This window comes from Corallococcus sp. Z5C101001 (genome assembly GCF_007352635.1).
Classification (GTDB): domain Bacteria; phylum Myxococcota; class Myxococcia; order Myxococcales; family Myxococcaceae; genus Corallococcus; species Corallococcus silvisoli.
The window spans coordinates 1,251,419-1,309,089 of record NZ_VKLU01000001.1; the positions used below are offsets into that span (position 1 = coordinate 1,251,419).

A 57,671-nucleotide genomic window follows, 5' to 3' on the forward strand; every position below is an offset into this window, starting at 1 on the left:
GCGGTACCACCCGTCGCGAGGATCGCCTCCGCGACACCGGGGGCACGACGGTACGTCACGCCTTCCGTGGCCTGGGTGAGCTCCGTCGTGAGGATGGCGGGGGTTGAGTCCAGCGAGGCGACGGAGATGTCTGCCTTTGTCGACGCGGTGTGTTCGGGGGAATGGACAGCGGGGGACTCCATACAGCCTTGGCTCAGCCACGCGGACAGAAAGCCAAGGCCCAGGATACGGGCGGTGGTCATGAACGCTCCAGGTCACGAGGGACCTCTCTCAGCCAGGCCCTCCGATTCGAAGCGCTCCGACTCGCGTTGCCGGGCCCATCCAAGAGAGGATTTGAGGCCGACGCAGGGTGGCGGACCGGACGAGCAGCGTCAAGGTTGATGGGCTCGCATCGAGGCCCGACCCGGGGGCGGGACGCGCAAGGCCTCGCTCCACCCCCCTGTGTCAGGGAAAGTTGTCGCCTCGGCAGACATGCCGACCTGATGACGCCCTTCGCGCGCGCCTCGCTCACTCGCCTTGACGCACCGGGCTGCCATTGGGGCGACTTCCGCCAGAAGAACCAGGAGTGCTTGTTGACAGGAGCCTGTCGTCTTGACAGGTTCCTGTCCATGGCGTCCCTGACCCGGAGAGCAGAGACCTTCAGCGCCCTGGTGCTGGAGGTGTTCCAGTTGAATGGGCTGTTGCTCCAGGCCGGAGATCGGCTGAGCGCCCCGGCCGGATTGACGAGCGCCCGCTGGCAGGTGTTGGGCGTCATTGATCACGGCCCCGCCACGGTGGCGTCGGTGGCGCGCACGATGGGGCTCGCGCGGCAGAGCGTGCAGCAGACGGCGGATGCGCTCGCGAGCGACGGGTTCGTGGAGTACATCGAGAACCCGCATCACCAGCGTGCGAAGTGCGTCTCGCTCACCGCGGCCGGACGCCGCGCCCTGCGCAAGGTCGAGCAGGCGCATGCCACATGGGCGGACCGGATGGGCGCGAGCCTTGCCCCGTCGCTCCTGGCCGCGGCGGTTGAAGCTGTCCGCGAAGCGCGCCTGCGGCTTGAGAAGGACCTGGCCGAGGAGGGGCGCGATGAAGCATGACGCTTCCATCCCTCTGCTCCCCTGCGTGGAGCTCGCGCCGACGCTCGAGTTCTACGCCCTGCTGGGGTTCGAGGTGACGTACCAGCAGCGGTCTCCGAACCCCTACGCGGCGACGCGGCGGGGTGGCGCCCAGGTCCACTTCTTTGGCCTGAAGGAGTTGGAGCCGCTGAAGGCCTTCAGCAGCTGTCTGATCATCGTGGACGAGGTGGAGGAGTTGCACGCGCGCTTCCTGGCCGCGCTGCGGACGGCGTATGGCCGGACTCCCATCCGGGGCCTCCCGCGGATGACGCGCATGAAGAAGGGGCAGACGCGCTTCACGCTCGTCGACCCCTCCGGCAACTCCCTGATGTTCATCCGGAGGGACGAGCCGAGCGGCTACGGCGACGACGCGGATGCCTCGACCACCGTCCTCGGCAAGGCCCTCAAGGCCGCCCGGCGCCTGCGCGACTTCAAGGGAGATGACGCCGCGGCCGCGAAGGTCCTGGACGTCGCGCTGAAGAAGGGCGGCGCCGGGACGACGCTGGAGCGCGCGCGAGCTCTCGCGGCCCGGGCGGAGCTGGCCATGGTCCTGGGGGACACGCCTGGCGCCCTGGCGCGGGTGCGGGACGTCAGCGCCCTTACTCTCCCGGAGGCGGAGCGCGAGGTGCTCCGCTTGGAGCTGGAGGCCATCCAGCGACTGGCCAGGCCGCAGGAGTAGACGGTCCAGGCAGGGCGCCAACTCCGGCGGAGTGTTGCCCACGCGATGAAGGACGGAGCGGAATCCCGCGGATTGAATCTTCCGTCGTCCGTCACGTAGATGGGAGCCGTGCGGCATCAGTCCCGCACCTTCTCCTCAGGGGTCACAACGGATGAACAGCAAGTTCGGGGCGGCAGTGTTCATGATGATGGCATGCGCCTTCGGCCCGATGACGGCCGTCGCGCAAGAGGACTCGGAGGGCTCGGCCAGCATCGATGTCACCGGCTCTGGCGAGCGCGCGACCCATGAATGTACGCCGGAGAGCACGGTGGAGATCACCGGCGCGTCCAACACCGTGACGCTGACCGGCGAGTGCAAGAGCGTCACCGTGAACGGCACTGGCAACAAGGTGAAGGTGGAGGCCACCCGTGCCATCTCCGTGACGGGGAGCTCCAACTCCGTCACCTACAAGCGCGGCCACGGCAAGTCGAAGCCGAAGATCAGCCGCACCGGCATGGACAACAAGATCACGCAGGAGAAGTAGTCGCTGGACCGCGCGCCCGCTTCGTCAAGGAAGCGGGCGCGTGGACGCAGCCTGGGCTTCGACCGCGGCCTGCGAGGGCCTTGAGCCGCACGTCCTTCAGCGACAACGGCTGCGCCATCAGCGGCGGAGGAAGTCCGCCTGTGAGTCATGCGTCCCATTCGCCCGCTCGACGCCGCAGGCCCGGTGCCCACTGAATCCTCACCCCGTTCAATCCGTCCACCGCGATAGCGGGGGAGGATGCGCTGGACGTTTCGTGTCGTCGTCCCCAGGTCTTCGGGATGAAGCGGCCGGCGCCTGTTGCCACGATTCAAGGACTTGTTCGAGAGCAGAGCGAGTCCTCCGTGAAGTCGCGCTAGCTGATGAACTGCTGGCCTCCGTCAATGTCGTACATCGCGCCCGTGATGGCGGTGTTCGTCATGAGGTGGACGGCCAGCGCGGCGACATCCGCGGGTCCGACGACGCGGCCGATGGGCAAGATGTCTCGGAGCTGCTGGCGACGCTTCTCGAGGTCCGCCCCGAGCAGTGCCGCGGACAGCGGCGTGTCGACAAAGCCAGCCGCGATCACGTTCACCCGGACAGGCGCGAGCTCGAGCGCCATCGTGGCCGCGAGCGCCGGCAGCGCGGCGATCGTCGCCGAGACGATTCCCAGCCCCTTCGCCGGACGTCGGGCGCCCGTGCCGCCCATGAGCAGCAGGGCGCCGCCAGGCCTCATCTTGGGGGCGGCATTGCGCGCGACCTGCACCGCCAGCATGAGGTGATCGTCGAGGTCGCGCTGTGCCTCCTTCAAATCCATGTCGAGGAGGCGTCCGTAGTGGGGAGAGCCCGCGGTCACCAACACATGGTCGATGGGCGCCGGGAGTGCTCCAAAAAAGCGCTTCAGCGCCGCTGAGTCCGTGGCGTCGAACGCGGCGGTCCGCTGGACGTCGAGCTCCTTCGCGGCGAGCTGCAGGCGTTCGGGATTCCGAGCGGTCAGGATGACCTGGGCGCCCTCCGCCTTCGCCAATCGCCCCGTCTCGAGCCCGATGCCGGCGCTCCCGCCGATGACGACGACCGTCTGCCCGAGCAAGCTCGGCGCACGCCTCGCCCACGACTCGGTGGTTCCCTGCGGTGCTTGTGTGGTTGCCATGGGTGTGAACCCTCCATTCGTTGTGACGGCGCTACACGCGGCAGGGCAGCCGCGTCTTGATTTCCTGCAGGAGCCAGCCGTTGCCATCGGGGGCGCTGAATGCGGCCCAGGACGAGCACGGCTTCGAGCCACATGTTGACGGTCCCCGCGCTCGGCGCCTGGGGGGCCTGTTCAGTCATGGTGGTTTCCCGGCGCGGGCGGTGTCTGGTCATCGAGCGCGTAGGGCCCCAGGCGCATGACGAGCGTCTGCACACCCTCCGCGAAGGTGGGATGCACGAACTCCGCGTCGACCCCGGCGCGCGCACTCGAGCCTGATTGAATCAAGGGGACGAGGATGTGAAGCAACTCTCCTGCATCGGCCCCGACGAACGTGGCTCCGAGGACGCGCTCGTCAGCCGCGTCGATGATGACCTTCAGGAGCCCGGCGGTTTCGCCAGTCTCGAACGCGCGCGCGCTGAGCACGCCGTCGCGCCCCGAGTTTGCCAGCCGGACCGCGAGGGGCACTCCCGCTTGCCCGCTCCCGATGATCACCACGTCCACCTTCGACGCTCGAGCCAGAGTCGCCACGCCGCGTCCCTCCTGCCGCGAGTCTCCCTACCCGCAACCTGATGCCCGAGGATCCGGAGTCAACCCGCGCGATGCCTTGGAGGGCGCACCAGGCTGACCCAGGGAGCACCGTGGAGGACAGGGGTCGCGGGTCGTCGTCCCCGAGGGCTGACGAGCGAGCGCACGGCAAGAGGCGTGACGCTATCGCCTGCGGCACGCAGGTGCCTCGCACGACGAACAGGAGCCGGAAGAAACCGGGGCAGGGACGAACGATCACGCGCGGGCTTCGTGCCCCCATCCCCAACCGCGGTAACAGAAGCGTTGGACCCTCTCAATTTGGACCTGGAGGGGCGGGCGCCTGTCAGGTCCTTGGCGTGGGCCGAGACGTCGGTTCTACTCGGGCAATGCCGATGCTGCTCGCATTGAACACGGGTCTGGTCGAACTGACGTCCGAGGTCGCGCTGAGGTGGTCCCGCGACACGGGCAGCCAGTTGCCGGACTTCGTCGACGAGGATGGCCTGGAGCTCTTCGTGGCCACGCAGGACCGGATCTACCGGCAGGACGAGTTCGGGCAGTTCCAGCTGGACCTCGTGCGGTTCCTCCAGGTCCGCATGAGCATCAAGGTCGCGCTGAAGAACCTGGACGCCTACGAGGCGCGCCTGGATGCGCAGCAGGTGTCGCCCGAACTGGTGCGCCAGATGTTGGGCGTGAAGGCCTTCCCGAAGACGAAGGAGGCCCAGGCGCTCCAGGACGACGTCGCCCAGGTGGTCGACTCGATGCTGGACGAGGAGTGGGGCTACATCGACGAGTGCCGCGCCTCGCTGTACGCGCAGCTCGACTGGCACACCTCGCGAGGGGACAAGAGCGGCAGGGTCTCCTCCGGTCGCCTCCAGCGGGCGCTCAAGTCGGTGACCGCCGAAGACCTGAAGCGGGACCAGGGGAAGAGCCGGGCCAAGTTCCAGTACTACGAGCCCGTGCGGATCCGGCTGATGAGCCTCGGCTTCGTCGTCTCTCCGGCCGGCACCCCGCTTGGCGCGGTGTTCCCCGCGAGCGACTGGGTCCGCGACCTCCCGCTGGAGTCGCAGTTCTGGGAAAGCGTGAAGGATCGGACCGACGCGCTGGTCCTGCGCTATCAACTGCTCGGCGACGATTCGAGCGCGCTCACCCGCATGCTCAAGCCGCCGGTGGATCACCCCCTCAGCGAGGAGTTCAAGAAGAACTGGAGGACGGTCTGCTCGGCCTTCGTGTCCACCGTGGGGTGTCTGTGCGTGTCGTGGACGCGGCACCAGGAAGGGGGCAAGACGGTGTACGTGCCCGTCCTCGGTCTCTCCGGCGTCGTCCAGGAGGAGCCGGATGAGAAGTACTTCGGCAAGTACTGCCGGCACCTCGCGCTCCCCACCTGGAAGGCGGACCAGGAGGTCCCCAAGAAGGATCCCGACAAGTACAAGTCCCCCGAGGAGATCGAGAAGCTCCGCAAGGAGCTGAAGGAGGAGTCCAGCGACTTCCTGAAGAAGCGCTGGAAGGGGAAGGGCAAGATCGAGCTCGACGAGGACCAGCAGTCCCAGCTGGACACCCACGAGCGGCGTCAGGTCGAGCTGGAGCTGCTGGATTTCTACGCCCGGCGGCGCCAGGCGGAGGCGCACGAGGAGGAGGAGTTCAAGAAGGGGCTCTGGACCAACTACGACGTGATGCTCGGCCGCACGAACACCGCGGCGCTCGAGTATCGCGCCCGGGACCTGCTCCAGTTGCGCAGGCCCGCGCGGCAGGCCCTGCTCAGCTACGTGTCGTTCCGTCAGAACAAGACCCACGACAAGCTGCGGATCGAAGCGCACCCGGTCTCTGGCCTCCAGGGGCGCGCGCTCGGCGTCGACCTGTGGATCTGCGGCTGGCATTCGCTCAACTGCGCGGAACCCGCGGCGCTCATGACCGCTTCGTCCTACTTCTGTGACGGCGCCGACGTGCTGGTGTGCTTTCCCTACGAGGGGTTCCAGGACACCGGCAAGCAACGCAACCGGCCGAAGGAGACCTGTCCCTGGTGCGCCGCCGTGGAGCTGGGGTTCCGAAGCCTGAGCCGCAACACAGGCCAGGTGGACAAGAGCGTGGAGACTGGAGACTGGGTGACGGAGTTCACCCGCGCCACCCAGAGCGAACCGTCGACGGTGTTGTCACCCAAGCAGGGGTTCGATGCCTTCGACGACGCCAATCCCATCACGGTGTCGACGCGAAAGACGCTCTCCGGGAACAACGGGCTGGCCCTGGTGAAGAACAACAACCTCGACGATCGCGCCTACAGCGAAGTCGTGGAGACCAAGATTGGCCGCATCCGCTCCATGTATCACCTGCTCGGTCTGCTCGACCCCGAGGTGATCGCGCTGGACCGTCCGCTCTTCGGGCAGCAGAAGCTCCTGGGGTCCGGCGCTTCGACGGGTTCCGGCAGGGGCCGGGGCTCACGTCCGCGACCGCTCGTGAGTCTCGACAAGGGCGGCACGAAGGACTCCCTGCTGAAGGAGATGGAGAAGTGGTCCAAGGAGGCGGAGAGCCGGATCCGCTCCGAGGCCGAGGCCCGGCGGCAGCGGGCGTCAACGCTCTTCGACACGTACGTGCAGCAGAACTTCGTCATCACCGACAACCCGGGCGGCGGCGACTGCCTGTACTACGCGTTCTCGGATGGGGTGAAGCGCCGCACGCCGCAATCCGTCGTGCAGCTCCCCGAGGGCGACCGGCTGGAGGAGGCGATGCTGTATCGCGAGAGCGCCGCCGCGATGACCGCGAACCTCATCCGCCGTGGCGTGGGAGTCTCCCCGGTGATGTTCCGGGACATGCGGCCGTCCCAGGACGTCCTGCGTCGGCTCGACAACGCGAGCATGGCCCTGGATCGGCTCAGGCTCGACGCCTGGGCGAGCGTCCGGCTGCGACGCGGGCTGCGGGTCGACTACGCGTTCAGGGATACCGATCCCCGCTACGCGGAGCATGTCGCCCTCGCGGAGACCTTCGTCATGGAAGCCGTCCGCCGGAACGTCGAGCTGAGCGATTCGCTCCGCGTGATCGCCGATGCCTATGAGGCGGGCCAGCGCCGTCGGCGACAGTGGGCTGGGGACCTCGACTTCCGCGGCCTCGTGCTCTCCGCGCGGGTGAACCTGAGGATCCACTACGTCGACGCTTCGGACCGGGGCATCCGCGACCACCAGGGTCACCGGGTCGACACGTACGACTTCAGGGAACTCTCGGCACAGTACTTCGGCTCGGACGTACCGGCGGCGGCCGTCACCATCGACATCCTCCACGTCAGGGACAACCACTACGTGGCCGGGCGCCGCGCGTAGCGCCGCGGGCGGGGCGCCCGACCGTCTCCGCGCACAGGCTGGAAGAGTTTTTCCAGCTCGACCAATCACGGCCCGCTTCGAGTCGTCGAGGCGGGCCGGGGCGAGAGCCTGGGCCGACCGTTGGACGTGCAACCGCCTGCCCTGCGGGGCTGTCTGGATGCGAGCTGGACGCCCGGTGGGGTAGGGGGGCCTGAAGAAAGGGCAATGATTCCGGGCCTCTGGAGCTTCGATGCTGCTGCCTCGCGCGTGTAATCCTGGAAAAGCTGTCCTAGGCAACTCGCGCGCTCCGCGTCCGATAATCAGTCCAAGTTCCGCCCCTTCCAAATCTACGAGGCCCACCATGGGTTTCCCCGACATCAAGCGCACCTTCAACGCCGTCCGGACCAACGTCCAGCAGACCTTCGAGGCCAACAAGCAGCTCGTGAAGGGCGGGATCGCGGTCGCGACCCAGGCCTCGAAGGCGATCAACTTCAGCAAGGACGCCTTCCAGCAGATCAAGAACATCAAGGACGGCGCCCAGGGCATCCTCGGGAAGACGAACCTGGACTTCGTCCGCAACCCGACCTTCTCCCAGGGCTTCAAGGGGCTGACCAAGTTCGGCGCGCAGATGGGCGCCGCCATGCGCTACGCCGGCATCCCCGGCGCGGTGGCCGCGGGCGCCACGGCCTTCAAGGACGTCCGCCAGGCCATCCGCTCCGGCAGCAAGGACGACATCATCACCGCCACGCGCTCCTCCCTGGACGCGGCCAAGTCCACCATCTCCGCCGCGACGGGTGGCATCGTCGGCAGCAAGGTGATGGGCGGAGTGCTGGGCGGCAGCATCTTCAAGGGCAAGCTGGACGCCGGCAAGGCGGCCTTCGACACCTTCAAGAAGGCGCTCCCCCACGCCAGCGACGACGTGCTCAAGGCCGTCAAGGGCGCCGCCACCAAGGGCCTCATGGAGGGGGCCTCGCTGAAGAACGTGGGCCGCGCCGTCACCACCGCCGCGGGCGACGCCGCGAAGGCGGGCAGCACGCTGGCCAAGGGCATCCTGGGCAGCGGGACGCGCTCCGCCGCCAAGGCCGCGCTGGCCACGGTGGGCCGCGAAGCCGGTGAGGCCGCCCTCAAGCAGGGCGCGAAGGCCGCCGCGGGCACCGCCGCCAAGGCGCTGGGCCGGTTCGCCCCGGGCGTCAACGTGGCCATCGCCGCGGTGGACGTGGCCAACGCGGGCGCGACGCTGATGGACAAGAACGCGGGCGTCGGCAAGAAGGTGACGTCGGTCATCACCGCGGTGGGCTCCATCGCCGCGGCCACCAACATCCCGATCGTCAGCCAGGTGGGCGCCGCCGTCTCCACGGTGTCCAGCATCGTGGGCGCCTTCTTCAAGTAAGCGTTCAAACCCTCGCGGTTTGTCAGAGCGGCTCGGCTGGACTAGATCTCAGTCCATGCCGAGCCGTCGCTTTGTTCCCCATTGGCGCGGACGCGGACACGTCGTCTATCTCCCGGGAGCATTCGTGACCCCTCCTCAAGGGACCGCAGGATCTGGCCGCGGCGTCGAGCGGCTGCTGAAGATGAGCCCGGTGGTGAGCAGCGCCTCCGCCGAAGCCCTCAAGCTTCCCAGCGTGCAGGCGCCCTCGCTGGAGGGCATCGCCGTGCGCGTCCCCACCCCGGACGACCTCACGGAAGAGGACCTGCTGCGCGCCTTCCACGAGAAGCGCCGCGCCCTGGCCACCACGCGCGAGCGCCAGAAGGGCGAAGCGCTGGAGCCGGGCGACGACGTCCAGCTCAACATCGTGGGCTATTGCGACGGCAAGCTCATCCCGTTCTCCGCGCGCTTCGGCATGACGACGGAGCTGGCGCCCATCGAGGCGCTGCCCGGCTTCTGCGAGGCCCTGGTGGAGGGCGGCAAGGTGGGCGAGTCCATGCAGATCGCCCTGGAGCTCCCGGCGGACTACCCGGTCGAAGGCCTCCAGGGGAAGCCCGCCCGCTTCCTGGTGGACATCGTCGGCGCCCACCAGGTGACGATGCTTCCGGACAGCTCCCCGGAGTTCCTCCAGAAGCTGGAGATGGGCAGCACGCTGGAAGAGGTGTTCGGCAACCTCCGGGAGGAGTTGGAGGACGAGGTCGCGGGGCAGCTCTGGGCCCGGGCCCAGGACATGGTCCTGGACGAGGTGGCCCGACGCGCGCCGGTGGAGCTTCCCCGGGTGCTGGTGGAGGAGGAGCTCCGCCGCCGCTGGGTCCAGGCCGAGGGGCAGGCCATGGTCGCCTACCACTTCGACGTGGACGAGCAGCAGGAAGCGCTCCAGGGCTGGTTCACGGACCCCACCACGCGCGCGGACACCGAGCGCCGGTTGCACATCGGCATCGCGCTGAAGGCCGTCACCGAGGCGGAGAAGCTGCAGCTCACGCCGGAGAAGCTGGAGCAGCTGATCCGCGACTACGTGGAGCCCTTCGGGTTGACCGCGGAGGACGCCCACGCCGCCCTGCGCGAGTCGCCCGAGACCACCCGCCGCCTGGCCGAGCTGGGCTGGTACCTGCTCGCCGTGGAGCACGTCATGAACAAGGCGAAGGTCACCTTCGAGGGCGCGGAGCAGGGCTGAGGCGGCCCCGCCCCATGGGTCAGCTCTCGCTGAACCACAGCCCCAGGCCGCCCAGCAGGCCCAGGCCCAGGAACATCACCGCCAGCCCCCACGTCTGGCGGCGCGACCACTGAAGCCCCTCGCCGTACCGGTGGCCACACCACAGGATGAGGACGGCGAACCCCAGGCAGATGGACACGGGCCCGGCGGCGACCAGCATCCGGCGGGCCGGGCCGCTCACGTCCGCGACCGCCAGCACCCCCAGCGGCCAGAAACCGACGACGAGCACGCCCAGCACGAGCCAGAAGGCGCCTCGCCCTTCCCAGGTGTTCAGCTCCAGGTAGTCCACGGCGCGCCGCCACCAGGTACGCGGCGGTTCCGGGAGCGGCGACTGGCTGCGCTGGGGCTTGTCGGGAAACATGGGCGTCTTTTCTAGCACGGCGGCCATCGCCGGGAGACGTGCGGACCGAGCCCGTATTCGAAGCCCGCGCAGTCGTCACCGGGCTGAAGAATTTCACTGGAAAATGACAAGCGCCCGACCCCGAACAGGCTCACGCCGGGGTCTGAATCCAGCTCAAAATAATATTCTAGTATTTCCGTGAATGCGGCTGTAGCCGGAAATGTTATGAATTGTGTCCTCGCCGGTTACAATCCTTGTCGGCCGAGGGTCCCTTTCTTCCAGCTCTCCTCTGAGCGGCCCCTCGGCCCTCGCGTGGCACCGTGAGTGCAGCAGAGGCGCTGCCACTCCATGACCGGGACCGGGGACATCCGTCTCCGGTTCCATCCCCGCATCGGAGGTCCCGTGAAACGTCTCGCATGGCCCTTCGTGCTGCTCACCGCGTTCTCGACCGCGGCCTTGGGCAGCACGAATCCGAAAGGCAGTCCTCCCAATCTCATCCAATCCGCCAACCGGGCAGCTGTCTTCACCCCCGTGGACGACCGGGGGCAGCCCATCGAAATCCTGCCCGTGGGTGACTCGCTCACCGTCGGCGCCCAGGGGCTGGAGCCCAACACCGTCTACGAGCTGCGCTTCGCGCTGGACGTGGAGCGCATCCCCACGCTGAAGGAGGCCGTCGGCTTCGCCCGCGCGACGACGGACGCCAAGGGCGTGCTCGCGCCGCACATCCTCTGGTTCCAGTCCGGTGTCGTGGGCTGCCCGGAGCGCGCGGCCCCGCCCGAGTCGCCATACCGCTTCACCAGCTTCGAGCGTGCCCGGGAGGCGCTCGACGGCCGCACGCTGCTCGTCACCGCGCAGGCCGTGGCGGCGGACAAGAGCGGTGAGATTCCGCCCATGAAGCTTCCCGTGGGTGAGCCGGTCGCCGCGTTCAACCTCCCCATCAAGGTGGGCTCCGCCCCGCGCGTCTACCCATCCACCGCCGACGGCTGTCTGCTCAACGCCCATGAGACGGGCCGGGGTGACCTGTACGTGACGGGCTCCGGCTTCCGGGGCAACGAGACCGTGGAGGTCTCCATCGTCCCCAACCAGCGCGCCTGGCGCGAGGGCGACGCCTTCGCGGACGTGTCGGGGGACGGCTTCTCCTCCGCCCCCAAGAAGGTCGTCACCGACGCCTCCGGTCGCTTCACGGTTCCCGCGTGGAGCGCCGCCTTCCAGCGCCGTGGCGTCTACGACATCATCGCGCGCCGTCCCCTGTTCAACCCGCCGGTGGGCCAGCTGAGCGCCAGCGACATCGTGTCCTACGGCATCGACACGGGCGTCGTGCTCTACCTCCTCTACCCGGTGGGCGGCCCCACGATGGACATCGCCGGCCGTCCCCTGAACAGCTTCCCCTACTTCGAGTTCGCCGACTCGTTCGCGGACACCTCCGACCCGGTGTGGGGCGCGGTGGATCCCACCTACATCCCCGCCGGCCACCCCGGCGGCACCTGGGCGGCGTACTACGTGGTGAACCACCGCAGCGTGCTGGGCTGGGCCCTGAACACCAACCTCGTGGACGTCTCTGGCGGCATTGAAATCCAGCAGGTGAAGGCGGGGTGCGTGAACGGCACCGACATCGTCATCTGGCATCCGCCGCTCGTGAAGGGGCAGTACGACGTCGTCGTGGACTTCGGCTCCACCGTGGCCACCTCGCCGGGCACCTACTCCACCGACGGCAACTACAACGACACCGTCGACTTCCTGGACGGCGCCAACCAGGTTGGCTTCCAGGTGGCGAAGGATCCGTACGACCTGGGCACGTACCCCATCGGCCAGGACAGCTACTCCGTCGACGACTACTTCCCCACCATGGGCGGCGCGTCCAACGTCGACCTGCGCGCCGTCGTGCGCTACCCGGCCGTCGCCCCGGGCGTGGGCACCGCCGTCGCCGCGGGCACCTTCCCGCTCTTCGTCATCCAGCACGGCAACCACCGCATCTGCTACAACTCACAGAACCACGCCGCCTGCACCAACCGCGTGCCCAATCATCAGGGCTACATGCGGCTGCTCGACACGCTGGCGAGCAACGGCATCATCGCGGTCTCCATCGACGCGTATGACCTGTCCGGTCCCGTGCCTCAGTGGATCCCCGAGCGCGGCCAGCTCATCCTGAAGCACCTGGAGCAATGGTCGCACCTCAACAACGCCGCCACCTACCCCAGCTACCCGAACTTCTTCTCCGGGCGCTTCAACGGCAAGGTGGACATGTCGAAGATCTCCGTGTCGGGCCACTCGCGCGGCGGTGAAGCGTCGGTGTCCGCGTACATGCAGAACACCGCGTTCAACATCGTCTCCGTGTCCTCCATCGCGCCGGTGGACGGGCAGCTCTACACGCTGCCCGCGGGCGTGCCCTACTTCGTCATCCTGCCCGCGGCGGACGGCGATGTGACGACGCTCTCCGGCGCGAAGATCTACGACCGGGCGCTGGGGACCAAGAGCTCCATCGACGTGTATGGCGCCAGCCACAACCTCTTCAACACGGTCTGGGCGGCGGACGGGGATGACTCCCCCAGCACGCGCAATGACTACATCACCGCGCCCAACCAGCAGCGCATTGGTGAGTCCTACCTGTCCGCGTTCGCTCGCATCTACCTGAAGAACGAGACGGTCTACGCGGACATGATGCGCGGCCAGCTCACGTTCCCGTCCACCGCGGGCTTCAAGATCTACGCGACGCACCACGAGAACTCACACACGCGGCTCAACAGCGGCTCCGCCACCGGCTTCACCCCGGCGGGTCCCATCACGCTGGCCACCACGAGCAACCCCGCGCCCCACAGCACCAGCGTCATGCGCGCCACCTGGACGGGCAACACCGCCACCGCGACGTTCACGGTCCCGGTGGCCCAGCGCGACACCACCGGTTACGAGGTGCTGTCCTTCCGGGTGGCCCAGACGACGTCCGCGTCCAACCCCGCCAGCGGCACCCAGGACTTCCGGGTGGAGCTGGCCACTGGAGCGACCGTCAAGGCCACCTCCGCCTCGCTGTTCGACGTCATCCCCAAGCCATACGTCCGGCCGGGCAACATCGTCCTGCACACGGTGCTCACCACCGTGCGCATCCCCCTGCATACCTTCATCATGAACGGCAACGGGGTGACGCTGACCAACATCGACACCGTGCGCCTGCGCTTCAACAGCCCTTCCACTGGAGACATCTATGTCGACGACGTCGAATTCTCCCGCTAGCCGTCTCTTCCTCGTGGCGGCGGCCTGCCTGGCGCTGACGGGCTGCGCGGAGGAGCGAAAGGGCGCCGCCGAGCCCCCCGCCACGGCTCCCACCGAAGCGCCGACCGCCCAGTCCCCCGCGCCCATCCGCGCGGAGCCCACCTCGCCGGACGCGGCCCGTCCGGTGGAGGTGCTCCGGGTGTCCGCGCGCAAGGTGCGAGGGGACGCGGAGCTGACCCGGATGGCCGGGCCGGCCCTGCTCGCCCGCGCGGTGGATCCGATCGCCATCGAGGTGCAGACCCAAGAGCCCCTGGGCTCGCTGGAGCGCTCGTCCTCGCCGGAGATCTACCTCGACGGCGAGCGCGTCGGAGACACCTGGGCGGTGCCGCCCGACCGCCTCTTCGTCTTCCTGCCGGACGCCACGTCGCTCAAGGACGCGAGCGAGGTGACGGTGGCCTGGCTGGGCAACGAGACCCAGACGCGCTCCACCCGTCCGGCCAAGCTGACTCGCCAGATGCTGCCCTGATCCTGGGGCAGTGCTGAATCCGGGCGCGGGCGCTCCCCTCATGGGGGAGGGCCCGCGCCTTTTTCATGCCCGACCTCCAGGCCAGACGGTCGGAGGGTCACGACTTCTGGCGTCCATGGACGCTGAATGACGCGAAGGCCCACCAGGTCCCGCGCGCTCCCTGAGCGGCGAGCGCCTCTGGGCGCGCGACCCGGGGGACTCCTGGGTCTACGCGCTTCGCAAGCCACGCTACCCATCAGGTCTCAAGCCTATTCAGCGCATCCATGACGGCACGGATACTTCTATCCCTCCAACCCTCGCCTTACAGTCGTGCCGGAAAGTTCAACTCCCAATTTCAAACGACTCGCGGCTGGGACTCCAGGGAGAGGGTGCAACGTGGGGAAATTGTGGCTGGCAGTAGCTGCTCCGCAACGGCCGAACCAGGGTGTCAAAGAGTGTGAGGTGGTGAAGCTGGGGAACGCTGACTTCGTCAAGGTGAAGAACGAACAGCTGTACTTCTACGACCAGCATCTGCGCACCGGGACCCTGGATGAGCGACGCCGCCGAAAGGTATGGGTAGACGATACCGATGCGCTCCTCATGCCTGTCGATGAGGATGGCTTCCTTGAGTTCTACGAGAGGTACCGGGGTGGGGCCACCTTCTCAAGAGGGATTTGCGCGACGCATTGGGGTTGGGATGATCTGTTCAAGCGCGGAAGTCTGGTGTCGGCCGGGCAGAACCCGAAACCGAACTGGACGAATTGTAATGGTCCGGATGTGGCTGAAACACGCTGGCTGCCCGCCTATCCGTTCGAGGAGTTCACGGGCGCAGCCATGATCGCCTTGGGTAACCTGGACGAATGGACCGCGAGTCTGGCTTCTTCAACGGAAGTCCCCGTGGGAGTCGTCGCGACAATCCGAGCCTCCGCGACGAATGGACCGGCCGTGTGCTGGGGGACCGCCGGCGAGATCCAGGTCGACGGGCCTCTGGCGTGGGGGAACTTCACGCTGACCGCCATCTGGTTGGGGCCAGGAGGTATCTACCGCTCGAAGCTGAGCAATTACAGCAAGCTGTGGCCGCACCGACCGTACAAGCCTTCAAAGGAGGCGTTCATCAAGTGGAAGAGTGCGCTCGATGAATGGTCCGAGGACCAGTCCTCGGAACCGGAGCTCACGAAAATCGCCTGAGTTCCATCCTCATTCACGGCTCGGCTGATTGAGTCGGGTTCCAGGGAGAGCCGAGGAGGCTGAGCACCGCTTGGGGCCGGACGCGGTAACAGGCGAGCCCCGAGCGCGGTGCGTGGCGCTGTTCGGTCATCTCGTCAAAGAGGACGTTGGGCGTGGCACGCTGGCGCAGGGGCCTCAGCGCGGTTCCTGGGCGAACTGCTCACGATAGCGCCCCTGGAGTGTCTTCAGCGCCTCCGCCATCCCCACGGCGCGGTACTGCTCCGCCAGGAGTTGCCACGCCTGCCTGTGCAAGGGCTCCAGCGCTACGACACGCTCCAGGTGGGTACGCGCCTCCTCGCGGGGACCCGACGCGGAGGTCAGCCATCCCAGGATGAAGTGCGCCTGCACCGCCTCCTCGTGCGCGGCCACGGCCTGCCGACACGCCGCCTTCGCGGGCCCCGGCCTGCCAGCGCGCATGTGGCTTTCGCAGTCCAACACGTGCAGCACCGCCGCGCGCGGGAACTCCCGCCTCAGCCAGGTGAGTCGTGCCTGCGCCTTCGTCGACGGCCCCTTATCGAGGGAATCCTCGATGTCCTTCGCCGCGCGGATGAACTCTCCCTCCCGCTCCACCGCGACACCGCTCACGGAGACATCCACCGGCAGCGCCTTCCAGCGTCGAGCCTGCCGAGCCCAGGTCCGCAGAGGCCCGGTCCGAGAGTCATTGCCCGCCTTCTGGGTGGCCTGCTCCGCCCACGTGACGGAGGAGGTCTGCTGGAAGAAGGCCGCGAGGTCTCCCCAGACTTCCGGCGGTGTTCCAGGGTTCGCTTCCATCCGTTGGCGCGCCCGCATGAGCTGGCCTTGCGCCTCCAGGTGCTGCCCCTGTTGGAGGGCCAGGGTCGCGAGCTGGAACAAGGGGGCGGGCTCGGAGGGGAATTTCTCCGCGACGGCCTCGCACTTCTCCCGGGTCGCCGGCAGCTTGGGGGCGACACGCGTGTCCAGGTGGCAGGCCAGCCCCTGGACGAGGAAGTCCTCCGGGTAGCGCCGCGCGAGGGGCTCCATCTGCTGGGCGGCGACCTCCACGCGTCCCTCCTTCTCGAGTGCGAGGAGCGCGTCGAGCCGGCGCCGGTCCTCCGGAGGCAGGGGGGCCTGGGGCTGGCGAGCGACCAGCGGCGCCTTGCTCTCGCGGACCTTCGCCAGCCATTCAAAGGCGGCGCGGTCACACCAGCGGATGCACATCGCCCGACAAAGCCACCCATAGCTGCATGAACTTCGTGTCGCTGCTGTTGGGCTCCCGCCGGTTGTAGGCGACGGCAATCCACGTATCAGGCACGATGCGGGTCGCCAGCTCCGCCGCGACCCGCCAGCACACGTGCCAGCACTCTGATGCGTTTGGAGTGCGCCGCGCGGCGAGCGTGTGCTCGTCGCACCACGGCTCGAGCTCAAGCTTGAGCACATGGTGCGTGAGGAACCCATCCGCGGAGTCTTCGGATCCGACGATGGCGCAGTGTCGCACCCGTGCCCAGCATGTCACCAAGTTCTTGAGGAGCGCGTCGTGAGCGCGCTGTTTGGCTGAGAGTTCACGTTGCTCCCTCCAATAAAAGGCCACCAATCCCGCCACCACGAGCATCGAGAGAATCACCACCGCCGCACTGGTGGCGGAATCCCCCCGGTCGGTCTTCCAGAGCACGGCGCCGACGCAGCCGGGCCCGCCCAAAACGGACAACGCGATGCAGATGAGCAGGAACGTGTGTCCCTTGGGGGCGGGCGGAGGCCTGACCAGCGCGGGTGCTGGCCATGGCGGTGGCGCCCCGGGAGGCAGGTGCTCCGGCGCGGGCGACAGTGGCAACAGGTGCATGTGCGCACTCGAGCTTGGCCATTATCGGGTGTCAAGGTGCGGGTCGTGGCCCGGGGCCTCCCCGCGCAGGCGCGCGGTCTCGATGAGGGAGAAGAAGAGCGCGCCACCCCGGTACATCCGCTCCGCGACGCGCCTTGCGCCACTCGTACAGCCTCGGACCCGATACGCCCAACCGCTGGGCTGCGCGCGGCCCGGACGGAGGTGATGCCGAATCGCTCTTCCAGGGACAGGGACCTGGCGCGTGGGCCTTGTCGTGCGTGGTGCCTCCTCCTCCGTTGCACGGTGCCCCTCCGCTACACACTGAACGGTGTGGAGGTCGAGGACTTCGAAGGCGCCTTCTACTTCTCAACGAGGGATGCGTCGTGGACGTCCCCGCTCGTGTTCAAGGCGGCAAGGCTTGCGCCGGTGTCGCGCGAAGTGACGGCAGGCAAGGGGGAAGACGTGGACCTCGCAGCGGTGGTCGCCGTCCGGGGAGGGGGGAAAGGACGAGTCACCCACGGCGGGACAGGGGCCGCCGTCGCCGGCGCGCTGGTGCAGGCGGATGACGTTCCCGACACCGCCGAGGGGTGGACGGAGTGGGTGGACACGTCCGCGACAGAGGGTGGGGTGGGTACCGCCGTGGACGGGACCTGCACCCTGCCGAGTGTGGGGCCACGGTGCAGGGCACGCTGAGCGGCGGCGTGCACACCTGCTTGCCGCGGAGGGTCCTGTCCCGCGAGAGGGAACCCTTCGCGGATGGCATCTCCCTGGAGAGGGAGCATGTCTCCCGTTCCGACCTTCACGCTGCCACCGATGAAGTCTCAGTCGAATCCTTGGGTGCCAAGGTGGCTCCATTCGAAGTCGAGCCTCGGACTGTCACGCTCCCACCGGGAGGGAAGGTGACGTTGGACTTCGTGAACAGGATGCGGGTGACGCTGTGCCTGCATGAGCCCATCGACCTGGAGTACATCGAGACGGCGTTGGTGCTGGGGAGGGTGCCCATGCCGAAGAGTGAAGCCGAACGGCTGAGCATCCTCCTGAATCCTCAGTTCTTCCCTGACGGTGACGAGCGCACCTGGGTTTTCAAATCCCTGAAGCGCGGGACCGATACCTTCTTCGTCTTCCAGTTCCACTCATGGAGTATGGGGGCTTACGGGTTCTGGCCAGCCGAATGTGGCCTTGACGCACCCGTGACGCAGCGACCGATTTTTGGGTAGGCACAGCCGTAGGCGTGGATGAGCGCGCGTGCGTCCACCGCTCACAGGATGATGGAGCGGCGGCGTGTCTGCTTCTCGAGAGGCTTCACCGTCTTGCAGTTGTAGTTGATGATGGTGCCCTTGCTTGTGGACACGGTCGAGGAAAACGCGCTCACGCCGTTTCGGGCGAAACTCCTTTCAAATGCCAGCTTCACGTTGAGCAACCCCGCGAGTTCGGGAGCCAGCTTCCAGTATTTGAAGACGAAGCCATGGCTGCCCAGGAACGACACCGCGGACTGCGGCAGAGTCGTGTTGTAGGCATCCAGGTACAGCGTGCACATCTTGCAGCACAGCTTGGAGACTCCCAGATAGCGCGAGCACCAAGTCGATCCGTTCTCCACCGTGTAGTCGAGGAGCTTGATCTCGGCGTGCGAGTCCCAGTCAATCTCCCAGACAACGGGCTGGACATCGTCCTTGAGCGCGTCGCGAATCAGCCTCGCCTCCCCCACGTTGGAACTCCCGTAGATGGTGCCAAGGTCCTTCGCCGTAACGGCTTCCCAGAGACGCCAGAGAGATTGAGCAACCCGCGCGTGGTATTCCTTGGCGTCGGAGACCTTGAAGTGCTGCGCCACCGTGTAGTTGCGTGGGGAATTCGCGCTCCACGTCCCTTCGTTTTCCAGGCTGCCGTCATTGTCGCTATAGCGCACGGACCATCGGATGGACCCGCTAGGATGGATGGATAGGGCGCAGGCCGTCAGTCGGTGATTCGACGAGACGACGAGCGTGGGGCGCCAGTTCACGGCGAGGAGTCCCACGGCGCAGACGTTGTCGGCCAGCGGGTAGAGGCTCTCGAAAATGATCGCCACGTCATCCAGCAAGCCATGGACTCGAGGCGTGACAGGAACTGTCGCCCTGGCGAGGGACTCCTGGGCGCGCTGCTCCTCTTCGAAGGCCCAGCGGCCCTCGCATTCCAGCAGATGATCCAGGCGGTCCCCAGGTCCTCCCGAAAGCACCATTCCACAGAATTCACATTCCATTTCGTGCTCCGTAGTGAGGCGTCACGGACCGAGGTCCGTCCAACGCGGACGATGGGCCACCTGGGGTGGCAACCGCTGACTAGCAAGTGCCGAGCCGCAACAGGCGTCGGCCGTGGCGCGTGCTGCTGAACTCACGGGAGTGAAGTCGCGCGGTGCAGGCCGCGAGCGACTTGCGTCCTGGACGGAAGCAAGTGCGTTCCCGGATGACGTGCGCCGTGGCTACCGCCGCTCCAGCCCGAAGCACAACAGCCACCGATACTGTTCCGATGTCACGCTGTTCGCGTTGACGCGACCATTCGTCAATCCTACAGTCAGTACACGTGTGCCTGACTGAGCTACGAAGACATGGGTGGCCGTTGGCGGTTCTCCTTCTGACCGCATGTGGCAAATCGGCACCCTCGAACTCCATTCCGGCGGTGGCCACGGTGACGCACCTCACGGGCAGCAAGTGTTCCTGGTTCCCAGATGCCGGGGACCTGTGTCCGACGCTGACCCTGCGCGTGTACCCAAAGGGGGGGACGCCATACGAAGCGACCTCCGAGGCGCGCATTCCGCAGGTTGCTGCATCCCGTGTCCAGCCTGGGGCGTGGCTCAAGGTGCTGGTGGACCCGGCCGCGGCCTCGCGCGTATTCGTCGATGTGCCCTCGTTCTCCGCCCCTCCGCCAAACCCTGTTCCCGACGCGGATGCCCACTGACGTAGGTGCGGTTTCACCGGCGTGATGAGCACTGCGGTGGTGTTGATTCGCTCCAAGGAACCCCAATGAGTTGGCGCCTCCTTTCCTTCGCAGGAAGGGCGGCGTGGGCTTGGCGCCATCGTCCCGCCCACGCAAGGTTGGTGTGACATCCCCGCAACGACTTGCAGCGCTGCCGTAAGTGGAATCCACGATAGGAATTGACTGGCTGCAATTCGGCATTAAGTGGTAATTAGTGCACCATCCGTGAGCGGGGTGCACATGTCAGTGAATAAAAACCTTTCCAGTCGCATTGCCTTCATCGTTTCCCTGCTCATCGTCAGCGTGGCGTGGAGTGAGGCCAGGGCAGCGGGTTGGTCGCCTGCGGCGCCAATGTCGGGTCCCCGGTCGCTGCACAGCGCGACCCGGCTGGCGAATGGCAATGTGCTGGTGGCGGGCGGCTTCTACATCACGACGGGCTGGAACTACCCGACCGCCGCCGAGCAGTACAACCCCTCGACCAACACGTGGACATCGGCCGGCACCCTGCTTCGTGGACGCCGGGCCCATACCGCCACCCTGTTGCAGGACGGGAGGGTGCTCGTCACGGGAGGAGAGGGCACCACGAGCACCCTGGCCCAGGCCGAGCTGTACAACCCGGCGACCAACTCGTGGACGGAAGTGGCCTCCATGATCAGCCCGCGCGCCTTCCATACGGCGGTCCGGCTGCAGAACGGGAAGGTGCTGGTGGCGGGGGGCGCTCCCGTCAATTCGGCGACGAACGCGGCCGAGCTGTACGACCCGGCGACCAACACCTGGACGGCCGTGCCTTCCATGAGCATCGCCCGCAAGCAGCACGGCGCGGCCGTGCTGGGGGATGGAAGGGTGCTGGTGGCGGGGGGCTACAGCAGCACGACCCCCTTCTGGTCCAGTGCCGAGGTGTACAACCCGGCGACGAACTCCTGGTCGCTCGTGGGCTCCATGAGCACGGCCCGAGTGCTGTTCCCCCTGGTGGTCCTCCCCAGCGGGAAGGTGCTGGCGGTGGGGGGAAACAGCGGAGATGGCCTGCCGCCCAGTGTGGACGCATTCGACCCTACGACGAACACCTGGGCCCCGGTGGCGCCCATGGGAATCGGTCGCTACGTGCACACCGCGACCGTGCTCGCGAACGGTCAGGTCCTGGCGGCGGGGGCCTATGGCCGGGACAGCGCCGAACTCTACGCACCGGCGACCAACACCTGGACGAGCGCCGGCGTGATGAGCAGCATCCGCGGTGAGCACACCGCGACCCTGCTCACCAATGGAAAGGTCCTGGTGACGGGCGGAACCAGTGGCAGCGGCCATCTCGCGACGGCCGACCTGTATTCGCCCGACGTGGGGAGCGATCTGGGGAGCGGCCTGGGCTTGGGGCTGGTGCAGGCGGACACGTGCTCCGCCACCAACGATTCCACTCCCGCGTGCAGCGCCGGCAGCGCCGCGCCGGACCGGAGCTTCACCTGGACGGCGCCCTCGTCCGGCACCTTCACCGTGTCGACGATGGGCTCCTCCTTCGACACCGTGCTGTCCCTCTTCGACGCGAACAGCGGCGCGGCGCTCGGGTGCAACGACGACGCGAACGCCAGCACGTTCCAGTCGTCCGTCACCGTGACGCTCACGGCGGGACAGCGGCTTCGCATCGTCGTGGATGGCTACCGGACGCGGTGCGGAAGCTTCACGCTCAACATCCAGTAGTCGCGGTCAGCCAGGGCGGGGCGCCTCCGGAGAAGACGGGGGCGCGGTGGATTTGTGTCTGTTCATACCCAGCATGGAGGCTTGCCATGAATCTGAGACGTCTGTGCAGCATCTTGGTCGTGCCCGCGATGCTTGCGACTGGCTGTGGAGCGCTGGAGGACTCGAAGGCCGTGGGCGATGAGACGCGGGAGGCTCACGCGGACCTCGCCACGTCGGCCGTCTTCTCGGGCACGGTGCGCAACTCGGCGGGCGCCGTGCAGGCGGGCGTCACGGTGGTCATCAACGGAATCTCCCGGACCACGGATACCACCGGCCGGTACTTCATGTCCGTCGTGGCGTCGGCCAATGGCTACGTCCTCACCTTCCGGAAGAACGGACTGGCCTCGGCGGCCGAGTTCTATTCGGCGGGCAAGACGAACCTCAATCACACCCTGGAGACGGGCTTCGTGCAGACCGTCAGCCCGACGGTGGACAGCACGGTGACCACGCCCAGCGGCGTGAAGGTGAACCTGAAGGCGAACACGCTCGTCAACGCCAGCGGCGTGCCGGCCACGGGCCCGGTCAGCATCACCGTCGCGAGCTATGACCCGATGCGCATGCCGGGCGACTTCACGGCGGTGAACTCCAGCGGGCGGCAGGTCGCGCTCGAGTCCGTGGGCGCCATTTTCGTGGGCGCCACGGATGCCAGCGGCGCGGCCCTCAACCTGGCGACGGGGGCCACCGCGACGGGCTTCATCCCCGTGCCCACGCAGGTGGGCAGCATGCCGGCGTGTGTCTCCGACGGCACCTGTCGACTCGCGATGTGGAAGTTCAACGAGACGACGGGCAAGTGGGAGGAGAAGTCCGCCAGCATGCAGGTCGGCCCCACGGGCACCACCTTCACCATGCAGGGCACGAGCAGCATCTCCGGCGCCGTCCCCATCAGCGTAGGCGGGCTGGGCATGTGGAACGCGGACATCGAGAAGCTCGAGCCCGCCTGCACCATCATCGAGCTCGTGGGTTTCCCGGAGACCTGCTTCGGCACGGCGGGCGCCGTCCAGTTCAACCTGAAGCTGCCCAACGCGGCGGGCACGCTCATGCCGCGCACCGATACGCTGTCCCTGGCGTCGCCCTTCATCGTGCTCTACAACATCCGCGCGAACGCCTTGCAGGAGGTGGGAATCACGTTCCCGGCCGGCGCTCCCACGGGCTGCGCGAAGAACCTGGACATCGCCTCCACGCCCGCCGCCGCGGCCGGCTACCCGTTGTACACCACGACGGGCGGAGTCACCCGGTTCAACTCGGGCGCTCCGTGGGGAGGCACCGGCTACCCGAAGGACCCGGGCGGCAACATGGTCGACATCGAGGACGTGGCCCTGGGCACGCACCCCTGCAAGTCGTCCGTGCAGTTCAAGACAGAGCTGTAGTCGTGTCCGAGCGGCCTGTCCCCTGAAGTCCCGAGCGGGACAGGCCGCTCGTCGCTCGGCGTCGGCGTCTGTGGTTACCGGATACTCGGGGCCGGCGAGAAGAGTGTGCCAGCGAATCATCATGCGCATCGCTCACGTCATGACGCGCGTTTTGACGCAGCTTTGATGCACTCATGACGCAGCGACCGAATTTGGGGTGGGTAAAGGTGGGGGCAGGTTGCGTGCTTCGACGCGCGCGCAGGTGAAGGGACGAAGCTCTGCCCAGGCGGCTTCGTGGCCCATGGCGGACGGTCTGGCTCGCGTCCACGGCCGCCGCGGGTGGCCGTTGGGCCCGCTGGGCGGCTTGGCTCCGCCCGCCACTTTCGCTTCCACTGCCACCGGAGGACGGGGCTTGGAGTGGGGCGAGGGGCAGGTCTGGTTTCTGCGCGCAGTGCGCAGCAGATCCGGGTGATGGATTGGATGGTGTCGAGTTTCCGCGCGCCGATACCCACCGGGGATGGGGCATTGCGTCGATGGCTCGGGTTGCTGCGCGCTGGGCGCGTTTTTCGTAGAATCCCACGCCATGGGCCTCCTTACTTTCGGTCTCAATGTGACTTTGGACGGGTGCATCGATCACACCCAGGGGATCGCGGACGACGAGCTGCACGACTATTGGAGGCAGCTCATGGAGCAGAACGGGGCGATGCTCTTCGGGCGTAACACCTACGAGCTGATGGAGGGAGCCTGGCCCGCGGTGGCACGCGACGAAAAGGCGCCGCGCGCGATGCGCGAGTGGGCACAGAAGCTCGAGGCGAAGGCGAAGTACGTCGTGTCGGGCTCGCGGAGCGACTTTCCGTGGCAGAACACGATCAGGATCAAGGTGGAGGGTGACCTTCGCGAGGCGATCTCAGCGCTGAAAGCGAAGACCGAGCGGGGTGTTCTCGTCGGAGCGCCCAAGCTCTCGGTTGCGCTCGAGGAGTTGGGGCTCATCGACGAGTACCGCATCGTTGTCCATCCCATCATCAGTGGCCGCGGGCCGACGTTGTTTCATGGCCTGTCGAGTGCGCGGCATCTCGAACTCCTCTCGACGCAGCGGTTCAAGTCCGGCGTGCAGGCGCTCCACTTCCGTCGCAAAGCGGGATGAGCGTGGAAGGACCCGAGCGCATCACCGGCGGCTGCCTGTGCGGCGGCGTCCGGGACGGCCGTGCCGCGTCGGCGTGTGCCACTGCGTCGACTGCCGCGAGCACCTTGGAAGCCCCCCGCGTCACGTCTGAATGGGCGTGGCGCACGATCCGCACCCCGGCGCGTATGAGAAGCGCATCGGCCACCGCACCACGGACGAACTGGTGGTGAGGCTGGACACGACGCTGCCCCTGCACCCGACGGCCGCGGCGCTCGCCTTCAAGGACCCGAACGACCCGAGCAGCTTCATCCCGTAGCCGCGCTCCGTGAATTTCCGGGCGCACCGCGCGTCGAGGGGACGCTTCCCCCTTTTCCGGAAGGTCCCTCGCATGCCCCAGCGCTTTCCCTCAGGCTTCGCCCTTGGCCTCCTGCTCCTTGTCGCCTGCGGCGGCCAGGAGCGTGAGGTCGGCATCTACCGCTTGGAGCTCGTCAAGGAGTCGGACACGTGCACGCCGCAGCGCTCGGGGCCCGAGGTGCACACCGTGGGGCTCTCCCGGCGGGACAACGGCGACTACTTCGTGAGCGTCCCTGAGTTCGGCGAACAGCCGGGGCTCTTCCTGCCGATGCGAGGCCTGCCCGTACCCGCCAGGGGCCCCGCCCGCTGGACGCAGGGGATGCCTGAAGACGTCTGCGACAACACCCGGCGCGAGGTCTCCCTGGAGAGGGTGGGCGACAGCGAGCCCTTGGAGTTCCGCTACCAGGAGCAGTACCTGGGCGTCTCGGGCTGCCAGCCGGGGAGCCGGGACATCTTCTTTTCCACGCCGTCCAGCGACTGTGAGGCGTCCTTCCTCCTGCGCTACCACCTCGTGGAGACCTGCGACGAGGGGTGCGGCTACTCGTACTTGAGCGACGCCTCGCACAGTGGGACATGGGAGGCCGTCTGTGATTGCAGCGCCGGCGCCAGCGAGGGCGGGGATTGAGCTGAGGCTCCACCGCGTCCGGCTGTCAAAAAGCCACCTCGCCACTGAAACGCACGCCCCGCGGCGGCGCGTGTGCGCCGCCCGATGAGAGGCCCTACTCCTACAGCTGTAGTTCGGAAGACCCCTCAGTACTCTGTCCAGGAAGTGCGAGTGCCTCTGGTCGCGCTGCTGCGGCGCATGGCGGCCTCACTTCCTCATGTCCTTGCGTGGAGTTGTTGGCGACGCCACCAGCAGGCCGTGGCCATGCAGTGCCACTCCCGGGCCCGAAAGGCGCGGTTCAAACTGCAACCGTAGGAGTAGGCCCGCCCGTCCGCTCGCGACGCCCGCTGGCGCGAAGTGCAAGTACATTGGCGCGGCCTGCGAGTGCCTCGAGGCGGCCACCGCCGTAACTCTTCGTGGAACACAAACACGGAGTCACGGCATGCAATCCATCACGTTCCGAAGTGGTCCCTACACCCTGGCCGGCAACCTTCATCTCCCTGGCAACTTCACCGAGAGCCGCAAATACCCGGCGATTGTCGCCGTCCACCCGGCAGGCGGCGTCAAGGAGCAGGTCGCGAGACTCTACGCCAGCAAGCTGGCGCTGGAGGGCTTCGTCGCCCTCACCTACGACGCGTCCTTCCAGGGTGAGAGCAGCGGCGAGCCCCGCTACATCGAGGACCCGTCCGCGCGTGTCGAGGACATCCTCGCCGCCGTGGACCATTTGACGACGTTGCCCTTCGTCCAATCCGAGCATCTGGGCGTCCTCGGCATCTGCGCGGGTGGGGGGTACGCCATCAACGCGGCCATGATGGACTCGCGGCTGAAGGCCGTGGGCGGGGTGAGCGCGGTCAACATCGGCGCGTCGGTTCGCCTGGGCTGGGCCGGCACCACGTCCCCCGCGCAGGCTCTGGGGCTTCGCGACGCCGGCTCCACGCGGCGCACCGCCGAGCACCGCGGCGAGGACATCGCCTACATGCCTCTCGCGCCAGCGAGCCCCGACCCCCCTGGAGCTCAGTGAGATTTCGTACCTCCTGGGCTACGAGGACGCGAACTCCTTCTTCCGGGCCTTCCACCATTGGGAAGGGGTCTCTCCTGGCCAGTGGCGCGTGGTGCAGGTGCGGGCCTGAGCCACCCCCGCCCACGATTGCGCGAGCCAGACAAGGCCGCGGGCCTCCTGGCGGCCCGCGGCGCCAAGGGGTGCGTTCACCGCTTGAGACCACCGGGCTACTCCCTCTTGCTCGTTGAACCTCTTCGCGCGAACAGGGCTTGCCGGTCAGTTCACGAGGAAGTCGGCCAGCGAAGCCACGTCTGATGCGCAGTGGCCGCCATAGAGCGGGTGCCACTCGGTCCTGACGCCACGCTGACGGGCAATGTGGGCGAGGCGCTCGGTGCCTTCGTAGTTTCCGTAGGCATCGTAGAGGCCGCAGGAGAGATAGAGCTCCGGATAGTCAGGCCCCGCCTGTGCGGCCAGATGCAGGGGCGAGATCCGGCGCCATTCGGCTTCGTCGGCCACGTACTTGCGCGCCATCAGCCAGACTCCGAACACGATCTTGGGGTCGGCCCCGGTGCGCTCCATCCAGGCCCTGATTGTGTCAAAGGAGGAGAACGGGGTGTCGGCGTAGACGCCCGGACAAAGCGCCGCGACCTTCGCGAACTGCGCCGGATGGGTAAGGCCCGCGACAAGGACATTGAGCCCGCCCATCGATTCCCCCAGCAGCATTCGCCGCCGAGGGCGTCCCACCTTGGCCTCAATCGCAGGCAGACGTGCCATGAAATCAACGAGCAGGCCGCTGTCCTCCTGCTTGCCCTTCGGAGTCAGGAGCCACGTCGAGCCGTAGGAGATGGTGATGACCGTGGGCGGCAAGGCTCCGGAGGCGTGCCATTGTTCCTGAAGCATGCCGGTGAAGTATGTGTCGTCGTTCCAGCTCGTTTCGTCGAGGTTGCGCCCGTGGTGATGATAGACGATATCACCGTTGGTGCCCCCAGCGGCCTCGTTGATGCAGTAACGCAGGGGGCCTTGCGCGTCGCACCGCTGACTCGCGGGCTTGAACGAAGCCCTTTGGTCGCCGCGGCGGCGCGAGATCTCCGTCCAGATGAACCAGAGCACGATTGCAAGCAGTACGACGGGCAGCAGGTATCGAACCCGCCGCCCAGGGCGAGGCATTGTCATGGCTGGGTATCCGTTCAGGGGGGCCATTCCTGCCGATGAGGACGGCCTTGCGAAGGTCGGCTAGGCGAGAGCGATTTTCGAATGGATGTCGCGCGACGCCTGCGGATCATCGGGCGGGACGGTTTCTGAGCCGACCCGCGAACGCACCGGCCTCGGCAGGGCCGAAAGGCTCAGGACATAGCCGAGGATCGCGCTGCCCCCGTAGCCTACGACCGGTGTCGGGTAATTGCCGAACGCGGCGGCAATCGTCGCCGCGAGCCAGGCGGACCCGAAGGCGAAGTAGGTTGCGCGGCTGTCCTTGTCACAAGACCACCCGATAATCGCGGGGACGAGCAGCATGGCCAGACCGGCCACGACGGCCAGCCCGGCAAGGGCATGGACCGCGAAGGACGAAAAGAGGAGCTGGTCGACGAAGGGAGCGGCTGGAACCGCATCGGGGCGCAGCAATGTCACCACGAACGCCAAGAGGCTGGCAGTGAAGGCCATGGACGTCGGCCGGTCCGCGCGGGTCGCCGTAACGGCAGCCAGCGCCGTTGTCATCATGGCCGCCATCGCACGATCGGGCTGTAGCGTCATGGCCAAAGCGGCAACAACCATCCCGATCGTCGCGAGCGGGGTGCGCGTCCGGGAGAATCCGACGAGCATGAGTGGCAGGAGGACAAAGCTCGGTTGCACGAACACGCCTCCGAACCCGATCCAGCGAGCTGTCCCTTCAATGCGGAGGCCGAGGATCGCGGTGGCGAGCAGCAGGAGGGAGAGGCTGAAAATCAGAGCTCCGGACAAGCGCCCGCCCGCCCCCGGGATGCGGCTGACGAGGGCCCGCAGGACAAGACCGATGACGAGTGAGCCAGCATTGACGCCGAGGTAGCCAACAGGCGCGCCGGCAAGCGTCATGTAGACGAGCCCCATCGCGACCGCGCCGACCGCGCAGAGCGCACCGACGGTACGCGGGCTGTGCAACGCGCCGAAGCCACTGTTCGCTCCTGCTCGCGACGCGTGGACCGCGGCTCCAAACAGCGAGATGAAGGGCTGCAGCAGGAGGACGCCGATGGCACGTGGTGCCAGTCCGCAGACGCTCTCAAGCGCGAACAACAGGGCCTTGGTGTCCTCCGGGATTTCCGCGATCTCATAGCGGATGGCCAGCCCCCAGTCGCGCAGCCGCGGTGGCAGGATGGACTCCAGTGCGCGGCACAGCAGGTTCGCCACGCGTCGTTGGACCCGGACGCTCATGTCGTTGCCTCGCGAAGGCCGGGGCGAGCCGCCACCTTGCCGTCCGGCGGATTGGCGTGCGCGAGCTGGACTCCGGCCTTGGTCAGGCGATAGGCGTGCCTTGGTGGCCGCCCGCCCTCCGCCGGCTGTTGCCACTCAGCTTCGAGATAACCCTGGGCTTCGAGGCGGATCAGCAGCGGATAGAGCGTGCCCGACTTCACCTCTGCAAGACGACACAGCTCATACCCGTGCGACCAGCCCGCGCCGGCCTTGAGCAGAGCGGCAAGAACGGAGCGGGCGTGATTCGACAATGCGCGGGTTCGTGACATGGCTCCATAAATCTACCTATGTAGATTTAAAGTCAAGGCCTGCGGCAGCTGCTTCGCGGACATCGTCGTCAGAGCCCAGCGCTGCCCGGACGCCCTCGCCGTCCTGCTCATGGCTTGGCGAATGCCCTTGTCGGTCTTGGCCTGCCCCCTGCGGAAGGCCATCTCGGTGAGGTCCATGTCTCGCGCGACCTCCACGACGGACTTGCGCTCCTCCAGCACCACTTCCACCGAGACAACCCCGCTGACTCGCATCGAGCAGGACGAGGAGGCTGCATGCGTCGTTGCACCGCCCCGTCACTTCGGTGGCCTGGACGCGAGCGGGGGGGCTTGCACGGTGCTGGGCCTGCATCATCCTGCGCCGCATTCGCGTCACCGCAAGGCGACGGCCAGATAGTCGACGAACACCCGGACCCGCGCAGGCAAGTTGGCGCCGCCGACAAAGACGGCGTGGACGTTCTCGACGTCGCCCGGGTTGTAGTGCTCCAGCAGGGGAACCAGGCGGTTCGTGCGGAGCTCCTCCGCGACGCTGAAGGCGCCGACCCGCGTCACCCCCACTCCGGACGCAGCCAACTGGCCCAGCGTCTCTCCGTTATTGGCTTCGATGCAGCCCTTCACGGACAGACTGTATTCGTGTCCGTCGCGCACGAAGGGCCAGACCGCTTCGGCCCGGTGAAAATTGAAGTTGAGGCAGTTGTGGTGGTGCAGGTCCTCTGGGACTCTCGGTGTCCCGCGCCGGAGCAGATAGTCGGGTGATGCCACGATCACGCGCCGATTTTCGCCGAGCTTGCGCGCGGTCAAGCCGCTGTCCGCAAGCGGGCCGAAGCGAATGCCGACGTCCGCCTCTCCCGCTGGGATGTCGACCACCCTGTCCGTCAGGTTGATGTCCACCAGGATGTGCGGGTACCGCGCCGCGAAGTCGCCCAGCAGCGGGACCACGCACAGGCGCCCATGCGAGAGGGAGGCGCTCACCCTCAACCGCCCGCGCGGCGCGCCCCTGTCCGCGATGGCCTGCTCCGCGTCGTCCAGCTCCGTCAGGATGCGTCGCGCCGCGCCTAGATAGGCTTGCCCCTCGGGCGTCATGCTCAGGGCCCGGGTCGTGCGCAGCATCAGTCGTACCCCCAGACGCGCCTCGATGCGGTCGATGGTCCGGCTGACGGCTGATGGGCTCAGGTGCAGTTCACGCCCGGCCGCCGAGAAGCTGCCGGTCGCCGCCACGGCCGAGAAGACGGCCATCTCACGAGCCCGATCCGCGCCGCCTGGCTGCATCTTTGCGTTCATCTCAAGAGTCCTTGGCTTTGAAGGGCTCTAACGCGTCGGCAACGGCCCAGCCATCTTTGCGCGCTCAGAACAACGCACCCGTCGCGAACAGTCGCTGCGGGGGCAGAGAAAGGTTCCTGCTGATGAAGCCCAACCCTCCACTTCTCGCCCTGGCGGTCGGCGCCTTCGGCATCGGCGTAACGGAGTTCGCACCGATGGGCATGCTGCCAGTCATCGCCGGCGACCTCGGTGTCTCCATCCCGGCGGCGGGTCTGCTGGTCAGCGCCTACGCCTTTGGGGTGCTGGTCGGCGCGCCAGTGATGACCTTGATGACCGGCCGCGTGCCGCGCCGGACCCTGCTGGTTGGCCTGATGGGTATTTTCACCCTGGGCAATCTGCTGTCGGCGCTCGCGCCGGACTACTGGACCTTGATGGCGGCCCGGGTGGTGACGTCGTTCAACCACGGCGCCTTCTTCGGCGTGGGCGCCATCGTCGCAGCCGGCGTGGTCGCGCCGAACAGGCGGGCGGGCGCTGTCGCGGCCATGTTCATGGGCCTGACTGTCGCCAACATCACCGGCGTTCCCCTGGCCTCCTGGGCGGGCGAGAGCCTGGGCTGGCGCGCCTCCTTCTGGGGCATCGCGGGTCTGGGCGCCCTGGCGATGGTCGCGCTTCGCTGGACCCTGCCGCACGGCCGGGTCGAGCCCTCTGTCGACAGCGGCGCCATGAAGGCCGAACTGGCGGTGCTGGGGCGCGGCCCTGTCCTGGCCGCCCTCGCCCTGACCGTGATCGGCTCGAGCGCCATGTTCACCGTCTTCACCTATATCGCTCCGATTCTGAAGGAGCAGACGTTGGCCTCGACCGGCTTCGTCACCGCCATGTTGGTGACCTACGGACTGGGGCTGACGCTCGGCAACTGGCTGGGGGGCCGCTTCGCCGACAGGTCGGTGGACCGTACCTTGATCGCCACCCTGGCAGGCCTCGCCACACTGCTGGTCGCATTCGCTGGGGTCATGCCGTGGCAGGCACCCTCCGCCGTGGTGATTTTCCTCTGGGGCGTGGCGAGCTTCGCCCTGGTGCCGCCGCTACAGATGCGGGTGATGACCGCCGCCAGCGACGCGCCGAATCTGGCTTCGGCCATGAATATCGGTGCCTTCAACCTGGGCAACGCCCTCGGTGCGGCCCTCGGTGGGGCGGTCATCGGCCTCAACCTCGGCTATCCAGCCGTGGCCCTGGCCGGGGCGGCGATGGCTGGAGCGGGCCTCATCCTGGTCTTGTTGCTGGTTCGCCGCGAGGCTCGCGTGGTCGCGACGCTCCCGGCGGGCTGCTAGACCGACGATCGTGATTCGCATTTCGCTGAGGTGAGAAGGAACTTCGCACGCATTGGGTCCGCGCTTCGAAGTGACGTCGTCAGGTGTCGCGCGTGGCCCACCAGATGGCCGCGATGAGCGTGGTCACCAATGTTGCAGCCAAGAGCCCTCCCAATGACAGGGCGGCGGCGAGGACTGTGGCTGCTGATGTGAAGGCGACTCGCGCGACTGTGAGCGCGCCAAGACTGAGTGCCAACACTCCGGCCAGCGACAGCACCCGTGCAATGGAGCCTTCCTGTCGGATTGGAATGCCAGCGGCTTTCAATGCCTCGGTCAGGACGACGCGTTCCGATTTCGGAAGAGGAACGTCGAAGAAGGCGGTCGGATCCCTCCGTGCGTCAAACCAGAATGCAGCCACGAGGTTCTCGGTGCTGAGGAGGCGAAGATAGCCAGGGCGGTCGATGGCGCGGAGGACGCGACGTGGCCCCTCGGAGGCAAAGGTTACGCGATCCCCTTCAAGGACGAGGTCTTGCTTGGAGGCTTCCATTGCCGCTCGCCGCTGCCGGGTGACAATGGTGATGCATGCATAGGCGAAAAACATGCTCGTCACGGTGAGCAGCGCCAGTGACAGAGATATCGACACCGTCAGGGCGCCGATCCCGAGAAGAAGCGGCAAGCAGACCAAGGCGAGCACGATCCGTCGATGAGCCAACGCACGAAAATGCCTGGCTTCAACTGCAAAGGTCTGTGGCAGCATCGGGTCCGGTGTTTGTTCGACCATGGTCTCTATTCAGCTCACCTCGAAATGGGGGCATCTTAAAACAGGGCTGCATGGAGGAGCGGCAGGAAATGCGCTTCGGTTCGAGGAGGGCGCCCACCCGCCTCCAGGAGGAGACGAGGTGGGGCGCTACGTGGGACGATGGGTCGGACGGGACCTCGAGCCCCCAGGGTCGGAGGCAATGAACTCTCGTATCCGGGCCTTCCCGTGAGCCCTGGCCGAGAGCACCGCGGCGCTGGTCACCTGGGCACGCGGTTGTCCTCGATGGGCTGGCGGTCGGGAGGGCCGGTCTGGCGCTCCCTTCATCACGAGTGCTCAGCCTTGGATTGCGCGAGACGGCGTGGGTCGAGCGGCTCCTTCAAGCGGAGGCCTGGCGCCTGTCGCGCACGATTCAAGGCGCCGATGGCACCACGACGGACGTGGGGGGCGGACGCATGGGTTGCAGGCGGCCGTAGGTGAGCGAGCGCCACAGCCACTCGGCGGGACCGAAGCGGAAGCGCGCCAGCCACAGGTGGCTGAAGAGGACCTGGAGCGCGAAGGCGGCCAGCGTGAGCGTCACGCAGCGCGACGGCGGCAGTTTGCCAATGAGGCCCAGCCCCCACCCGTCGTAGAAGCAGATGCTCACCACCGACTGCATCAGGTAGTTGGTGAGCGCCATGCGACCCACGGGGGCCAGGAACTGCATCCCTCCCTGTCCCCGGCCGCGCACGAAGAGCAGGGCGAAGGCGGACACGTACACCGCGGCCAGTCCCAGGTAGCCCACCTCCTGGACGGCCGGCATCACGACCGTCCAGAGGCCCCGGCTGGCGTCCACGAGGCCGGCGGTGTTCAGCGCCTGCAACGCGGGCTCCGCGCCGTGGCCCAGCACTCCGAGGAGCAGCCCCCAGCCGAGCAGCTTTCGATGCCAGGGGCGGTTCTTCTCCACATCCTGGAGCAGCAGGTGCCGCCCCGCGAGGAGCCCCAGGAGGAAGCGGCCCAGGCTCTCCACCATCCACAAGAGGCGGTTGACCCGCGGAAGCATCGCCAGGAGGAAGAAGCGCGCATTCTCCTTCTGCGAGGTCCAGAAGGAGTTGCTGGAGAGTCCCTCCAGGAAACGGGCCCGCAGCTGCGCGGTCTGTGCCGCCTGGGCCTTCGCCGCCTCGGCCGCCGCCTCCGCGCCATCCATCAGGATGGGGATGTAGTGCCGCAGGGCGGCCACCGCCATCGGCACCACCACGAGCAGCACCAGCGCCCAGGTGAACACCGTCCGGTCCGACCTCTGCCGGAAGAGCAGCAGTGCGAAGCCCGCAGTCGCATAGACAGACAGCGCGTCGCCGACCCAGACACCGAAGATGTGGACCAGGCCGATGGCCAGCAGCGCCAGCAGCCGTCGCGTGTAGAGCGGGGTGATGGGCTGGCCCCGGGCCTCGGCGCGCGTCAACTGGATGGAGAAGCCCAGCCCGAAGAGGAAGGCGAAGAGGGTGAAGAACTTCTGGCTGATCAGATAGTCATACGCCATCTGCGTGGCGGCCTCGAGCGGAGGCGCCGCCAGGGCGCGCGCCTGCTCGCGGGGCAGGAAGTTGCGTCCGCTGAACCAGGCGAAGCTGTTGGAGATGAAGACGCCGCAGAGCGCGAAGCCACGCAGCGCATCCACCAGGACCACCCGTTCGGTTCTGCCAACCGGGGCGATGGGGGCCTCGTGGGAGGCTGAACCCGACGCCTGCGATGCCTCATTCATGTACGCAACTCCTCCACTGAAAGACAGGAACTGGAACGCTCAGGTGATGCGGGCCCAGAAGGCGCGCACGAGCCGGAGCACCTCATCGGGCTCCTCGACGTGCGAGAACGAGCCGCTGCGCTCCAGCACATGGAGCTCGGCGCTCCTGGCATGGGCGAGTGACTCGCGCTGCAGCGCGGGATACAGCGCCCGGTCGAAGCGGCCCGCCAGCACGAGCAGCGGCACCGCGAGCTCGCTCAAGCGCCGCCTGAAGTCGGGGATGGCTGGAAGCTGTCCGCCGATTTCGAAGTCGATGTCCTCGCCGCAGAACACCGGGTAGAGCGCGACGTTGCGGGCGCCCGGCTCGGTCGCGACCCGCGGGGCATTGTCTGGATTGAAGAACCGCACCAGGCGCGCCGCGCTGGCGAAGAGCGACGCCATCCGCGGGTCGGTCGACCGCACGCCTTCCTTGTGCAGGCGCTGGATCTCCTCCCAGACCTCCGGGCACTGATTGGCGATCTCCCGGTTGAGATTGATGTGGTTGAGGCGCCACATCTCCGGGCTGAACAGGCTGTTGGCGAGCACCACGCTCCGGACCCGCGCGGTGTGTTCGAGCGCCAGCGCTTGGGAGAGCAGCCCCCCGTAGGAGAATCCATAGAGGTGCACCGGGCCGAGGTCGAGCTGTTGCAGCACGGCCGCGACGTCGGCGACGTCCTCCGCGAAGGTGATGTCGCGCAGGTCCTTGGGGACGTCGGACCGGCCTCGCCCGAAGAGGTCGATGTAGATGACGCAGTGGTCGGCCGCGAGCGGGTCGAAGTGGGGGTGGAAGATGACGTGCGAGCCGGCGGGCCCCAGGCCCGCCAGCATGACCACGGGTGTACCGCTGCCGTGTCGCTCGACCCACAAACGCTTGCCGCGGACCGTGACGTAGTCGCCCGGGGGATGGGTGAAGGTGATGCCAGGGTTTGTCGTTGTCGTCGCCATGGATTGCCTCTCCTCGAGTCAGGGGCTTCGCCCGGTCAGTTCCACCAGTAGGAAGCCTTCATCCATAGTGCATCCGCGGCCCGGATGTCGCGAAGCGCGCCGAGGTCGAGCTCGGCCCGTTCGCCGGACGCGAGCACGCGCGCGGGTGCCTGCGAGCGTGTATAGACAAGGAACATCGTGGAGCCGGGCCGGAACTCCCAGCGGAGGACGGCATTGACATCCAGGGTCGCGAGCTGGCTGTCGGGGTTCTTCGTGGGGGCCTCCGCCGCTGTCAGGTCGTCCAGCCGGATGTTCGCCCGCGCATGGTCTGGCGTGAATGAACCGAAGTCGCGATAGTGCCTGGCGACCAGCAGTGTCTGCGCATAGAGCTGGAGCGTGAGCCGGGTCGTCAGGGTGTAGTTGGCGCGCAGCGTGGCGCCGATGCTGCGCGCGTCGAGTCGGCCGAACAGGTACTCGCCCGGTCGAGGCGTGGCCCCCAGGTAGCGCGCCTCGCCGGCCGCGAGGGTGACCTGGGGCAACACCTGCAGCTCGAGTTGCGGCAGCAGATGGAAGCCCAGCTGCGCGCTGTAGGTGAGGCTGTAGCCGTCATCCCGGAACATGCTCACGCTCGTGAGGGAGCCCGACAGCCGCCGCCCCGGAGCGCTCGTGAGGGTCAGGTCCCAACCGACGCTGCCCGTGCGCTCGATGGCGGTGCCATCCCCGACCTCGCGGTCCTCGTAGCGGTTGCCGAAGTAATACACCATGGTGTTGGCCTTCCACGCGTTCTTGAATTGCCATTCGGTGAAGGCGTAGTAGCCGCGAAAGACATTCAAGCCGTCGACGGTGTTCCGGAAGGAGGTCGAGAGTCGCACCCTCACCTCGGCGACCGCGGCGAACGGATCGACCGCCCGGTACTCGACGGTGGGCAGCAGGCGCAGGTGGTTCTGCCGCACCATGAAGCCCAGGTCGTTGAAGTCGAGCCGTCGCCCTGACGCCTCCGCCTCGACGGAGCCCAGCCAGTTGCCACCCTCCTTGGCCGCGAACATCAAGGCTCCCGCGTCGACATCTCCCGACGCGATGACCGTGCCGTCCGGCAGGGTGCGCGGTGGGCCGTTCTGGATGGCGCTCATCAGGGCCTGCCCGCTCACCACGTAGTCCCCCGAGAGAGAGCGCCAGGAGCCATCCGCCGACATCACGTAGCTGTCGTGGAAGCAGCGCGCGCTCGCGGCGACCCGCTCACCCCCGGGGCACAGCTGCCGTGACGTTGTGCTGTCCGCGGACGCCAGCAGTGGATATTCCCCGGTCGGCTCGAGCCGCTGGGTCGCGGTGGCCAGCAGGCCCAGCTGGGCCCGCTCGCTCAGGACCGCGCGCATCCGGCCCACCGTGAACGCGCTGCGAGGCGCGGCCAGCGCGTCGCGCAGGGAGAGGTCCGCTCGCTCGACCTGGACATCGTTCTGTCCCGTGAGCGCCGAAAGCAGGCCCCAGTTCAGATGCGTGCCGAGCGTCCCGCGCAGCTTCGCCGCTCCGTAGATGGTGGTGGGCACTGGAATCGACGTGACGCGTTCGGACTCGGGGGCCTGGGTGAGGACGCCTGGCTTCGTCGGCACGGCGCCGATGCGGCGCGTGTAGAAGGTCCGCCGGGACGTCGGGAAGTAGGTCATCCGCGGCATCTGGAACATGTCCATGCCGTCCAGGAAGAAGGGCCGCTTCTCCGGGAAGAACGTCTCGATGGTGGTGAGGTTCAGGACCTGCTCATCCGCCTCGACCTGGGCGAAGTCGGGGTTCACCGTGAGGTCGAGCCCGACATTCGGGGTCAGGTGCACGCGGGCGTCGAGCCCGCCGGTGGCGCCGTAGCCGGCCCTCCCGTCCACGCCCCGTGCCGCGCGGAGCAGGGCGAAGGGACGCAGCTCGAACGGATTGCCGCGATGCAGCCCCTCCAGCCTGCTGAGCCGGCCGTACCGCGACGTCTCACCGGCCACGGTGCGTGGGATGTAGGCCCATTCCTGGGTCTCCTGGACCGAGGACAGGTAGCGGCGCGCCTGCAGTCCCCAGTCCCCGGCCTTCTCCGGGTCCAGCTGGAAGATGAGCAGGGGGATTCGCAGCTCGGCCGACCAGCCCGTCGCGTGCTGATGGACCCGCGCGTCCCAGACGCCGTCCCAGTCGGCCGAGTAGTCGGTGTCGTTGAAGCGGATGCCGTCTCCCATCACTCCGGCCGCGCTCACCCAGAACTCGAAGGTGCGGGTGCCGTCGCTGATGGTGACTTCGACGCGATCATCACCGATCTTGCGGTCTCTTCGCACCAGCCGCGAGATTCGCGGCGTCTTGAGCTGCTCGCATTCGAATGCAACGTAGAGCGCGTCATCGTCGTAGACGAGCCGCAGGAGGGTGTGCTCGCTGGGGCTCTGCCCTTCGTTGGGGAACTTCTGGGTGAAGGCATCGGTCGCGGCGGCCACGCTCCACACCGGGTCGTCGAGCACGCCATCCAGTCGGGGGCTGTCGTGGGTGCGGATGGCCTGGAGACTCGGCCGCGCTGGCGGTTGGGAGGTGGAGACCGTGTCGGCCATCGCCAGATGGGGGACGAGCAGGGCGGAGGCGATGGCGAGCAGCGCCGCCCCGCGCGCGGCGCGCCTGACGCGGCTGCGTGCGCGCATCGTCGTTCAGCTCCGCCGGGGTGATGCTTCGGGGACCAGCACGACCTGCTGCTCCAGCTCACGCATCCGTTGCGCGTCCGCATCGACGCGGGCCAGCTCCGGGTGGGCCAGCACGACGAACCCGAGATCGAGGCTGCCGAACAGGTCCTTGGTGATAGCCAGCCGATCGCCGTCGCGGATGGCGATCCGGGAGAAGTGATGGCTCGGGAGGTTCTTCACCTCATCGAGGACCGAGGCGTTCCGTACCCGTCCCGCGCGGCGGGCCATCAGGAACAGCACGCGCACGTGCCGGCGCAGCTGGTAGCTGGCGGGCATCGGCTCGTCACTCACGAATCGGCGCACCACGCGGTCGAGCTGGCTCTCCCCCGTCGCGACCCGACAGAAGTGGGGGTGTCCCCCGCCATGGGGACGGGCGCCAATCTCGATGAGCCGGGGGCCCCGCTGGGTGAGCATGAGCTCGATGTGGGCCGCGCCGAAGCGCATGCCCACCGCGTCGAGCACTCCGAACGCGTAACCCACCAGGTCCGCGTAGGCCGGGAACAGCGGCGACATCCACGACATGGACTCGTAGACGGCCATGTGACCGCCGTTGTCGACCTTGTGGTAGCGGCAGATGTCGCTCACCGAATGGACGCCCGCGTGGCTGGCCGTGTCGACCACGTACTCGGTGCCCTCGCAGTACTCCTGGACGACGAGGCGGTCGTTGAGCAACCCGAGGCGATTTCGCTGGCCCAGCATCGACGTGAAGACGTCGTGCCAGCCTTCGCCCCGGGCGACGCGGGTCACCCCGTCGGTGCTGGCGCTCTTGGGGGGCTTGATGACCAGGTCCCGGCCCCGCAGGCCGGAGCGTTCAATCCACGCCTCGACCTCGTCGGGGTCGTCGGTGCAGATCTGCTCGATGATGGGAAGCCCCGCTTGCGCCACGGCCCGGGCCATGTCGCCCTTGTGTCGGCGCGCGCTGGCGGTCTCGGGCGCGTTGGCGACTTCGGGAACCACCTGGGGCGCGACCAGGTCCGCGAGCTCGACTCCCGACTCGCACCCGGCCAACACGCAGCGGGGACGCAGGGCGCGCAGGCGCGCGATGGCCGTGCTCAGTCCGTCGGACGCGACGATGACCTCGCTGAAGTCCTCCGGGCGGTAGGACGCCGCATAGACGTCGGGCGGGGTGGGCGCGGTCACCAGGGCGACCGAGGGCACCCCAGCCTCGCGGAACGCAGGCGCGTAGAGCGCGCCTGACGAGTACGGGTCTACGATCACCGCGGGACCCGCCGGGGCATACGCACTCATGGTTCAGACCTTCCCCGTGCGAGCGAGCCGGGCCGCGGCGGCGCAGTACCGCCGCCACGCGTCCGCCACCTGGGGGCTCAAGCCGCGCGCGCGCACCGCGGAGTGGACGAGGCCCGGCTCGACGACGAGCTCGACCTGGGTGCCGTTCTCCCTCAGGCGCTGCGCGTAGGCCTGCGAGTCCACGAGCAGCGAGTCCATCTCCGCGCCCATGATGTAGGCCGGAGGCAGGCGATCGAAGCGCCCGCTCACCAGCGGTGACACGTATGGATGGGCGACCTGTCCGGGGAGCGGCGCGTAGCAGGCGGTGTAGTACTCCATCTCTCCGCTCGTCAGGAGTGGCGCGTCCGCTCCTCCGGAGCGCCAGCGGGTGAAGTCGAGCACCGGGCTGATCAACGCCTGTCCGCGCAGCGACGGACCGCCCCGGTCGCGAGCCATCATCGCGACCACGACCGCCATGTTCCCCCCCGAGCTGTCTCCGCAGATGACGACCTTCGCGGGGTCGATCCCGAGCAGGCCAGGCGCACTGATGAGACCGCACACGACGTCGTGGCAGTCCTCGAGCGCCGCGGGGAACGGGTGCTCGGGCGCCAGGCTGAAATCAGGGGCGACCGTGACGAGGCCCGTCTGCATACAGAGCTCGGCGAGGACCGTGTGGTGGGTCTCGAGGGAGCCGACCACGAACCCGCCACCGCGGATGTAGATGAGCAGCCCATCATCGACCTGTCTCTCGGGCCGGTAGACGCGCGCCGACACGTGGCGCCCGCCGTGCGGGATGCGCACGTCCTGCGTGGTCACGCCAGGAGGCACGTCGTAGGGGAACTCAATGGTCAGCCCCTGGTAGAGGGCACGCTGCTGCTCGTTCGGGAGCTTGTAGAAGTCGGGAGGCATGGCCGCGTTGCAGCGGTCGATGAACTCCTGGATGCCAGGTGCGTAGTCTGCCATGTCATGCTCCGGTATCAGGTTGGGGGGACTCGACCTGCGCCACGGGGAGGCTCGCCACGTGCGGTTGCCGGATGGCTTGCAGGATGCCTCGGCGCAGCAACATGGGCAGACACAAGACGGTGCCGAGCCCTCCCGCCCACAGCGCGACGGGCAGCCCCCACAGATGAATGCACCCGGCCGCCAGGAGGCTGCCAATCGACCCGGCACCCCAGAGGAAGAAGCGCTGGACCGAGTTGACCCGGCTGAGCATCACGTCGGGGGTCTCGAGCTGCCGCAGGGTCAGGGAGGTGGGACCGAACACCCCTTCGCCCACGCCATGAATCACCCCACTGGCGACCAGGCCCACGAGCGACCCGAGGGAGCAGGCGGCGGCGGTCAGCACGAGGCCGAGCACCGCCACCGACGCGCTCACCACCAGGCTGCGTGCCACGCCGAAGCGCGCGGTGAGCCGGGCCGACAGGAGATTCCCGAGAGGGAATCCGATACCGACCGCGCCCACGACGAGGCCGATGCCGGTCGCGCTCAATCCCAGCACGCTCTTGCAGTAGAGAATCAGGCTGGCTTCGATCATGCCCAGGAACAACACGTAGACCACGCCGCACGAGATGACCGGCTCCACGCGGCTGTGGAGGAAGACGAAGGTCGTCCCCTCGCGGATGTCGCGGACCAGCCAGCCCCGCTCGCGCGGCTTGGGGACGGAGCGGACGGTGGTCGGGCGGATGGCCAGCAACGTCACCAGCGAGGCCATGAAAGTGAGGGCGTTCGCCCAGAGGGCCACGAACGCGCCGAACGCGGCGATCACCGGCCCGGCGGCCATCGGGCCGATGGTCCGTGAAATCGACTCGGAGAAGAACAGCCTCGAGTTGCCGACGTGGAGCTCCTCCTTCCGCGTCAGGAGCTCCGGCAGATACGAGGTGTAGGCGACCTGGAAGAACACCACGGCGCAGCCACTGATGGCGACCAGCGCCATGAGCACGGGGAACGACAACGCATGCAACAGGGCGAGTGCCGCGATGATGGCGAAGGCCACCGCCTGCACCGCGTCACACACCAGCATCGTCAAGCGCCGCGGCAGGCGGTCCACGATGGCGCCGGCGGGAAGGCCGAGCACGAGGAACGGAGCGGACAGGGCGAAGGGCAGGAGCGCCGCCTGCGCCGCCGGGGTGCCCACCATCTCAAGCGCCACGAGCGGCAGGGCGACGACCGCGAACTGGTCTCCCATGAGGCTCAGGGATTGCCCCGCCCACAGCAGGCGGAAGTCACCTCGGCGAGAGGGCAGGTCGGCTGAAGGGGGAGGGGAGGTCATGACGAGGGCTCAGGAGTGCGACAGGGGAAGGGCCGCTGCCGCGCGGTGCAGGTCTCGGGGCGGGGAAACGGACTGCGTCGAGGCTCCGGGTGTCAGCTCACGCCCAGGCTCCTGGCCTCGTCGGCGGAGCCCGAGAGCGTGAAGGCTCGCTCCGCTTCCTTCGCCGCCGCGTTGCACGCCTCGGCGCTCTCACCCCGCACGACCACGTAGCCATAGCGGCATGACACGTGATCGTTCGGAGGCAGGACCAGCCGCTGGCCGGGAGACGCGAGGACGCGCGCCAGGTCGACCGCCGGCGGAAGCCGTGTCTCGTCGACGCGCACGTCCGCGACGACCACATCGCGCTCCGGGTAGAGGAACCGGATCGCCGCGACGTCTCGCCGTGCGTGCTCGACCACGGGGAGCTGGCCGCACGCGACCTCGACCGCGACCCGGCCCGGATCAATTCCCGACGCGAGCCAGCCGACGTACGGAATCATGTCGCCGCCCAGGCGCGCGTTGATCTCCACGATCTTCGGCCCGGAGCGGGTGAGGCGCAGCTCGGTGTGGGTGATGCCCGTCTGGAGCCCGACGGCCTGGTGCGCCCCGGCGAGCACCTGGCGCAGCGCGGGGTCCTCGAGGAGGGGGTCCGCCGCGTCGACGACGTGGCCCGTCTCCTCGAAGTGGGGGTAGAAGCCCGTCACCTTGCGTGCCAGATACAGGGGCTGCATTTCGCCGTCGGCGAAGGCGGCATCGACGCTGATCTCCGGGCCGTCCATGTACTCCTCGATGAGCACCCCGGCGTCGAAGGAGGGGACCCCGTCTTCTCGCGCATCGCGGGCATGGGCGTAGGCGGTCGCCAGCTCACGCGGGCCGTCCACGAGGCTCACACCGAAGCTCGCGCCCAGGGCGCGTGGCTTGACGATGACCGGGTATCCGATGGCCTGGGCGGCGGCGTCGGCCTCGGCGGCCGTCGACACGGCGATGGAGCGGGCCTGGGGTACTCCGGCGGCGGCGAGGGCGCCGCGGGTGCGGTGCTTGTCCCGGCAGTTCGAGATGGCCTGGGAGGGCCCCGAGGGAAGTCCCAGGGTCTCCGCCAGCCGGGCGGCATGGACGATGCGGATTTCATCCCAGCAGATGACGCCGTCGAACGCGACCTCGGCGCGCAGGTCACGCGCCGCCGTGAGCATGGCATCGACGTCCAGGGTGTCGACCTTCGTGCTGCCAGTGACATAGGGCCGCTCCCATTGCGACTCCCGGTCGATGAACAGCCAGACCCTCGCATGGTTTGAAATCATGCGGAGCAGGTACTCACGGTACAGGTGGTATCCGCTGGAGACGAGCAGGACGGTGCGGGGAGATGTCGTGTCAACCTTGAACGGTTGGGGCATGGCTCGGCTTCCTGTGGGGATCGCATGGGGACGGACAGGCCCCGGTTGGAGCGGGTTCATTGGCGAGGATGCCCCGCCACCGCAAGCGCACGAGCGCACCCGGCTCGTCTGGGAATACGGCCACGACTTCATCTCTCAGGGAGACCAGCGGAATGGCTCCTTTGCGCAGGTGCTTGAGCGTGATGCGTCGTGAGTGCCAGGGACATTGGATGGCCCCGGCCTGGGAGTCCCAGGTCCCCAGATGCAACGGACCTCCACGGTGCGGGCAGGCGGACGCGACGAGGAGAAGCTCATCGGAGGAGCGCAAGAGGAAGAAGCGCCGCCCGCCCACTTCCAGGAGATTCACCCGCCGGGGGTCGAACCTTAGGACAGGCACTTGCGGTAGTCCTCGATGGAGTAGATGGTGTAGACGCATCGCTCCGAATCGATGATCGCGCCATGCAAGCGATTGTGTTGGATGACCGTGCCCTCGCCCGCGTTCAACACCGTGTGACGCTCATCACCGGTGACGAAGTGCATCACCCCCGAGTCGATGTGACAAAGCTCATCCCCGTCGTGGACGTGGGTCACGGAGAGCTCGCCACGGGGCTCGATGAACTGCTGCCGCTTGGGCTTGAGCTCACCGCTCTGGATCTTCGCGTAGACGGCCGGGTGCAACGCCTTGTACTTCGGGCCGTCGTCCGCCCAGGCCACCTGGTCGCAGAAGTCCTGCTCGCCGATCCGCCCCAGCAGCCGGGCCTCCTCGAAGCCTCGGACGATCTCGGGGATGATGCCCTCGCCGTAGGCCGCGACCGCGGGCTTCACCAACTCATCCAGCACCATCTGACTGTGATGGTTGTCGATGTGGACGTGCTCCAGGAAGTACTGGGCCTCCGCGTCCGGTCCGAAGACGGCGCGGAGCATGTCCGCCATCTGCGCGCAGGAGGAGATGAAGGCCGTCTCTGCCTGGTAGATGGCCCCGAGATAGCGGAAGACCTTGGTGTGATCCCGGGAGATCCAGTTGTAGTAGTTGTTCAGCAGCAACGACGAGGTCAGATAGAACTGCCAGTAGGCATGCGGCCGCGGATCCAGGCCGTGAGCGCTCATCATCTTCTCGAAGAGCGTGCTGTGCTTCGTCTCATGGACCCCGTACCCGTACTCATCGATGACGATCTTGAAGAGCGCGGACTGGAGCCGGCCGAAGTGGCCCAGGACGTTCCGGCCCATGGCGGAGGCCTCCAGCAGGAAGTCTCCGGCGAGCTGGGTCAGGAACGTGCGCGCCGCATGCTCCCGGTTCGATGAGCCCAGGATGGCCGACATCGCCTTGTTTTCGTCGGAGCGATGGAGTGATTTGGCGTAGTCCTGGAAGTACGACTCCAGTGTCGCGGCCGTCCAGCGACCGCTGATCGAAACCTCCTTCTGGAGGAAGTCGAACGAGTAACGCTCGAGCCAGGGGCGCACCACCGCACCCAGCGCCAGCGAGCGAGGCGAATAGAACTCCTCGAAGTCCGCTCGCTTCGCCTCGAAGTCACGCTCGGGGAGCAGGACGAAGTCCTGCTCATAGAGCGTCAAGAGCGTCCGCTGCGCGGCCAGGCTGCTGTAGGTGAGGATTTCGTCCTGGCTGAGGGGCTTGGCGAAGTCCAGGTGTTTGAAGACATGAGGGCGGAGGGTTCGTCGGTAGGGGTTTCCATGGACCCGCCACTCCTCCGTATCCACGAACAATTCGCTCTCTCCATACTGGATGAGGCAATTCTTGAAGTGGGAGTAGTCTCCGAGATCAACGGCTGCGGGCGTCGTCTTGCTGGGCGTGTGTCTCATTCGGGGTTCCCCATGAACCCGCTTGTATCCAGGCCGTCCGTGCACGCTCTATCCGGTTCTTGCGCTGAGCTGCGTGCCCGGGGGGCGACCGTTCAGCGTTGATCCGATCGGGGCGAATCAGGGGATGACGGCAATAACCGGATAGAGCGTCCGCGAGCCGTTGAACGAGGCTTGTGAACGATTCGCTCCCTGGAGCCGTTCGTGTCTTCTCCCGTCCCTCTTCCATTCTCCACGGAAAATGAGCGTTGGATAGCAGTGGTTGCGCGGGATGTTCGTGCGGAGGACGCGTTTGTCTATGTCATGTCTTCGAGCCGCATCTTCTGCCGTCCGACCTGCACGGCCCGTCGTCCGGTCCGGAGGCAGATCCGGTTCTTCTCGACGCGCGAGGAGGCGGTGGCGGCGGGCTACCGCGCCTGCCGCCGGTGCAAGCCAGACGCGGAGTCGCTCCTGCGACAGCATCAGTTGCTGATCCAGCAGGCCTGCCAGCTCCTGGAGCAGACGGAGGGGCCTGTGTCGCTCGAGTTCATCGCCCGCAGGGTGGGGCTCAGCCGCTTCTATTTCCATCGACTGTTCAAGCGATACGTGGGGGTTACGCCCAAGGAGTATTCGGCGTCGTGCCAGTTCAAGCGGTTGGAGGCGCTGCTTGAGCGCGGCACGTCCATCATCGATGCCATCTACGATTCGGGCTTCAGCTCCACGAGTCGCATCTATGAGAAGACAGACAAGGAGCTGGGAATGACCCCGGCCAAGTTCAAGTCCGGTGGGAGCGGCCTGCACATCTATCACGCGACCGTCGAGTCTCCGGACAGTCATCTCCTCGTCGCGTTGACGGAGCGGGGGACGTGCATGATCGAGTTCGGGGACACGCCGTCGGAGCTGATAGAGAGGCTGATGGCGCGCTTCCCGGGCGCGAAGTTCGCCGGTCCGCATCCAAGGCTCACCGCGGTCCTTCCCCGGATCATCGAGCTGATCGAAGGTCCACGGTCGGACCTCCAGCTCCTGGACTCGCTTCAACGGACGGCCATTCAGCGCAAGGTTCGCAAGATCCTCCAGGACAGCTGGCCTCCGCGCGAGGGCAGCGGGCGGAGCCCCTCCCTCCGCGTCCCCATGCCGACCCGCGGTTCCCCAACTCACTCCCAGTCCACGGATGGAGCCAGTCACGATGACCGACATTCTTGATGATGCTGTTCGCCTCGCGAACGCCTGGCCGCTTCATGAGTCCATTGAATCGTTCGAGGCGAACCTGGCGCGCCACGTCCCAGAGGGGCTCTCTGGCAATTCGCTCAATCGCATCTACCGGAAGATGATTCCCCGCTGGCACTTCGCCATGCTCAACGACGTGGCGCGCAACCAGGCGTTCTCCTCGGCGTTGCAGGCATTGACGCGATCCGGCGATCTCGTCCTGGACGTGGGGGCGGGCTCGGGGTTGTTGGCGATGATGGCCGTGAGGGCAGGCGCCCGCGCCGTGGTCTCCTGCGAGGTGGTCGAGCCCGTGACCCATATCGCCCGGCGGATCATCGAGGCCAATGGCCTCGCCGACCGAATCTCCATCGTGCCGAAGCGGTCGTCCCTGCTCACGCTCGGTCAGGACCTGCCGGCCCGGGCTGACCTGCTCGTCACGGAGACGGTCGACTGCGGCCTGGTGGGCGAAGGCCTCCTGCCCATCATCCGCCACGCGCGGGCGGAGCTCCTCAAGGAGGACGCGCGGATCATCCCCGCCAGGGCCAAGGTCTTCTTCTCCTTACTGGAGAGCAGCGTCATCCACCGCATCAACTTCGCGAAGGAGGCCGCCGGGTTCGACGTCAGCCTGTTCAACCGCTTCTCTACCCAGGAATACTTCCCGGTCCGCATCTCGACCTGGGACCATGCCCTGCTGAGCCCACCGGTCGAGGCCCTTTCGTTCGACTTCCGGCACGATGCGCTGGAGCCCCAGACGGTGCGCGTCTCCGTCACGCCCTCGCGCAGTGGCGTCGTCCACGGCGTGCTCTTCTGGTTCGAGCTGGATCTCGGTGGGGGCATCCTCCTCTCCAACGCACCCGAAAACCTCTCAAGTCATTGGATGCAGGCGGTCCAGGGGTTCGAGATGCCACTTCGGGTCGAGGCGGGCCGGCCCCTGTGCGCCGAGATCAACCAGGGTCTGACCAGCATCCACTTCGCGCTGACCCCTTGAGCTGAAGTCCCGGGTCACGCTTCCATTAATAGACCCATCTGCTGTCGCGGCGCGCCTCGGCGATGCCGGCGGCCTTGAGGGCCCGGCTCAAGAGGCGGACATCCAGCGGGGATTCTGGCCGGCATGCGGACATGAGGCCATGCGCGCATATCGCCATTCCCTCGACCCACTCCTCTGCCGCAGCTGAAGCAGTCCTCGCCCTCGAATGGCGGGAGTGCGGGCCGCCCTTCGACGTCCACCGGCGCTGCTTCCCCCGGCAGGGATACTGCCAGTCTCAGTGCCGCCATGAGGGCGCGTCCGAGCGATGCGCCGCGCGCGCAGGCGACTGTGGCGTTCCGAGGAGGGGCGAGCGGATCACCGGGACGCGGAGCGCCGGCGGCGGGGCTTCGGCGAGCCCGGGCGTGAGCGCAGACGTTTGAGCGCGCCCCATGGGCGAGGAGCGCGGCTTCCGGCTGGTAGGGGACGGCACTGACGTGGCCGAGGCCAACGCCTTCCTGCGCCGCTGGCTCTGCGCGGGCTGCCTCCGGGCTCCGTGCGCGCCTACGCGATGGACCTGGTGGTGCTGCGGCGCTGACTGCAGGGCCGGGTGCTGGCGGCGCGGGACTGACGGAAGCGTTGCTGCTCGACGATGTGCGAGGCCCTGTCCAGGTGGCCCCCGTGGCCCATCGCGGCTGGTCCGGCCAGCCTCCGCGGCTTCCGCGGGCAGGTGGCCTCGGTCGGTTTAGGGCCGGCCGCGCCAGGCTGGCCTGCCCACCTCTCGGCTTCATGCCGCGTTTCCCAGCTCTCACTGCTGGGCAAGGAGGGCTTCTCGTCCGTACTGAGCGGCCGCGGAAGTGAGCGGCGATGGGGCGCGGCGCACCCTGACGCAGGGGCATGGTCGCTGGACGGGCCTCGCGAAGGTGCAGGGCCTCGCCGCGAGGGCAATCTTTGCAAAGAGGGACGGCAATGCTTGCACGGAGGGAATGCAAGCGTTGCTGTCGGGCCCGGCGCTCCCTCCCATGTGACACGGGCCTCCGCGGGACAGGGGACTGGCATGGGCCGTGCTGGCCCGTGCGTCGACGCATGCCGCGTCTTTCTCCAGGAGCCCTCGATGAAGCTCTCCCGCCTGTTGCCCTCCCTTGCCCTGGCGCTGTGCCTCTCCAGCGGAAGCGCGCTCGCGGACACCGCGACGTGTACGCCGTCGCACGTGGCGGTGCTGTCCAACCGCATCCATGTCCGGTGCACGGCCTCGGTGGCCGGAGGCATCTGGTACTTCGCGCTGTCCACGGCCGACGCGGCGCACGCCAACCGGATGCTGTCGCTGCTCACCTCGGCGCTGGTGGGTGGGCGCTCGATGACCATCGACTACAATCCGTCCTCCACGGCGGGGACGGCCATCGGCTGCCTGTCGAGCGACTGCCGGCTCATCAACTACACGATGCTGTTCTGACAGCGTCGGGTCGGAGGTCACACATGAAGACACGACAAGGGCTGGTGCTGCTGGCCTCCGCGCTGGCGGCGCTCTCCGCTCGGGCGGCCACCTGGAACGAGGGCATCCGCGATGGCACACCCACCGTCTGCTTCGTGGGGGACGCGCTCACCTCGCGTCCCGACCGCGTGCAGCAGGTGCTCGGCTACATCCAGGACTACGAGCGCGCGGCCAACATCCGCTTCACGTACCTGGGGACGTGCCCCGCGCCCATCGTCCTCCCCAACGGGACGGAGTGGCACGACGGCGACATCCGGGTGCTCCTGAGGGGCACCGGCGTGCCCTTCCTCGGCAGGGTGCCCGGGGTGGGGTGCCCGATGTTCCTCGACGAAAACGGGCAGTACACGGGGGAGAACAACTCCGGGACGAGCTGGTCGAACGGCCCGAACTCGCTCGAGGAGAATCGGGGCTGCCGCTACAACATGAAGCTGGGGGATGACGCCGACGCCCAGGGAGTCCCCTGGAAGAACCACACCCTCCACGAGTTCGGCCATGCGATGGGCCTGACCCACGAGCACCGGCGCGACGACGCGGACGCCGCGGTGGCGTGCAGCGACCCGGACTTCGGCGGCGGCAACGGCAGCGGGCACCTGACGGTGTATGACCGCTACTCGGTGATGAACTACCAGTTCCCCACGTGCGGCATCGACGGCAACTATGGCCACTCGGGGCTGTCCGAGCTGGACCGGCTGGGGCTGCACATCCTCTACCCGGAGCCGACGCCCGTCGCGGAGCTATGGGGACGGACGGTCATCCGGACCACGGAGCCGCTGTTCCTCACGTCGGGGTGGGGTGCGCGCGGCGCGGACGTCAGCTTCTCCGCGCCCTTCTTCCTCTGGACGCTGTCGAGCGTCAACGTCAGCACCACGAGCACCCTGTCGATGTCCCTGCTGGCGGGGGCCTATCCGCTCCAGCTGTCGTATCTGGACTTCCGGGGCCGGTTGTACACGTACTCCGGGACGGTGAAGGTGCTCACGCCGACGGAGTACACGCGACGGGTCGTCTCCCCGGTCGCCGCGCTATCGCCGTTGATGTGATTCGAGCGGTGACGCGGGAGTGTCTCGCTTTCCGTGCTGTGGTGGAGGCAGGGGCGGGCTCCTCCTGGCCGCCCTGCCTCCGCGGGCCCCGCGTCACCACCCCATGCACGAATTCACGCGATGGGTGCATTGCAGGGAGTCCGAGACGCAGGCGCTCTGGCATACGTCATATTCGCAATAGCCGCAGTTGTCGCGGCAGGCATTGCGGCAGGGGAACTTGCCAACGCCACATGCGGCATGACAGGTCGACATGCAAGGCGTCAGTCCTTGCCGAAGGGTCTCGACGGAGGGCTCGGAGACTTCACCCTCGGATTGCGTCGTCGTATGCTGGAGTGAACCGACGAATCCACCCCAGCTCAGGACGCCGGCCGTCGGTCGGCTACGGACATGGGCCTTCCCCAGGCGGCCTGCAGGAGCTGCCGCTCACCGTGGGGACAGTAGCGATCCCTCCATGGGGCGTCGAGGAGCTACCGGCCGCCAGGAACCCACCCCTGGGGGGATGGACCAACCGGCTGCACTCTGCCTTCGACCGCGCGGCCTCCCTGCTCCACATGCTCTCCGACGACTTGTCGAGCTGAGAGAAGTCTGCGGGGCTCGACGCGTACTCACTCCCTGTTGTTCGCCGTGCTAGCGACCCTGCATGGATTCGACCCTGTCAAAGAGGGGCGCCAGCGCGCGTTCCATGGCGTTGGCGGTCGCATCGCCGCTCTGGTTGGTGATGATGAACACCCCCAACTGATACTTCGGCACGAGGTAGAGATAGCATTGCGCGCGAGGCACGCCGCCGTGATGCACGTAGTGGGTGCCCAACTGGCTGCTCTGGCCGATGTTCCAGAAATAGCCAATGCTGAAGTCCTCCGCGAAGCGCACCAGCGGCTTGTGTGACTCTGTCACCGCGGGATGGTTGCTCAACTGCAAGCGCAAGTACTTCACCATCTCCGGCATCGTCGCCTTCAAGGCTCCCGCCGCGCCCCAGGGCAGGAGTGGCATCGGCGTGGTGCCGACCGGGTTGTCGCTGTGGTAACCCGGAGCCAAGCGGTTGGCGTCCTGGGCACGCAGGCGCAGCCACGTGTCGTGCATACCGGCTTCCCGCGCCAGGAACTCCGCGAGCAACGACTCGTAGGGAGCCCCGTGGATCTTCTCGAGGGTATGCGCGACCAATTCGGTGCCGGCGCTCGAGTAAGCATAGTCCTTGCCGAGCGGGCCCTTGATGCTGACGGTGTGCAGGTCCTGCCAGAACTGCGGCTGCCCGTAGTCCGCATAGGCGGCATTGAGCTTGGCCGGGGTGGCATGCGAAGTGAAGTCCCTCAACACCTCATTCACTTGCTGTGGCAGCATCCCCGGCATGCCGCTGGTGTGTGTGACCAGATGGCGCAGACGGATCGGTCCGCCGTCTGACTGAAGGTTCGGATAGGCGGACGGCAGATACTTTTGTATCGGGTCGTCGAGGGTCGCCTTGCCTTCGACGACGGCATTTGCCAACAGCAGGCCGACGAAGGTCTTGCTGACCGACCCTATCTCATAGAGGGTCGAATCATCGGGCGGATTGGACTTGCCGGTCTCCAGCTCACCCCGATGCAGGATGAACTCCTCGCCGCGATAGACCACTGCGATCGACGTTGCGTGCAGCAGTCGTGACTGCAGCAGGGTCGTCGCGGCTTGGTTCATTGCCGTGGGGATATCGCGGGCGGGTGCAGGGCCCGTCGTCTTGCAAGCGGCCAGCACCAGCATCATTCCAGCAATGGCTACGGAGCGTTTGTTCATCAGGAGCATAAAGGGGATGGGCACTCTCGCACGCTCCCCAGGTCGGAGCCAGACACGCAAGGCCCCCCTCGCGGTAGCAGCGGCTCATGCGCATAGCCTGGAACACGAGAAGTTCTCGGTGTCACCTCGACTTGATTCCCGACGCGTGCTCAGGGTTCATCTCCTCCGCCCCAGGATTCCCTCCTTCGTCCGCAGCCCCGAGGGCAACGGCTGTGCCGAGCGCTTCATCCGCACCCTCAAGGAGCAGCTGCTCTGGGTGCGCACCCTCTCCACCGTGGAGGAACTCCGGAGGGCCCTGCTGGACTGGGCCCACCGGGACAACGAGCACTGGCTGTTGGAACGCCACCACTTCCTCTCACCGAGTCAGGCCCGGCGAGCGCTGATGCAGTCGAAGCAGGCGGCCTGATTACGACCAACCTGGTGTCTCAACAATCCGGTGCGGTACAGGGGTTCGCCCTCCCGCGGTCAGTCGCCTCGCAGTGCCTCCGACACGGGGAGGCGCGCGGCGCGGAGGACCGGGAGGAGGCTCGCGACGACGCAGATGACGAAGAGCAGCGCCGTTGCCGCGCTCAGCGTCACGACGTCATCCGGAGCGACGCCGAAGAGGAAGCTGCGGCCAAGGTGCGCCGCGACGAGCGCCGCGGGAACGCCGAGCACCAGGCCGATGCCCGCCAGTTGGACCGCGTCACGCAGCACCAGACTCGCCACCGACCACGCGGACGCGCCCAGCGCTCTCCGCACAGCCAGCTCGCGCGTGCGCTGCCGGACCGAGTAGAGCAACACGCCGCTGAGCCCCACTACCGCAAGCACCAAGGCGCATGCCCCCAAGGTGCTCGCTAGCAGGGCGAGTGAACGCTCCGTCGAGGAGTCCGCGCGAACGACGTCGTCCTGGGTCCTGACGTAGGTCAGCGGGACACCGGGAGCCAGCGCTTCGAGCTCCTTGCGGAGCGCGAGAACGACCGACAGCGGGGCGCCCTGGGTCCGGACCTCGATGGTTGCCTGCCCCAGCAACTCCTCGGACGCCTGGGCGAGTGGCACATAGACCGCCCAGCGAGTGCGGCTTGCGTCGTCCCGGATGGAGGGGCGGATGTCCTTGGCGATGCCCACCACCGTCAACGGCTCGCCGCCGCCCGTGAGCCGGACCACGTGCCCCAGCGCGCCCATCCCGGGGGAGAGATAACGGGCAAGGCTCTCGCTGATCACCGCGACGCGTGCCGCGCCGGCAGAGTCGGAGGGGGCGACGTCGCGGCCCGCGACCAGTGCCACCCCCATGGTATCGAAGAACCGGGGCGTCACCGCGTTGATGGACACCCGGGCGGGGCTCCCTCTCTCCCCGCCCTCCTCGAGTTGTCGCTCGAAGTAGCCGCCGAAGTAGGGGGCTCTCGACACGGAGGCCGCCCTCACGCCGGGCAGGGCTCCCAGCCTCTCCGCGAGCCGGGTGTACAAAGCGAGCTCGCGCGTTCGCTCATAGCCGAGCAGCGACGGGTAGAGGCTCGCGAGCAGCACCTGCTCCCGCTCAAATCCCAGCTGCACTCCTTCCACGTTCCTCACGCTGCGCAGCAGCAGTCCCGCGCCGGACACGAGCACCATGGACAGCGCGACCTGGAGCACCACCAGGGCTCGCGCGAAGCGCGAGCGCGGCGCCCCGACAGCTTGGCCTCGGTGGATGCCCTGGCCCATGTCGAAGCGCGTGGCGCGCAGGGCGGGAAACAACCCACACAGGAGCGTCGTGCCGACGGCGGACAGGGTGGAGAACAGCATCACCCTCCCGGAGGGATGGAACGACAGGGATTCGGAGTTCATGTCCTGGCTAAGCAGGAGCAGGAGCCCATCACCCATCCACCAGGCGGTGAGGAGCCCCAGGCCCGCCGCGAGCCCCGACAGGGCCCCGCTCTCCACCAGGAGCTGCCTCACGATGTGGCCGGAGCGTGCCCCCAGGGCCTGTCGCACCGCCAGCTCGCGCCGCCGCGCGATCGCTTGCGCCAGGAGGAGGTTCGCGACGTTGCCGCACGCCACGAGCAACATCAACAGGACCATCCCCAGCAGAAGCAGGAGGGGGACGCGCAGCGCCTCATGCGCGAAGCTCTCTCCATGGGCGATGCTTCGCAGCTCGAGCCTCGCGGCCAGCAGGCCCGGGTCCGCGCTGGGAAAGCGCTGAAGCAACGCGTCATGGGTGCTGGACAGCTCCGCGAGCGCTGCCGCCGCTGTGGCGCCTTCCGCGAGGCGCACCACCACCCCGGCCTGATGGTCCTTCAACCCCAGACGGGCCTGGAGCCAGAGCGGTAGCGTCACCTGGGGCGGCCTGTCCCCGCGGGCCAGGCCGAAGTACTCACGCGGGGTGACGCCGATGATGGTTGAAGCAACACCTCCGACCACCAGCGTCGTGCCGATGACGGAAGGCGACCGTCCGAAACGCAGGGCCCACCACGCGTCGCTCAGGACGACTACGGGCTCGGCTCCCGGGCGGTCATCCTCCTCGCGAAGCAGCCGGCCCACCTGTGCCCGGACGCCCAGCACCTGATACCCGTTGCCCGTGAGGAACTGGCTCGACACCATCTCGGCTTCGCTGCGGGTGCCCACGACGAGGCGGGAGCCATCCTCCGCAAAGAGCCCCGCGATCGCGCTCGCGCCCGTGCGCCGCTCACTGCGCAGGCCCTCCACCAGCTCCGGAGCGAAGCCACTCTGGTAGCCCCGCTCCGGGAGGTTGCGGCCGACAGCGTAGAGCTGCTCGGGCCGGGTCACGGGCAGCGGGCGGAGCATCACGGCATCAATCAACCCGAAGACCGCGATGGTAGCCCCGAGGCCGAGCCCCAGCGAGGCCACCACCACAAACGACAGACCAGGGCTGCGCGTCAGCAGACGCCTCACGCTGGTGAAGTCCTGCCGCAGCCCGTCCAAGAATCGTGAGAACCCCATCCCCATGAAACCTGCAGTCGTCGTGCCGTCGCCCTGCCGACGAGCAGGGCCGAGTCTCACACGGAAGGTGTGCCGGAAGTGGGAACTTCATGTCCCGGAGCCGGACACCCTGAGCGCCGCGATGCCGGCCGCGTGCTCACCACACCTGGCAGGCGTCGGCGCCTCGCGACATGGGGCTCCCCGCCTTGCAAGCGAAGGACTCCTGGAACGCGGGGAAGTTCGCCAGGGAGTTGTTCACGCGGAACCTGGGGAGTGAGTGGGGGTTGGTGAGCACGTGGCGGCGGGCAGCCTCCGGGCGATCCGCGGAGCACCAGGAGAAGGCGAAGGAGAGGAAGAATCGCTGACGGGCGGTGAGTCCGTCGGCGCCAACGTCATCCAGGGATCTTCCCTCTTTCCGGAGCGCGGATTGGAGCGCCAGGAACGCGATGTGAACCCCGCCGTTATCGGCGGTGTCCTCTCCCAGGGTGAACCGCCCGTTCGTCTTGATGCCCAGCCAGGGCAGCTCCCGGGTGTACTGCCGCGCGATGCAGTCCACCCGCTCGTCGTATCGCCTCGCATCCTCCGCGGTCCACCAGTCGCGGAGGTTCCCCAGGCCGTCGAACTTGCGGCCCTGGTCATCGAACCCGTGGATGACCTCGTGGCCAATCACCACGCCAATGGCGCCGTAGTTGACGGAGAGGTCGAGCGAGGGGTCGAACAAGGGCGGCTGGAGGATGCCCGCGGAGAAGTTGACGGAGTTGAGCTGCGCGTCGCAGTAGGCGTTGATGGTCGGCGGAGTCTGCGACCACTCCGCGCGGTCGACAGGCCTTCCAATCTTCGCGAGCTGCCGGCGGACCTCGAACCCGGTCGCCTGGGCGACGTTGCCGAGAAAGTCCGTTCGGCTCACCTTGATCTGGGAGGAGTCGCGGAAGCGCGCCGGGTAGCCGACCTTGTTCTCGAGGGTCCGGAGCTTGGCTCGCGCCGCCGCGCGCGTCTCCGGGCTCATCCAGTCGAGCCGCCCGAGCTGGGCGTCGAGCGTCTGCTCGATCGTCTCGACCATCGCCTCCACCTGCTCCTTGCTGGAGCGCGGGAGGGCGCGGCTCACATAGGCCTGTCCCAGGGCCTCTCCCAGGTCCCTGTCCGCGTACGCGACGCAGCGGCGCCAGCGTGGGCGCAGCTCCCGAGCACCGGAGAGCACGCGCCCATAGAAGCTGAAGTTCTCGTCGACGAACGCCTTGGGAAGGACCTCCGCCCTGCCGTGGAGGGCCCACCACCGCAAATAGGCCTTCCAGTGGCTGAGCGACTCACGCTGAATCAGCCGCTCGACCGCGTCGAGGAAGCCAGGGGTCGCCACGATATAGTGACGGGCGGCGGGCGCGCCCACGGCCTTGAGGTACGCCGCCCAGTTGAAGGACGGCGTCGCCGCCCTCACCTGCACGAGCGTGCGCACGTTGTCGAGCTTCTTCGGGTCCCGTCGCGCGACGGCATCCATGGAGGCCCGGGCGAGCGCCGTCTCGATTCCGAGCACCGCGTCGGCATCCCGCGCCGCACCCTCAGGCGACGCACCGGCCAGGATGAACATCTCGCGGACGTGTTCCTGATACCGCGCGCGCTGCTCCTGGAGCCTGGGGTCTTCCGACACGTAGTAGTCACGACCGGGGAGCCCCAGGCCTCCCTGGTCGATCGCCGCGACAAGGAGGGTGGAGTCCGCGAAGTCCTGCGTGGGACCGAACCCAAAGAGCGCTGCCGGAGTGCCCGTGTCGTTCTTGTTGAAGCCGCCCGTTGAGTTCGGTGCCGACAGGTGAAGCCGGGCGACCTCGGCCGCGAGCGCCGCCTTGCTCCGCAGGCCATCAATGCGGCGTAGGTCCGCGGCGAGCGCGCCCAGACCCGCCCGTTCCACACCGGCTTCGTCCATGCAAGCCGTCCAGTAGTCCCCGATCTGTCGCATGGCGGGGGAGGGCGATGGCTCGAGCCTGGACGCACGCTCCAGGGTCTCGCGAAGCACCGTCTGGTTCCAGAGCTTGAGATTGGAGGTGGTGGTCCAGAAGCCCTGGTCCGCGGGAATTGGGTTCTGGCCGAGCCAGCGCGCGCACGCATATTGATAGAAGTCCGTGCATGGGTCGAGCGTCGGGTCCGCGAGGTTCGACATGAACCGGCTGAGTTCGACGGAGTCACCCGCGTCCGCAGGGGTGCCAGGGCACAGCGCCAGCAGGCCACAAAGGCCCGCGCCAAAGAGGGAACGTTGCATGGTCGTCCTCTCTTCTGCATCACCCGTGCCTCATGCCCGCGGGACTTCGCTCCCGCGGAGGGGCTCGGCCGGCGCTCCGGAACTGGGAATCGACGTCCCACGTCCGGACTCGGGCTCAGCGAGCCATCGTCGTGGACATCCTTCGGTCACCTCATCTCGGGTGTCCACAAAACCCGGGAAGGGTCATCAGTCAATGACGTTCGGCATACAGACACCCCGCGGGTAGGCCGTACAATACTGCCCCGTGGGGCAGGCCGGCAGGCCCTGTCCACATTGGCGCAGCTCCTGCTCCGCACCCTGGAGGGGCGCCGGCTCCTCGCTCTCCAGCTCCGGGCCGCCACAGCCGATGCCCAGCGCGCCAGCGGCCATCCACAGCACTCCGACCATGCTCAATCGCATTGTTCCTCCGAAGCTGGATTCCATGTTCATGCAGCGACGTCAGTCTATCACGCCTGTCCAAAGGCGCGGAGCCACGGCCGCGTTCACGAGCACGTCGTGGAAACAGGCATTTGCATACGACAGGGGAAATGACGAGTGCCCCTGGCTCTCGCCGAAGAATCCATAGCGCCCGTCAACGCGACTCAACGACTCCATCCCCTGCTCTTCTCCTGGGGTAGAAAGCGACTGCATCCGGGGAGGGGCGGCGCGAGGGCCGAATGGGCGGAGGTGCTATCCTCACAACGCCTTTCAACCCGGAAAGGCATTTGAGGAGGCGTGCATGCACATGAAGTCCTTCGTCACCAAGGCGCTGCTGACTGTGGGATTGCTCGCGGGCTGTGGTGGCGTAGCAGAGGAAAAGGACCCTTCGGTTGAGTCTCTCGCCGAGTGCGGGAGCGTGTGCGACCGGTTCTACGACCGCTGCCTGTTTCGTGAAAACAGGCCGGCAGATGAATGCATCGCGGATTGGGATGCCTGTATGGCTCACTTTTGCCCGGCGGTAGGCGTGGCGGAAGTGGAGTAACTCCCCCATCGTCCGTTTGCACGCCAGCGACTCGAGCGCTGGCGTGCAAGCGCTGCCTCAGCGCAGGTCGAGCAGCCCCGCGTCGGTGACCTTCTCGAGGTTCATCAACCAGGTCGACTCGTCCGTGTCAGTGTCGTGCACGCTGACCACGCCGCCCCTCGCGTGCAAGAGGAGCGTTCGCCCATCCGCGCTGATGTCGTGCGCACCCTCCATGCCTTGTGCCTTCAGCTCACGGACCTCATCCCGGTCGAGCGAGTACTCGTACAGCCGGGGGATGCCGTCGGAATAGGAGTTGCTCTCGATGAAGTACACCGTCCTGCGCCGCGCGCTGGCCGCCGCGAATTCGTGGCCACTGCAATAGGTCTCGTGAGTCCGCCAGACCCTCTCCTGACCGGTGCGCAGGTCGACGCGACGATAGGTGCCGGGATTCGACTCGTCGCAGCCCCCCTCATCGAACACACCCTCGCGGTAGAAGACCATCGAGTCTCCGAGCACCACGGGTGTCAGGAGTCCGCGCCGCTTCTGCTTCATGACGGGGCCGAGCTTCCAGGGCTTCGTGCCCGTGGCGTCCAGCGTGGCGATACGGACTCCGCCGCGCTCATGCCTCATCACCGTGCGCGACTCCCCCAGGACCAGGTGATTGCTCGCGGTGTCGGTCACCTGCGCGGGCAACACGCGAATGCCCTCGGGGCGAGTCCCGAAGCTCCAGCTCCACCACTCCGCGGTGGTCACCGTTCCGTTGGCGACGAGCACCCGCGAGCCGTCGGCCGTGAACTGCTCGGGACGCTGCGAGTGGTTGACATGGTTGCTGGTCCACTGCGCCGGAACTCCGGGGGTGATGGCCACGACGCCATCGAGATCCCCCATCACGAGCAGGTTGCCTTCCTTGACGCGTCCGGCTTTGTCGGTGGGCACATCGACCCTCCGGCCCGACAGCGTGATGCTCACCAGTCGGGTCGACGCGATATCTCCCGTGACCGAAACGGCCATCGCCCAGCGC

Annotated in this window: 48 protein-coding genes and 1 pseudogene (2 of these 49 running past the window's edge); 23 read left to right on the forward strand and 26 right to left on the reverse strand. The window is 67.5% G+C overall.

Annotated features, from left to right (window positions below):
* Positions 1-242 carry the start of a kelch repeat-containing protein gene (locus FOF48_RS05070; RefSeq protein WP_143898969.1) on the reverse strand. The gene continues 2,401 nt to the left of window position 1, outside the view, so only the first 242 of its 2,643 coding nucleotides appear in the window; it begins with the start codon at positions 240-242; its stop codon lies beyond the left edge, outside the window.
* A gap of 366 nt (positions 243-608) precedes the next feature.
* Between FOF48_RS05070 and FOF48_RS05075 the strand changes: the two genes are divergently transcribed.
* The 3 genes from FOF48_RS05075 to FOF48_RS05085 all read left to right on the forward strand — a co-directional run bounded on the left by FOF48_RS05075 (position 609) and on the right by FOF48_RS05085 (position 2,299).
* Complete coding sequence (locus tag FOF48_RS05075) at positions 609-1,079, forward strand: MarR family winged helix-turn-helix transcriptional regulator (protein WP_143898970.1); 471 nt, start codon at positions 609-611, stop codon at positions 1,077-1,079.
* A complete protein-coding gene (locus FOF48_RS05080; RefSeq protein ID WP_143898971.1) occupies positions 1,069-1,776 on the forward strand; it encodes a hypothetical protein in 708 nt (235 codons plus the stop codon). Before FOF48_RS05075 ends, FOF48_RS05080 begins: the two co-directional genes overlap by 11 nt.
* 151 nt (positions 1,777-1,927) lie before the next feature.
* A complete protein-coding gene (locus FOF48_RS05085) occupies positions 1,928-2,299 on the forward strand; it encodes a DUF3060 domain-containing protein (protein WP_143898972.1) in 372 nt (123 codons plus the stop codon).
* Positions 2,300-2,651: 352 nt separating this feature from the next.
* Here the strand turns inward: FOF48_RS05085 and FOF48_RS05090 are convergent, their stop codons facing one another.
* Both FOF48_RS05090 and FOF48_RS05100 read right to left on the reverse strand, forming a co-directional pair.
* A complete protein-coding gene (locus tag FOF48_RS05090) occupies positions 2,652-3,425 on the reverse strand; it encodes an SDR family oxidoreductase (protein WP_143898973.1) in 774 nt (257 codons plus the stop codon).
* A 171-nt stretch (positions 3,426-3,596) separates the two neighbouring features.
* Positions 3,597-3,965, reverse strand: a complete 369-nt coding sequence (locus FOF48_RS05100) for a hypothetical protein (RefSeq protein ID WP_255441905.1) — start codon at positions 3,963-3,965, stop codon at positions 3,597-3,599.
* A 416-nt stretch (positions 3,966-4,381) separates the two neighbouring features.
* On the opposite strand from FOF48_RS05100, the gene FOF48_RS05105 reads away from it, so the two are divergent.
* From FOF48_RS05105 to FOF48_RS05115, 3 genes are all read left to right on the forward strand, one after another.
* Complete coding sequence (locus FOF48_RS05105) at positions 4,382-7,294, forward strand: hypothetical protein (RefSeq protein ID WP_143898975.1); 2,913 nt, start codon at positions 4,382-4,384, stop codon at positions 7,292-7,294.
* A 340-nt stretch (positions 7,295-7,634) separates the two neighbouring features.
* Positions 7,635-8,663, forward strand: coding sequence for a hypothetical protein (locus tag FOF48_RS05110; RefSeq protein ID WP_143898976.1), 1,029 nt, complete (start codon positions 7,635-7,637; stop codon positions 8,661-8,663).
* 193 nt (positions 8,664-8,856) lie between these two features.
* Positions 8,857-9,873, forward strand: a complete 1,017-nt coding sequence (locus FOF48_RS05115; protein WP_255441906.1) for a peptidylprolyl isomerase — start codon at positions 8,857-8,859, stop codon at positions 9,871-9,873.
* Between the two features lie 19 nt (positions 9,874-9,892).
* Here FOF48_RS05115 and FOF48_RS05120 read toward each other — a convergent pair whose 3' ends face one another.
* A complete protein-coding gene (locus FOF48_RS05120; protein ID WP_235685349.1) occupies positions 9,893-10,273 on the reverse strand; it encodes a hypothetical protein in 381 nt (126 codons plus the stop codon).
* Between the two features lie 381 nt (positions 10,274-10,654).
* Between FOF48_RS05120 and FOF48_RS05125 the strand changes: the two genes are divergently transcribed.
* The 3 genes from FOF48_RS05125 to FOF48_RS05135 all read left to right on the forward strand — a co-directional run bounded on the left by FOF48_RS05125 (position 10,655) and on the right by FOF48_RS05135 (position 15,149).
* Positions 10,655-13,477: a hypothetical protein gene (locus FOF48_RS05125; RefSeq protein WP_143898978.1), complete on the forward strand. Its 2,823-nt coding sequence runs from the start codon at positions 10,655-10,657 to the stop codon at positions 13,475-13,477.
* Positions 13,449-13,982, forward strand: coding sequence for a hypothetical protein (locus FOF48_RS05130; protein ID WP_143898979.1), 534 nt, complete (start codon positions 13,449-13,451; stop codon positions 13,980-13,982). The genes FOF48_RS05125 and FOF48_RS05130 overlap by 29 nt, the downstream gene beginning before the upstream one ends.
* A 444-nt stretch (positions 13,983-14,426) precedes the next feature.
* A complete protein-coding gene (locus FOF48_RS05135) occupies positions 14,427-15,149 on the forward strand; it encodes a hypothetical protein (RefSeq protein ID WP_143898980.1) in 723 nt (240 codons plus the stop codon).
* A gap of 174 nt (positions 15,150-15,323) precedes the next feature.
* Here FOF48_RS05135 and FOF48_RS05140 read toward each other — a convergent pair whose 3' ends face one another.
* On the reverse strand, positions 15,324-16,364 hold the full coding sequence (locus tag FOF48_RS05140) for a hypothetical protein (RefSeq protein ID WP_143898981.1): 1,041 nt from the start codon (positions 16,362-16,364) through the stop codon (positions 15,324-15,326).
* Positions 16,345-16,983, reverse strand: coding sequence for a hypothetical protein (locus tag FOF48_RS05145; RefSeq protein WP_143898982.1), 639 nt, complete (start codon positions 16,981-16,983; stop codon positions 16,345-16,347). Before FOF48_RS05145 ends, FOF48_RS05140 begins: the two co-directional genes overlap by 20 nt.
* A gap of 656 nt (positions 16,984-17,639) precedes the next feature.
* Here FOF48_RS05145 and FOF48_RS05155 point away from each other — a divergent pair.
* Entirely contained in the window at positions 17,640-18,179 is a 540-nt protein-coding gene (locus FOF48_RS05155) for a hypothetical protein (RefSeq protein WP_143898984.1), read from the forward strand.
* A gap of 41 nt (positions 18,180-18,220) precedes the next feature.
* On the opposite strand, the gene FOF48_RS05160 is transcribed toward FOF48_RS05155, so the two are convergent.
* Positions 18,221-19,174 (reverse strand): nucleic acid/nucleotide deaminase domain-containing protein, encoded by a 954-nt coding sequence (locus FOF48_RS05160; RefSeq protein ID WP_161664081.1) that lies wholly within the window; start codon positions 19,172-19,174, stop codon positions 18,221-18,223.
* A gap of 1,085 nt (positions 19,175-20,259) precedes the next feature.
* On the opposite strand from FOF48_RS05160, the gene FOF48_RS05165 reads away from it, so the two are divergent.
* The 6 genes from FOF48_RS05165 (at position 20,260) to FOF48_RS05190 (ending at position 26,084) form a co-directional block, all read left to right on the forward strand.
* The gene (locus tag FOF48_RS05165) at positions 20,260-21,597 is read left to right on the forward strand and encodes a kelch repeat-containing protein (RefSeq protein WP_186001775.1); all 1,338 of its coding nucleotides are present in this window, start codon (positions 20,260-20,262) and stop codon (positions 21,595-21,597) included.
* Positions 21,598-21,683: 86 nt separating this feature from the next.
* Positions 21,684-23,003, forward strand: coding sequence for a carboxypeptidase-like regulatory domain-containing protein (locus FOF48_RS05170; RefSeq protein WP_143898987.1), 1,320 nt, complete (start codon positions 21,684-21,686; stop codon positions 23,001-23,003).
* A gap of 562 nt (positions 23,004-23,565) precedes the next feature.
* Positions 23,566-24,126 carry a dihydrofolate reductase family protein gene (locus tag FOF48_RS05175; protein WP_143898988.1) on the forward strand — a complete coding sequence of 187 codons (561 nt, stop codon included), beginning with the start codon at positions 23,566-23,568 and terminating at the stop codon, positions 24,124-24,126.
* Positions 24,127-24,262: 136 nt separating this feature from the next.
* Complete coding sequence (locus tag FOF48_RS05180; RefSeq protein ID WP_186001776.1) at positions 24,263-24,421, forward strand: hypothetical protein; 159 nt, start codon at positions 24,263-24,265, stop codon at positions 24,419-24,421.
* 72 nt (positions 24,422-24,493) lie between these two features.
* Complete coding sequence (locus FOF48_RS05185; protein ID WP_143898989.1) at positions 24,494-25,084, forward strand: hypothetical protein; 591 nt, start codon at positions 24,494-24,496, stop codon at positions 25,082-25,084.
* A 421-nt stretch (positions 25,085-25,505) separates the two neighbouring features.
* Positions 25,506-26,084 (forward strand): alpha/beta hydrolase, encoded by a 579-nt coding sequence (locus FOF48_RS05190; RefSeq protein WP_221938214.1) that lies wholly within the window; start codon positions 25,506-25,508, stop codon positions 26,082-26,084.
* 255 nt (positions 26,085-26,339) lie between these two features.
* Here the strand turns inward: FOF48_RS05190 and FOF48_RS05200 are convergent, their stop codons facing one another.
* The 4 genes from FOF48_RS05200 to FOF48_RS05215 form a co-directional block, all read right to left on the reverse strand.
* Positions 26,340-27,173 carry an alpha/beta hydrolase-fold protein gene (locus FOF48_RS05200; RefSeq protein WP_221938215.1) on the reverse strand — a complete coding sequence of 278 codons (834 nt, stop codon included), beginning with the start codon at positions 27,171-27,173 and terminating at the stop codon, positions 26,340-26,342.
* 123 nt (positions 27,174-27,296) lie between these two features.
* On the reverse strand, positions 27,297-28,442 hold the full coding sequence (locus tag FOF48_RS05205) for a hypothetical protein (RefSeq protein WP_221938216.1): 1,146 nt from the start codon (positions 28,440-28,442) through the stop codon (positions 27,297-27,299).
* A 20-nt stretch (positions 28,443-28,462) separates the two neighbouring features.
* Entirely contained in the window at positions 28,463-28,774 is a 312-nt protein-coding gene (locus tag FOF48_RS05210) for a PadR family transcriptional regulator (protein WP_143898992.1), read from the reverse strand.
* Positions 28,775-29,143: 369 nt separating this feature from the next.
* Positions 29,144-30,052: a LysR family transcriptional regulator gene (locus FOF48_RS05215; protein WP_143898993.1), complete on the reverse strand. Its 909-nt coding sequence runs from the start codon at positions 30,050-30,052 to the stop codon at positions 29,144-29,146.
* 122 nt (positions 30,053-30,174) lie between these two features.
* Here FOF48_RS05215 and FOF48_RS05220 point away from each other — a divergent pair, with 122 nt between their 5' ends.
* Positions 30,175-31,359: an MFS transporter gene (locus tag FOF48_RS05220; RefSeq protein WP_143898994.1), complete on the forward strand. Its 1,185-nt coding sequence runs from the start codon at positions 30,175-30,177 to the stop codon at positions 31,357-31,359.
* Between the two features lie 79 nt (positions 31,360-31,438).
* Here FOF48_RS05220 and FOF48_RS05225 read toward each other — a convergent pair whose 3' ends face one another.
* The 10 genes from FOF48_RS05225 to FOF48_RS05270 all read right to left on the reverse strand — a co-directional run bounded on the left by FOF48_RS05225 (position 31,439) and on the right by FOF48_RS05270 (position 44,026).
* Positions 31,439-32,119 carry a hypothetical protein gene (locus FOF48_RS05225; protein ID WP_143898995.1) on the reverse strand — a complete coding sequence of 227 codons (681 nt, stop codon included), beginning with the start codon at positions 32,117-32,119 and terminating at the stop codon, positions 31,439-31,441.
* A 388-nt stretch (positions 32,120-32,507) separates the two neighbouring features.
* Entirely contained in the window at positions 32,508-33,833 is a 1,326-nt protein-coding gene (locus FOF48_RS05230; protein ID WP_143898996.1) for a DUF418 domain-containing protein, read from the reverse strand.
* A gap of 39 nt (positions 33,834-33,872) precedes the next feature.
* A complete protein-coding gene (locus tag FOF48_RS05235) occupies positions 33,873-34,796 on the reverse strand; it encodes an alpha/beta fold hydrolase (RefSeq protein ID WP_201755791.1) in 924 nt (307 codons plus the stop codon).
* Between the two features lie 35 nt (positions 34,797-34,831).
* Positions 34,832-37,426: a carbohydrate binding family 9 domain-containing protein gene (locus FOF48_RS05240; protein ID WP_143898997.1), complete on the reverse strand. Its 2,595-nt coding sequence runs from the start codon at positions 37,424-37,426 to the stop codon at positions 34,832-34,834.
* Between the two features lie 6 nt (positions 37,427-37,432).
* Positions 37,433-38,713, reverse strand: a complete 1,281-nt coding sequence (locus FOF48_RS05245; RefSeq protein ID WP_143898998.1) for an ATP-grasp domain-containing protein — start codon at positions 38,711-38,713, stop codon at positions 37,433-37,435.
* A 3-nt stretch (positions 38,714-38,716) separates the two neighbouring features.
* Complete coding sequence (locus FOF48_RS05250; RefSeq protein WP_143898999.1) at positions 38,717-39,655, reverse strand: alpha/beta hydrolase; 939 nt, start codon at positions 39,653-39,655, stop codon at positions 38,717-38,719.
* A 1-nt stretch (position 39,656) separates the two neighbouring features.
* A complete protein-coding gene (locus tag FOF48_RS05255; RefSeq protein ID WP_143899000.1) occupies positions 39,657-40,961 on the reverse strand; it encodes an MFS transporter in 1,305 nt (434 codons plus the stop codon).
* A gap of 92 nt (positions 40,962-41,053) precedes the next feature.
* Positions 41,054-42,331 carry an ATP-grasp domain-containing protein gene (locus FOF48_RS05260; protein WP_143899001.1) on the reverse strand — a complete coding sequence of 426 codons (1,278 nt, stop codon included), beginning with the start codon at positions 42,329-42,331 and terminating at the stop codon, positions 41,054-41,056.
* A complete protein-coding gene (locus FOF48_RS37690; RefSeq protein ID WP_143899002.1) occupies positions 42,309-42,746 on the reverse strand; it encodes a Rieske 2Fe-2S domain-containing protein in 438 nt (145 codons plus the stop codon). The genes FOF48_RS05260 and FOF48_RS37690 overlap by 23 nt, the downstream gene beginning before the upstream one ends.
* Positions 42,695-44,026, reverse strand: a complete 1,332-nt coding sequence (locus FOF48_RS05270) for an iron-containing redox enzyme family protein (protein ID WP_255441934.1) — start codon at positions 44,024-44,026, stop codon at positions 42,695-42,697. The genes FOF48_RS37690 and FOF48_RS05270 overlap by 52 nt, the downstream gene beginning before the upstream one ends.
* 303 nt (positions 44,027-44,329) lie before the next feature.
* On the opposite strand from FOF48_RS05270, the gene FOF48_RS05275 reads away from it, so the two are divergent.
* The 4 genes from FOF48_RS05275 to FOF48_RS05290 all read left to right on the forward strand — a co-directional run bounded on the left by FOF48_RS05275 (position 44,330) and on the right by FOF48_RS05290 (position 48,803).
* Positions 44,330-45,307 (forward strand): bifunctional transcriptional activator/DNA repair enzyme AdaA, encoded by a 978-nt coding sequence (locus tag FOF48_RS05275; protein WP_255441908.1) that lies wholly within the window; start codon positions 44,330-44,332, stop codon positions 45,305-45,307.
* Entirely contained in the window at positions 45,276-46,298 is a 1,023-nt protein-coding gene (locus FOF48_RS05280) for a 50S ribosomal protein L11 methyltransferase (RefSeq protein ID WP_255441909.1), read from the forward strand. The genes FOF48_RS05275 and FOF48_RS05280 overlap by 32 nt, the downstream gene beginning before the upstream one ends.
* 1,090 nt (positions 46,299-47,388) lie before the next feature.
* A complete protein-coding gene (locus FOF48_RS05285) occupies positions 47,389-47,727 on the forward strand; it encodes a hypothetical protein (protein ID WP_143899005.1) in 339 nt (112 codons plus the stop codon).
* Positions 47,728-47,750: 23 nt separating this feature from the next.
* On the forward strand, positions 47,751-48,803 hold the full coding sequence (locus FOF48_RS05290) for a hypothetical protein (protein WP_143899006.1): 1,053 nt from the start codon (positions 47,751-47,753) through the stop codon (positions 48,801-48,803).
* A 627-nt stretch (positions 48,804-49,430) separates the two neighbouring features.
* On the opposite strand, the gene FOF48_RS05295 is transcribed toward FOF48_RS05290, so the two are convergent.
* A complete protein-coding gene (locus tag FOF48_RS05295; protein ID WP_255441910.1) occupies positions 49,431-50,591 on the reverse strand; it encodes a serine hydrolase in 1,161 nt (386 codons plus the stop codon).
* Positions 50,592-50,745: 154 nt separating this feature from the next.
* Here FOF48_RS05295 and FOF48_RS05300 point away from each other — a divergent pair.
* Positions 50,746-50,973, forward strand: a pseudogene (locus tag FOF48_RS05300) (hypothetical protein); the annotation flags it as partial.
* Between the two features lie 59 nt (positions 50,974-51,032).
* On the opposite strand, the gene FOF48_RS05305 reads toward FOF48_RS05300, so the two are convergent.
* The 3 genes from FOF48_RS05305 to FOF48_RS36340 form a co-directional block, all read right to left on the reverse strand.
* A complete protein-coding gene (locus FOF48_RS05305) occupies positions 51,033-53,489 on the reverse strand; it encodes an ADOP family duplicated permease (protein ID WP_143899008.1) in 2,457 nt (818 codons plus the stop codon).
* A 130-nt stretch (positions 53,490-53,619) separates the two neighbouring features.
* Positions 53,620-55,710 (reverse strand): M13 family metallopeptidase, encoded by a 2,091-nt coding sequence (locus FOF48_RS05310; protein ID WP_143899009.1) that lies wholly within the window; start codon positions 55,708-55,710, stop codon positions 53,620-53,622.
* 186 nt (positions 55,711-55,896) lie between these two features.
* Positions 55,897-56,103: a hypothetical protein gene (locus FOF48_RS36340; RefSeq protein WP_161664099.1), complete on the reverse strand. Its 207-nt coding sequence runs from the start codon at positions 56,101-56,103 to the stop codon at positions 55,897-55,899.
* Positions 56,104-56,434: 331 nt separating this feature from the next.
* On the opposite strand from FOF48_RS36340, the gene FOF48_RS05315 reads away from it, so the two are divergent.
* A complete protein-coding gene (locus FOF48_RS05315) occupies positions 56,435-56,671 on the forward strand; it encodes a hypothetical protein (protein ID WP_143899010.1) in 237 nt (78 codons plus the stop codon).
* A gap of 57 nt (positions 56,672-56,728) precedes the next feature.
* On the opposite strand, the gene FOF48_RS05320 is transcribed toward FOF48_RS05315, so the two are convergent.
* Positions 56,729-57,671: the 3' portion of a hypothetical protein gene (locus tag FOF48_RS05320; RefSeq protein ID WP_143899011.1), read on the reverse strand. The gene runs 284 nt beyond the window's last position; the window shows 943 of its 1,227 coding nt (coding positions 285-1,227); its start codon lies off the right edge, out of view; it ends in the stop codon at positions 56,729-56,731.

Bases quoted from the DNA above. Each gene is read 5' to 3' on its own strand.
- FOF48_RS05105 (WP_143898975.1), top strand. From the start codon at position 4,382: ATGCTGCTCGCATTGAACACGGGTCTGGTCGAACTGACGTCCGAGGTC.
- FOF48_RS05280 (WP_255441909.1), top strand. From the start codon at position 45,276: ATGGAGCCAGTCACGATGACCGACATTCTTGATGATGCTGTTCGCCTC.
- FOF48_RS05235 (WP_201755791.1), bottom strand. From the start codon at position 34,796: ATGGCGACGACAACGACAAACCCTGGCATCACCTTCACCCATCCCCCG.
- FOF48_RS05145 (WP_143898982.1), bottom strand. From the start codon at position 16,983: ATGCACCTGTTGCCACTGTCGCCCGCGCCGGAGCACCTGCCTCCCGGG.
- FOF48_RS05190 (WP_221938214.1), top strand. From the start codon at position 25,506: ATGCAATCCATCACGTTCCGAAGTGGTCCCTACACCCTGGCCGGCAAC.
- FOF48_RS05075 (WP_143898970.1), top strand. From the start codon at position 609: ATGGCGTCCCTGACCCGGAGAGCAGAGACCTTCAGCGCCCTGGTGCTG.
- FOF48_RS05215 (WP_143898993.1), bottom strand. From the start codon at position 30,052: ATGAACGCAAAGATGCAGCCAGGCGGCGCGGATCGGGCTCGTGAGATG.
- FOF48_RS05290 (WP_143899006.1), top strand. From the start codon at position 47,751: ATGAAGACACGACAAGGGCTGGTGCTGCTGGCCTCCGCGCTGGCGGCG.
- FOF48_RS05315 (WP_143899010.1), top strand. From the start codon at position 56,435: ATGAAGTCCTTCGTCACCAAGGCGCTGCTGACTGTGGGATTGCTCGCG.
- FOF48_RS05220 (WP_143898994.1), top strand. From the start codon at position 30,175: ATGAAGCCCAACCCTCCACTTCTCGCCCTGGCGGTCGGCGCCTTCGGC.
- FOF48_RS05110 (WP_143898976.1), top strand. From the start codon at position 7,635: ATGGGTTTCCCCGACATCAAGCGCACCTTCAACGCCGTCCGGACCAAC.
- FOF48_RS05130 (WP_143898979.1), top strand. From the start codon at position 13,449: ATGTCGACGACGTCGAATTCTCCCGCTAGCCGTCTCTTCCTCGTGGCG.
- FOF48_RS05085 (WP_143898972.1), top strand. From the start codon at position 1,928: ATGAACAGCAAGTTCGGGGCGGCAGTGTTCATGATGATGGCATGCGCC.
- FOF48_RS05310 (WP_143899009.1), bottom strand. From the start codon at position 55,710: ATGCAACGTTCCCTCTTTGGCGCGGGCCTTTGTGGCCTGCTGGCGCTG.
- FOF48_RS05245 (WP_143898998.1), bottom strand. From the start codon at position 38,713: ATGAGTGCGTATGCCCCGGCGGGTCCCGCGGTGATCGTAGACCCGTAC.
- FOF48_RS05230 (WP_143898996.1), bottom strand. From the start codon at position 33,833: ATGAATGAGGCATCGCAGGCGTCGGGTTCAGCCTCCCACGAGGCCCCC.
- FOF48_RS05255 (WP_143899000.1), bottom strand. From the start codon at position 40,961: ATGACCTCCCCTCCCCCTTCAGCCGACCTGCCCTCTCGCCGAGGTGAC.
- FOF48_RS05165 (WP_186001775.1), top strand. From the start codon at position 20,260: ATGTCGGGTCCCCGGTCGCTGCACAGCGCGACCCGGCTGGCGAATGGC.
- FOF48_RS05210 (WP_143898992.1), bottom strand. From the start codon at position 28,774: ATGTCACGAACCCGCGCATTGTCGAATCACGCCCGCTCCGTTCTTGCC.
- FOF48_RS05260 (WP_143899001.1), bottom strand. From the start codon at position 42,331: ATGCCCCAACCGTTCAAGGTTGACACGACATCTCCCCGCACCGTCCTG.
- FOF48_RS05305 (WP_143899008.1), bottom strand. From the start codon at position 53,489: ATGGGGATGGGGTTCTCACGATTCTTGGACGGGCTGCGGCAGGACTTC.
- FOF48_RS05175 (WP_143898988.1), top strand. From the start codon at position 23,566: ATGGGCCTCCTTACTTTCGGTCTCAATGTGACTTTGGACGGGTGCATC.
- FOF48_RS05285 (WP_143899005.1), top strand. From the start codon at position 47,389: ATGAAGCTCTCCCGCCTGTTGCCCTCCCTTGCCCTGGCGCTGTGCCTC.
- FOF48_RS05225 (WP_143898995.1), bottom strand. From the start codon at position 32,119: ATGGTCGAACAAACACCGGACCCGATGCTGCCACAGACCTTTGCAGTT.
- FOF48_RS05090 (WP_143898973.1), bottom strand. From the start codon at position 3,425: ATGGCAACCACACAAGCACCGCAGGGAACCACCGAGTCGTGGGCGAGG.
- FOF48_RS37690 (WP_143899002.1), bottom strand. From the start codon at position 42,746: ATGCGTCTACACCATCTACTCCATCGAGGACTACCGCAAGTGCCTGTC.
- FOF48_RS05160 (WP_161664081.1), bottom strand. From the start codon at position 19,174: ATGGTGCTTTCGGGAGGACCTGGGGACCGCCTGGATCATCTGCTGGAA.
- FOF48_RS05140 (WP_143898981.1), bottom strand. From the start codon at position 16,364: ATGTGCATCCGCTGGTGTGACCGCGCCGCCTTTGAATGGCTGGCGAAG.
- FOF48_RS05250 (WP_143898999.1), bottom strand. From the start codon at position 39,655: ATGGCAGACTACGCACCTGGCATCCAGGAGTTCATCGACCGCTGCAAC.
- FOF48_RS05080 (WP_143898971.1), top strand. From the start codon at position 1,069: ATGAAGCATGACGCTTCCATCCCTCTGCTCCCCTGCGTGGAGCTCGCG.
- FOF48_RS05240 (WP_143898997.1), bottom strand. From the start codon at position 37,426: ATGCGCGCACGCAGCCGCGTCAGGCGCGCCGCGCGCGGGGCGGCGCTG.
- FOF48_RS05120 (WP_235685349.1), bottom strand. From the start codon at position 10,273: ATGTTTCCCGACAAGCCCCAGCGCAGCCAGTCGCCGCTCCCGGAACCG.
- FOF48_RS05170 (WP_143898987.1), top strand. From the start codon at position 21,684: ATGAATCTGAGACGTCTGTGCAGCATCTTGGTCGTGCCCGCGATGCTT.
- FOF48_RS05185 (WP_143898989.1), top strand. From the start codon at position 24,494: ATGCCCCAGCGCTTTCCCTCAGGCTTCGCCCTTGGCCTCCTGCTCCTT.